Source organism: Candidatus Accumulibacter cognatus (assembly GCF_000584975.1).
Classification (GTDB): Bacteria; Pseudomonadota; Gammaproteobacteria; order Burkholderiales; family Rhodocyclaceae; genus Accumulibacter; species Accumulibacter cognatus.
Window position 1 is genome coordinate 1 of sequence record NZ_JDST02000096.1, and the last position, 57,671, is coordinate 57,671.

46 protein-coding genes and 1 pseudogene (1 of these 47 running past the window's edge) are annotated in these 57,671 nt (G+C 63.7%); 21 read left to right on the top strand and 26 right to left on the bottom strand.

Going from position 1 to position 57,671, the window contains the following annotated elements; genetic code table 11:
• The first annotated feature begins 101 nt into the window (after positions 1-101).
• From AW06_RS16355 to AW06_RS16360, 3 genes and pseudogenes are all read left to right on the top strand, one after another.
• Positions 102-737: a TetR/AcrR family transcriptional regulator gene (locus AW06_RS16355; RefSeq protein ID WP_273704809.1), complete on the top strand. Its 636-nt coding sequence runs from the start codon at positions 102-104 to the stop codon at positions 735-737.
• Positions 724-928, top strand: a pseudogene (locus AW06_RS21020) (acyl-CoA thioesterase); the annotation flags it as partial. The gene AW06_RS16355 and the pseudogene AW06_RS21020, both read left to right, overlap by 14 nt.
• 38 nt (positions 929-966) lie before the next feature.
• Positions 967-1,692, top strand: coding sequence for an SDR family oxidoreductase (locus tag AW06_RS16360; protein ID WP_034952201.1), 726 nt, complete (start codon positions 967-969; stop codon positions 1,690-1,692).
• A 167-nt stretch (positions 1,693-1,859) separates the two neighbouring features.
• On the opposite strand, the gene AW06_RS21025 is transcribed toward AW06_RS16360, so the two are convergent.
• The 9 genes from AW06_RS21025 to AW06_RS16405 form a co-directional block, all read right to left on the bottom strand.
• Positions 1,860-4,358, bottom strand: a complete 2,499-nt coding sequence (locus tag AW06_RS21025; protein ID WP_273704810.1) for an ATP-binding protein — start codon at positions 4,356-4,358, stop codon at positions 1,860-1,862.
• A 401-nt stretch (positions 4,359-4,759) separates the two neighbouring features.
• Positions 4,760-7,108: a transglycosylase domain-containing protein gene (locus tag AW06_RS16370; protein WP_273704820.1), complete on the bottom strand. Its 2,349-nt coding sequence runs from the start codon at positions 7,106-7,108 to the stop codon at positions 4,760-4,762.
• Between the two features lie 106 nt (positions 7,109-7,214).
• Positions 7,215-8,414 (bottom strand): VWA domain-containing protein, encoded by a 1,200-nt coding sequence (locus AW06_RS16375; RefSeq protein WP_273704811.1) that lies wholly within the window; start codon positions 8,412-8,414, stop codon positions 7,215-7,217.
• On the bottom strand, positions 8,411-10,738 hold the full coding sequence (locus tag AW06_RS16380) for a DUF5682 family protein (protein WP_034952204.1): 2,328 nt from the start codon (positions 10,736-10,738) through the stop codon (positions 8,411-8,413). The genes AW06_RS16375 and AW06_RS16380 overlap by 4 nt, the downstream gene beginning before the upstream one ends.
• Positions 10,739-10,749: 11 nt before the next feature.
• Entirely contained in the window at positions 10,750-11,838 is a 1,089-nt protein-coding gene (locus tag AW06_RS16385) for an AAA family ATPase (RefSeq protein ID WP_034952299.1), read from the bottom strand.
• 25 nt (positions 11,839-11,863) lie between these two features.
• On the bottom strand, positions 11,864-13,390 hold the full coding sequence (locus AW06_RS16390; RefSeq protein WP_273704812.1) for a DUF5691 domain-containing protein: 1,527 nt from the start codon (positions 13,388-13,390) through the stop codon (positions 11,864-11,866).
• A complete protein-coding gene (locus tag AW06_RS16395) occupies positions 13,387-14,727 on the bottom strand; it encodes an SWIM zinc finger family protein (RefSeq protein WP_273704813.1) in 1,341 nt (446 codons plus the stop codon). The genes AW06_RS16390 and AW06_RS16395 overlap by 4 nt, the downstream gene beginning before the upstream one ends.
• 151 nt (positions 14,728-14,878) lie before the next feature.
• The gene (locus AW06_RS21030) at positions 14,879-16,591 is read right to left on the bottom strand and encodes a PAS domain-containing sensor histidine kinase (RefSeq protein WP_138678221.1); all 1,713 of its coding nucleotides are present in this window, start codon (positions 16,589-16,591) and stop codon (positions 14,879-14,881) included.
• Between the two features lie 100 nt (positions 16,592-16,691).
• The gene (locus tag AW06_RS16405; RefSeq protein ID WP_034952207.1) at positions 16,692-16,901 is read right to left on the bottom strand and encodes a hypothetical protein; all 210 of its coding nucleotides are present in this window, start codon (positions 16,899-16,901) and stop codon (positions 16,692-16,694) included.
• A 436-nt stretch (positions 16,902-17,337) separates the two neighbouring features.
• Here AW06_RS16405 and AW06_RS16410 point away from each other — a divergent pair, with 436 nt between their 5' ends.
• The gene (locus tag AW06_RS16410; RefSeq protein WP_034952210.1) at positions 17,338-18,261 is read left to right on the top strand and encodes a DUF3616 domain-containing protein; all 924 of its coding nucleotides are present in this window, start codon (positions 17,338-17,340) and stop codon (positions 18,259-18,261) included.
• Between the two features lie 19 nt (positions 18,262-18,280).
• A complete protein-coding gene (locus AW06_RS21035) occupies positions 18,281-21,592 on the top strand; it encodes an SUMF1/EgtB/PvdO family nonheme iron enzyme (protein WP_273704814.1) in 3,312 nt (1,103 codons plus the stop codon).
• A gap of 538 nt (positions 21,593-22,130) precedes the next feature.
• Here AW06_RS21035 and AW06_RS16420 read toward each other — a convergent pair.
• The gene (locus AW06_RS16420; protein ID WP_034952213.1) at positions 22,131-25,010 is read right to left on the bottom strand and encodes an SUMF1/EgtB/PvdO family nonheme iron enzyme; all 2,880 of its coding nucleotides are present in this window, start codon (positions 25,008-25,010) and stop codon (positions 22,131-22,133) included.
• 20 nt (positions 25,011-25,030) lie between these two features.
• Entirely contained in the window at positions 25,031-25,939 is a 909-nt protein-coding gene (locus AW06_RS16425; protein WP_034952217.1) for a DMT family transporter, read from the bottom strand.
• 210 nt (positions 25,940-26,149) lie between these two features.
• On the opposite strand from AW06_RS16425, the gene AW06_RS16435 reads away from it, so the two are divergent.
• Positions 26,150-26,590, top strand: coding sequence for a group 1 truncated hemoglobin (locus AW06_RS16435; protein WP_034952222.1), 441 nt, complete (start codon positions 26,150-26,152; stop codon positions 26,588-26,590).
• A gap of 221 nt (positions 26,591-26,811) precedes the next feature.
• Here the strand turns inward: AW06_RS16435 and AW06_RS16440 are convergent, their stop codons facing one another.
• The 3 genes from AW06_RS16440 to AW06_RS16450 all read right to left on the bottom strand — a co-directional run bounded on the left by AW06_RS16440 (position 26,812) and on the right by AW06_RS16450 (position 30,669).
• Positions 26,812-27,714, bottom strand: coding sequence for a DUF3828 domain-containing protein (locus tag AW06_RS16440; protein WP_034952225.1), 903 nt, complete (start codon positions 27,712-27,714; stop codon positions 26,812-26,814).
• A gap of 154 nt (positions 27,715-27,868) precedes the next feature.
• Complete coding sequence (locus tag AW06_RS16445; RefSeq protein ID WP_034952228.1) at positions 27,869-29,776, bottom strand: pyruvate kinase; 1,908 nt, start codon at positions 29,774-29,776, stop codon at positions 27,869-27,871.
• A 335-nt stretch (positions 29,777-30,111) separates the two neighbouring features.
• The gene (locus AW06_RS16450; RefSeq protein WP_034952231.1) at positions 30,112-30,669 is read right to left on the bottom strand and encodes a 1-acyl-sn-glycerol-3-phosphate acyltransferase; all 558 of its coding nucleotides are present in this window, start codon (positions 30,667-30,669) and stop codon (positions 30,112-30,114) included.
• Positions 30,670-30,972: 303 nt separating this feature from the next.
• Here AW06_RS16450 and AW06_RS16455 point away from each other — a divergent pair, with 303 nt between their 5' ends.
• The 3 genes from AW06_RS16455 to AW06_RS16465 all read left to right on the top strand — a co-directional run bounded on the left by AW06_RS16455 (position 30,973) and on the right by AW06_RS16465 (position 34,045).
• Positions 30,973-32,034, top strand: coding sequence for a DUF3592 domain-containing protein (locus tag AW06_RS16455; RefSeq protein ID WP_034952234.1), 1,062 nt, complete (start codon positions 30,973-30,975; stop codon positions 32,032-32,034).
• Positions 32,027-32,638 (top strand): hypothetical protein, encoded by a 612-nt coding sequence (locus AW06_RS16460; protein WP_034952237.1) that lies wholly within the window; start codon positions 32,027-32,029, stop codon positions 32,636-32,638. The genes AW06_RS16455 and AW06_RS16460 overlap by 8 nt, the downstream gene beginning before the upstream one ends.
• 780 nt (positions 32,639-33,418) lie before the next feature.
• A complete protein-coding gene (locus AW06_RS16465) occupies positions 33,419-34,045 on the top strand; it encodes a LysE family translocator (protein WP_034952312.1) in 627 nt (208 codons plus the stop codon).
• A 140-nt stretch (positions 34,046-34,185) separates the two neighbouring features.
• Here AW06_RS16465 and AW06_RS21040 read toward each other — a convergent pair whose 3' ends face one another.
• A complete protein-coding gene (locus AW06_RS21040; RefSeq protein WP_138677916.1) occupies positions 34,186-34,485 on the bottom strand; it encodes a hypothetical protein in 300 nt (99 codons plus the stop codon).
• Positions 34,486-34,618: 133 nt separating this feature from the next.
• Here AW06_RS21040 and AW06_RS16475 point away from each other — a divergent pair, with 133 nt between their 5' ends.
• The 6 genes from AW06_RS16475 to dut all read left to right on the top strand — a co-directional run bounded on the left by AW06_RS16475 (position 34,619) and on the right by dut (position 40,532).
• Positions 34,619-34,948 carry a DUF6444 domain-containing protein gene (locus tag AW06_RS16475; protein WP_273704815.1) on the top strand — a complete coding sequence of 110 codons (330 nt, stop codon included), beginning with the start codon at positions 34,619-34,621 and terminating at the stop codon, positions 34,946-34,948.
• A 22-nt stretch (positions 34,949-34,970) separates the two neighbouring features.
• Positions 34,971-36,254 (top strand): IS66 family transposase, encoded by a 1,284-nt coding sequence (locus AW06_RS16480; RefSeq protein ID WP_034952247.1) that lies wholly within the window; start codon positions 34,971-34,973, stop codon positions 36,252-36,254.
• Positions 36,255-36,547: 293 nt separating this feature from the next.
• Positions 36,548-36,679 carry a hypothetical protein gene (locus AW06_RS21045; RefSeq protein WP_273704816.1) on the top strand — a complete coding sequence of 44 codons (132 nt, stop codon included), beginning with the start codon at positions 36,548-36,550 and terminating at the stop codon, positions 36,677-36,679.
• 555 nt (positions 36,680-37,234) lie between these two features.
• Positions 37,235-38,866, top strand: a complete 1,632-nt coding sequence (locus AW06_RS16490) for a methyl-accepting chemotaxis protein (protein WP_034952252.1) — start codon at positions 37,235-37,237, stop codon at positions 38,864-38,866.
• 11 nt (positions 38,867-38,877) lie between these two features.
• Positions 38,878-40,074: a bifunctional phosphopantothenoylcysteine decarboxylase/phosphopantothenate--cysteine ligase CoaBC gene (coaBC, locus tag AW06_RS16495; protein ID WP_034952255.1), complete on the top strand. Its 1,197-nt coding sequence runs from the start codon at positions 38,878-38,880 to the stop codon at positions 40,072-40,074.
• Positions 40,071-40,532: a dUTP diphosphatase gene (gene dut / locus AW06_RS16500; RefSeq protein WP_034952259.1), complete on the top strand. Its 462-nt coding sequence runs from the start codon at positions 40,071-40,073 to the stop codon at positions 40,530-40,532. Before coaBC ends, dut begins: the two co-directional genes overlap by 4 nt.
• A gap of 19 nt (positions 40,533-40,551) precedes the next feature.
• On the opposite strand, the gene AW06_RS16505 is transcribed toward dut, so the two are convergent.
• Together AW06_RS16505 and AW06_RS16510 are read right to left on the bottom strand one after the other, a co-directional pair.
• The gene (locus tag AW06_RS16505; RefSeq protein ID WP_034952261.1) at positions 40,552-41,043 is read right to left on the bottom strand and encodes a disulfide bond formation protein B; all 492 of its coding nucleotides are present in this window, start codon (positions 41,041-41,043) and stop codon (positions 40,552-40,554) included.
• Between the two features lie 9 nt (positions 41,044-41,052).
• Complete coding sequence (locus AW06_RS16510; protein WP_034952263.1) at positions 41,053-42,216, bottom strand: fatty acid desaturase; 1,164 nt, start codon at positions 42,214-42,216, stop codon at positions 41,053-41,055.
• A gap of 176 nt (positions 42,217-42,392) precedes the next feature.
• Here AW06_RS16510 and AW06_RS16515 point away from each other — a divergent pair, with 176 nt between their 5' ends.
• The 3 genes from AW06_RS16515 (at position 42,393) to AW06_RS21050 (ending at position 44,746) form a co-directional block, all read left to right on the top strand.
• Complete coding sequence (locus tag AW06_RS16515) at positions 42,393-43,115, top strand: winged helix-turn-helix domain-containing protein (protein WP_034952265.1); 723 nt, start codon at positions 42,393-42,395, stop codon at positions 43,113-43,115.
• The gene (locus AW06_RS16520) at positions 43,102-44,508 is read left to right on the top strand and encodes an ATP-binding protein (RefSeq protein ID WP_034952267.1); all 1,407 of its coding nucleotides are present in this window, start codon (positions 43,102-43,104) and stop codon (positions 44,506-44,508) included. Before AW06_RS16515 ends, AW06_RS16520 begins: the two co-directional genes overlap by 14 nt.
• Positions 44,509-44,587: 79 nt before the next feature.
• Positions 44,588-44,746, top strand: coding sequence for a hypothetical protein (locus AW06_RS21050; RefSeq protein ID WP_171047285.1), 159 nt, complete (start codon positions 44,588-44,590; stop codon positions 44,744-44,746).
• Between the two features lie 253 nt (positions 44,747-44,999).
• On the opposite strand, the gene AW06_RS16525 is transcribed toward AW06_RS21050, so the two are convergent.
• Genes AW06_RS16525 through AW06_RS16545 form a run of 5 tightly spaced genes read right to left on the bottom strand, consistent with a single transcriptional unit; the run spans position 45,000 to position 49,955 of the window.
• Positions 45,000-46,355, bottom strand: coding sequence for a mechanosensitive ion channel domain-containing protein (locus tag AW06_RS16525; RefSeq protein ID WP_138677914.1), 1,356 nt, complete (start codon positions 46,353-46,355; stop codon positions 45,000-45,002).
• Positions 46,352-47,623 (bottom strand): RsmB/NOP family class I SAM-dependent RNA methyltransferase, encoded by a 1,272-nt coding sequence (locus AW06_RS16530; RefSeq protein ID WP_034952269.1) that lies wholly within the window; start codon positions 47,621-47,623, stop codon positions 46,352-46,354. Before AW06_RS16530 ends, AW06_RS16525 begins: the two co-directional genes overlap by 4 nt.
• The gene (locus AW06_RS16535; RefSeq protein WP_034952271.1) at positions 47,620-48,651 is read right to left on the bottom strand and encodes a DUF3108 domain-containing protein; all 1,032 of its coding nucleotides are present in this window, start codon (positions 48,649-48,651) and stop codon (positions 47,620-47,622) included. The genes AW06_RS16530 and AW06_RS16535 overlap by 4 nt, the downstream gene beginning before the upstream one ends.
• A gap of 12 nt (positions 48,652-48,663) precedes the next feature.
• On the bottom strand, positions 48,664-49,317 hold the full coding sequence (gene purN / locus AW06_RS16540) for a phosphoribosylglycinamide formyltransferase (RefSeq protein WP_034952273.1): 654 nt from the start codon (positions 49,315-49,317) through the stop codon (positions 48,664-48,666).
• Entirely contained in the window at positions 49,314-49,955 is a 642-nt protein-coding gene (locus AW06_RS16545) for a DedA family protein (protein ID WP_034952275.1), read from the bottom strand. Before AW06_RS16545 ends, purN begins: the two co-directional genes overlap by 4 nt.
• A 64-nt stretch (positions 49,956-50,019) precedes the next feature.
• Between AW06_RS16545 and mutL the strand changes: the two genes are divergently transcribed.
• The 3 genes from mutL to AW06_RS16560 all read left to right on the top strand — a co-directional run bounded on the left by mutL (position 50,020) and on the right by AW06_RS16560 (position 55,013).
• Complete coding sequence (gene mutL, locus AW06_RS16550) at positions 50,020-51,831, top strand: DNA mismatch repair endonuclease MutL (protein WP_034952277.1); 1,812 nt, start codon at positions 50,020-50,022, stop codon at positions 51,829-51,831.
• Positions 51,828-52,784, top strand: coding sequence for a tRNA (adenosine(37)-N6)-dimethylallyltransferase MiaA (gene miaA, locus AW06_RS16555; RefSeq protein ID WP_034952279.1), 957 nt, complete (start codon positions 51,828-51,830; stop codon positions 52,782-52,784). Before mutL ends, miaA begins: the two co-directional genes overlap by 4 nt.
• 63 nt (positions 52,785-52,847) lie before the next feature.
• Positions 52,848-55,013 carry an exonuclease domain-containing protein gene (locus tag AW06_RS16560; protein ID WP_034952319.1) on the top strand — a complete coding sequence of 722 codons (2,166 nt, stop codon included), beginning with the start codon at positions 52,848-52,850 and terminating at the stop codon, positions 55,011-55,013.
• A gap of 19 nt (positions 55,014-55,032) precedes the next feature.
• On the opposite strand, the gene AW06_RS16565 is transcribed toward AW06_RS16560, so the two are convergent.
• From AW06_RS16565 to AW06_RS16580, 4 genes are all read right to left on the bottom strand, one after another.
• Entirely contained in the window at positions 55,033-55,569 is a 537-nt protein-coding gene (locus AW06_RS16565; protein ID WP_034952281.1) for a DUF924 family protein, read from the bottom strand.
• 114 nt (positions 55,570-55,683) lie between these two features.
• A complete protein-coding gene (locus AW06_RS16570) occupies positions 55,684-55,938 on the bottom strand; it encodes a hypothetical protein (RefSeq protein WP_046535417.1) in 255 nt (84 codons plus the stop codon).
• A gap of 28 nt (positions 55,939-55,966) precedes the next feature.
• Complete coding sequence (locus AW06_RS16575) at positions 55,967-57,382, bottom strand: caspase domain-containing protein (protein WP_273704817.1); 1,416 nt, start codon at positions 57,380-57,382, stop codon at positions 55,967-55,969.
• Between the two features lie 59 nt (positions 57,383-57,441).
• A protein-coding gene (locus AW06_RS16580; protein ID WP_034952283.1) for a ParA family protein crosses the window boundary here: on the bottom strand, positions 57,442-57,671 show its 3' end. 535 nt of this gene lie beyond the right edge of the window; 230 of the gene's 765 nt are visible here — the last part of the coding sequence; the start codon falls outside the window, past its right edge; the stop codon is at positions 57,442-57,444.

Sequence of the window (57,671 nt, forward strand, 5' to 3'; positions counted from 1 at the left end):
CGAGTGTCTAAACTTCAGTTTCAGTCTTTTTCCTGAAATCAGGTTGACATGATACGCATCATATAAGATGCTTTCGCATGATCAATATCATGCGAGAACCCATGACCAGTCGCTCTGATCTCAAAGAAGCTTCACTGCGGCGCATTTTGACGGCGGGGGCATCCCGCCTGCGGACTGAAGGACTTTCCGGTGCCGCCATCGCCCCGGTGATGCAGGATGCGGGGCTGACGCACGGCGCGTTTTACGCACATTTCAACAACAAGGACGAGCTGGCGGCGGCCGCCTTTCGGTTTGCCTTGCTGGACAACCGTCCGCGCTGGATGGGGCAGGCCCGTCAAGAGTCCTGGCCGAGTCGGCTGCTGCGGCTGGGGAAACGCTATCTGGCGACGGCGCATCGCGACGACCTGGCCGACAGTTGTGCGCTAGCCGCGCTGGCGTCGGATGCGGCGAGAAGCAATCCCGGTTTCAAAAAGGTCTACGAGGAAGAGTTGCGCAAATCGTTGTGCGCCATCTGCATTCCTCCTGACGAAGGCAGCCCGATCGATCCGGCACGCCTGGACGATGCGATAGCCTTCATGGCGTTGTGTGTCGGCGGCATTTCGCTGGCCCGCGCGGTGGACGACCCGGTTTTTTCCGGACAAATCCTCACCGTTTGCCGGCAGGCGATCCAGCGTATGGCCACGCCGGACCATGAATCGCCAGGCAACGTGGAGGTGCCCGATCATGGAAAAAACTGAAACGACGGCCCTCGAACAGACGACGATCGATGATTTCCCGCGACGGACCTACGAGAAAATGCGCTACGTCGATACCGACCGCCAACCACGTCAACAACGCCGTCTTTGCCAGCATGCTGGAAACCGGTCGTGTGGAATTGCTCTACAACCCGGATCGGCCATTGGCCGACCCGGAGGGTTCCTTTGTGATTGTTGACGATCATCGATCAGTGAACGGAGGAGCTTGATCATGGATGCCTTGCTGCTGACCCATGCATGCCAATATGTTGGTCCCGGAGCGGTTCCAGTATTACTCCGAGAGCAACACCGGCTGGTTTGTCACGATACCGGCTTTGTCGACCCGGACGTCGCCCGGAATTTTGAAATCGCGCATGCGGGCGCCGTGGCGCTACGCGGGCAAACGCCTGATGCCATTACCGAAGAGTTGAGAGAACGCGGGCTCACGATCGATGCAGTGGTTTCCAACGATGTCTTTCCCAATACGCCGTTGCCAATAGAAGATGTCTCGCTCGAAACCCTGCGCCAGAGTGTGGAGGCCCTGCTGATCTTTCCGTATCGTCTGACGCAACTGCTGTTGCCTCCGATGAAGCTGGCGCATCGCGGCACCTTCGTGTTCATCACTTCCGCGCGTTATCTGCAGCCCGAAGCAGGGTTTTCCGTAGCCACATCGGTGCGTGCCGGGACAACGGCCTTCGCCTTGGCGCTGGCGAAAGAGGCGGCGCCTTTCGGCATACAGGTGAATGTCGTGGCACCGAACTACCTATACAGCGAAGCCTATTACCCACGTGCGCGATTCATCGACGACCCTGCGGGACGCCGGGAAATCGCGAGCAAAGTTCCCATGGGGCGTCTCGGCGAGCCGCAGGAAATCGGGGAATTGATCGCATTCTTGGCATCTGGGCGTTCCCCATTTGCCACCGGACAGGTTGTCAATTTCACCGGCGGATGGCCATAGGTCACCCAAAGTCGCACCGCAAGCAATGAACGTAAACAGGGAAGGACCATGAATTCCCCCGGCGCAGCTGTTCATGTATTCCGCCAAAATAATGCGACGCGCCTCATCACCGAGCGTCCAGTTGGTGCGCAGGCCGGTGTCCAGGAAGAAATCCGGCATGCCGTCGCTCATGGCTGATCGTTGAGCCACCGCCCGAGCATCTGCCGTAGCGCCTCCGCCTTGAACGGCTTCACCAGGTAGTCGTCCATTCCTGCCTGCAGGCACTCGTCGCGATAGCCCGCCATGGCGTGTGCGGTCAGCGCAACCACCGGCGTCCGCTGCGTCCCGCGTAGCTTCTCCGCCTCGCGAATCAGGCGTGTCGCCTCTAAGCCGTCCATTTGCAGCATCTGGCAGTCCATCAGCACCAGGTCGAAGGGTTGGCGTGCCTGCTCGGTCACAGCCTGCTCACCGTCGGGCACCAGCACGACATCGATTCCGTAGTGCTCCAGCGTTGCCCGCGTCACCTCGGCGTTGACCGGGTCATCTTCGGCGATCAGAACACGGCGACCAGCGAAAGACCCGGCGACGGCACGGCGTCTCGCCTCCGCAGGCGCCGTTGCCTCGGGGAGGCGGACTTGGAACCAGAAGCATGAACCCTCACCCGGTGAACTCTGCAGCCCGATCTCGCCGCCCATCAGGCGTACCAGCTCACGAGCGATCGACAGCCCGAGCCCGGTACCACCGAAGCGTCTGGTCGTCCCCTGCTCGGCCTGCGCGAACGCTTCGAAGATCTGTGTCTGCTTGTCCGCCGCGATGCCGATGCCGGTGTCGCGGACGGAGAAACGCAGAGCGCCATCAGACTCACGACAGGCGTCGACGTCGATCGTCCCGTGTGTAGTGAACTTCACCGCGTTCGACACCAGGTTCAACAGCACCTGGCGCAGCCGGACGACGTCGCCAGTCACCCAACGCGGTAGATCCGCCGCCACCGTCACCCGTAGGGTCACGTTCTTGAGCCGCGCCGCCTCGCCGAAGAGATCCTGCAGCTCGCGCAGCATCACCTGCAGATTAAAGCTCGCAGATTCCAGATCCAGCCTCCCCGCCTCGATCTTCGAGAGGTCAAGAATATCGTCGAGCACGCCGAGCAGTGCCCGACCCGAACGCTGGATCGTCCGCGCATAGTGCCGCGCCCGCTCCGCCAGGGGTTCTTGCAGCAGCAGGTCGGCCATGCCGATGACGCCGTTCATCGGCGTCCGGATCTCGTGACTCATGTTGGCCAGAAACACCGACTTGGCCCGGCTTGCCGACTCGGCAGCCTCCTTGGCGGCGATGAGTTGCTGCTCGATCAGTTTACGCTCGCTGACGTCCTGGATGATGCCAACCAGCTTCACGATACGGCCAGCAGAATCCGTGCGCAGGACCTCGGCTCGCACCTCTACCGTCCGCTCGACCCCGTCCGAACGCTGAATGCGGTGCTCGAGCTGCTGCGGAGCCGAGGTTGCCAGGATCTGTTCCAGAGCCGCGGCCAGCCTCGGCCGGTCGTCCACGTGCGTCGCGGCCATGTAGTGGGCAGTAAAGAACGGGGCGAAGCTGCGCGGCCGGTGGCCGCAGATGTGATAGACCTCGTCGCTCCACTCAAGGCGCTCAGTCTGCAGGTCGAATTCCCAGTTGCCAACCTGCGCCATCGCCTGCGCCTCCGCCAGTCTCGTCTGGCTCAACTCTAAGGCAAGCAATGCCCGCTTGCGTTCGCTATCGTCGATGGCGAAGATGTAGGCACCCTGTACCGAGCCGTCCTCTGCCCGGTCGGGCAACAGGTACGAGCGGTCATAGCGGGTACTTCCGTCGGGCATCGGCAGTGCCAGGTCGTATTCGGCGGCCTCTCCCCGCCGTACCTGCTGCAGATGGGGCTCGATCCGGCGATAGGCCTCGTCACCAAGCAGCTCCGGAACGCCCATGCCGCCGACGGCCTCGTCCGTGCGCCCGAAACGCTCCGCGTAGCGCCGGTTCACGAAAGAATAGTGCGGCGTGCTCTCGGTGTAATCGATGTGGGCAATCGCCGCCGGCATGCCATTGACGATGCGATGCAGGCGCTGCTCACCACGCTGTATGCTGGCGCTGGCGGCCACCCGCGCGCGCAGGACGATCCGCGCCGCCATGGCGACGACGACCAGCGATGAGAGCTGGCCGATGAACGCGAGCAGGGCGGCTTCCTCGGCGGGGACCAGGTTCGGCGGCAGCAGTTCGCGCACCGTCGCCCAGTACAGCGCGACGAGCAACAGGATGTCGATGGCGAAGGCAGCCAGCAGCAAGCGCGCCCGGCCGAAGGTGCCAAGCGTCGCCAGCAGCGCGATCAGCCAGGGTACCGCCGCCGACAGGACGCCGCCGGTGGCAAAGGCCCAGACGGCGACATACGCGCTGCCGAGCAGGTTGGTGAGCAGGAGGACTTCGGTCGGACGCGACACGAAGCGGAGGGCAACCGCAGCGCCGACCGGCGTCATGATCGCAACCGCAAAGAGCGTCAGTTCGAGCGTGCTCGGCCGGCTGCGCACGGCGAAGAAGGCGACGAGCAGCAGCGACACCACGGCCGAGATGGTCAGCAGAGAGCGGGCAACAATCCGCGCCCGTGCCGCGACGCGGGCGTCGGCTCGCGGCGGCACCAACCAGTCGATGACGCGCCGGCTGCTCACGCCACAGCCACTGCCAGCCGCTGGCGTTCCCCCCGTTGCGGGGCGGCGAACGGTGCGCCAGGAGGGTGCAGAGGGAGTGGCATGCGACCGAGTATAGGGGCGGCAATCAGCGCCGGTCAACCCGCGATCGGGCGACCACGAATCAGGCCCTGGGAACCTGCGGCACGGCGCCGCAGCGGTCTGCGCCGACGCCCGCCACCCACTCGGTCGGTGACGGAAGCGTCACTGGCAGATGAAGGGGTTTACTGTCAGGGTACGGTACGTAATCGCTTCGTCATCCATTACTTACCATTCGAGAGAGCTCTTCGCCGCCCCGTGCTGGAAGCGGCAAGCCGAGCCGAGGCGGCGGCGCATGCCGACCCGCGCAGCACCTGCTTCCACACGCCTTGCACTATCCCGCTTCACCGGGAGTCCTCTGCCTGCGCCGCTGGTGATGGATCCGTTGGCAGCCGTTCGGCTTCGTTGCTCTCTTTCAGGATCTGGTCGATCTTCTCCTGCAGCGGATCGCCCTGCGTTTGAGGGGGCGATACGACCGGCGCGGGGGTGGCCGGTTCTTCGCGAGGCAGTTGTTTGCGGGCGGGTTTGACAGTCGGTGGTGGTTTGGGTTCGGCGACGGGATCTGGCGACAGCAGGCTGCGGAACCAGGCGCTGACACGCGTCCAAAGACCGGTATCTTCAGGAGCCACGAAGCGCGCGCGAGGATCGATGAGGCGAGCGCGCAAGGCATTCCGGAAAAAATCGCCGACCACCGGCAGCGCACTGTGCGCCCCCTGACCCCAGTAGTCGCTGCGCAGCGTGATGCGATTGTCGTTGAAACCGACCCATGCCCCGGCGACCAACTGCCGGTGCATCAGGATGAACCAGCCGTCCGCGTTGTCCTGCGTCGTACCGGTCTTGCCGGCGACGTCGGCGCGGATGCCATGGCGGCTGCGGATATCCCTGCCCGTGCCACGGTTGATGACGCCGCGCAGGTTGTCGAGCAGAGTGTAGGCGACGTCACGCCCGAGCGCAAGCTCGGGTTCCTGCGGGCTGAATTCTTCGATGACCCGGCCGTCACGGTCTTCGATGCGGCTGACCAGCAGCGGCTCGAGGTAGCCCCCCCCATTCGCGATCGTCCCGTAGGCGGCAACCATTTCCTTGAGGGTGACCGGGCTGGTCCCGAGGGCAAGCGAAGGCACGGCTTCGAGCTTGCTCTGGCGCACTCCCATCTGGCGGGCGAGTCTGGCCACCTTGGCAGGGCCGACTTGCTGGATGAGTTGCGCGGTGATGGTGTTCTTCGAGTAGGCGAGCCCATCGCTCAGGGTCATGGCTTCGCCGCTTGGCGGCGTGCCATCCGCGGGCCGCCAGACCTCGCCGCCGCCGACGTCTATTTCCACCGCCTGATCGATCAATCGGTCGTTCGGGCTGGCGCCCTGGCGGTACGCTTCGCCGTAAACAAAGGGCTTGAAGGTCGAGCCGGGCTGGCGACGCGCCTGTTGTACATGGTCGAAAGCCTCCTCCTCGAAGTCGCGGCTGCCGACCCAGGCCTTGACCTGGCCGTTGCGCGGATCGATGGCCAGGAAACCGATCTGTATCCGCGTCTTTTGCCGCTGCAGTGCCCGCATGAAGTCCTTGTCGGCCTGTTGTTCCTGCATGGCTTGGGCGGGCGTCCGCCCTTTGGCCATGGCGGTGGCGTACTCCGGCGATTCGCGGATGAAGGTCTGGACCAGGCTGGAGTCGGTGCTCCACGCCGAGCGCTTCCCCCATGCCGCGTTGGCGATGTTCTGCAGGCTGTTGCCCTGGCGGGTCACGGCCTGACTGGCCGCTGCCTGCAGCCGGGAATCGATGCTGGTGCGCACCACCAGCCCGTCGCCGTAAATGCTGTAGTCGTTGCGGTCGGCCCAGGCAATCAGCCACTTGCGCAGTTGCCTGGCGAAATGCGGTGCCGGGCCCGGGGGCTCGGTCTGTCGTTCGAAATCGATCCGCAAGGGTTGCTTGCTGAGCGAGTCGAGTTGTGTCGCGGTCAGTTTCCCGCGCTTGAGCATCTGTTTGAGCACCGTGTTGCGGCGCTGCAGGGATCGCTCGGGATTGAGTACCGGATTGTAGTAACTGTTGCCTTTGAGCATGCCGACCAGCGTCGCGCTTTGCAGTACGTCGAGCTGGTCGGCCGAGGTATCGAAATAGGTGCGCGCCGCCATCTCGATGCCGTAGGCGTTGTAGAGGAAGGGCACGCTGTTGAGGTAGGTCTCGAGGATTTCGTCCTTGCTGTGGACGGCCTCGATCTTCAATGCCGTGATCGCCTCCTTGATCTTGCGCGTCAGCGTCGGGGCCCGGCCGATCTCCTCCGGGTAAAGGTTGCGGGCAAGTTGCTGGGTGAGGGTCGAACCCCCCTGGCGATCGCCCCTAAAGCTGTTGATCGCGGCGGCGGCGGTGCGTCGCCAGTCGAGACCGAAATGCGCGTAAAAGCGGTGATCTTCCGTGGCGATCAGGGCGTCGATGACATGGGGCGAAATCCCGGAGAGTGCGACCCATTGCCGGTTGGATTGCTTGAACTCGGTGAGTTTCCTGCCGTCCGCCGAGAGGATCTGGGCCGGTTGTTCCGAGGACGCCTTGCGGATGCTGCTGATGCTTGGCGTGAAGGGAATCAGGATCAGCACATAGAGCAGGAACAGGGCAGGCACTGCCGCCAGCGTCCGGAACAACTCGCGCCGGGTGGGATGGCGGAGGGCGTCGAGCGTGTCGGCGAGGCGGGAGGAAAGGCCCGGGGCAATCCGGGTCAGCGACTGTTCCAGTTCGCCGAGCCGGGAGCGAAGACCGGACCTCTGCTGGATTTCGACGGGCCGGTCACGGCGTAACAGTGGCACCTCGCGCGATCTTTTATCGAGCCGCCCGGCTCGTCACCAAACCCTGGCCTGCTGCCCAGGTAGCGACATCGTCACGTCGTATCGCAGCGGCCATCAGGCCGGGAAAGGCATCCGGGGTACAGGCAAACGAGGGCACACCCAGGGCGGCGAGTTTGCCGGCGAGGTCTCGATCATAGGCAGGCGCACCCTCGTCGCTCAGGGCCAGCAAGGTGATGAACTGCACGCCGCTGTCCACGAGTTCTGCTGCGCGGCGCAGCAGCATCGCCTCGACACCGCCTTCATACAGGTCGGAAATGAGGACCAGAATCGTGTTGCGTGGCTCACGGATGATGGATTGGCAATAGGCAACCGCACCGTTGATGTCGGTGCCACCACCCAGTTGCACACCAAATAACAGTTCCACGGGATCGTCGAGCTGTTCGCTCAGGTCAACCACCGCGGTGTCGAATACCACCAGCCTGGTCGCGACTGCCGGTAAGGTGGCCATCACTGCACCGAAGATGCTGGAATATACCACCGAGGCTGCCATCGAGCCGCTTTGGTCGATGCACAGCACGACCTCGCGTTGTGGCCGACGAGTCTTTCGGCCATAGCCGAGCAGCGTTTCCGGCACGATGGTATGGAACTCGGCCTGCCAGTGTTTCAGGTTGCTCCGTATGGTTCGATTCCAGTCGATCTCGCTGTGGCGCGGCCGGCGATTGCGCTGGCTGCGGTCGAGCGCGCCGCTGATCGCTGCGCGCAAGGGCTCATCCAGGCGCTTCATCAGTTCATCCACCACCTTGCGCACCACCATTCGCGCCGTTTCTTTCGTGCCGGCGGGAATCACCCGTGACAAGGCGATGAGGTTGGCAACCAGATGCACATCGGCTTGAACATTGCACAACATCTCTGGCTGCAACAACATCTCGCGCAGGTTCAAGCGCTCGAGCGCATCGTGCTGCATGACTTGCACCACCGAGGCCGGGAAATACTTGCGGATGTCCCCCAGCCAGCGCGCCACGCTCGGCGCCGAGCCGCCACGTCCGCCACGCCGTTCTTTGGAGCGCATGCCGTCAGGACCCTCGGGGTCATAAAGCGCCGACAGCGCCTTGTCCATTTCGGCCGCCGCGCCAAGCGGGGTACCGCAAGTCGATTCAGCCTCGCGGCCGAGCACCAGCCGCCAGCGTTGCACGCCGCTTTGTGCGCCCGGCGGAATGGAAATTTTTGGGTTCATTGCTGCACTCCCAGCAACTGGCGCAGTAGCGGCAGCGGCAGGGCAGCACGCTCTTCGTTCCAGCCGGCAGGTGGTTTCGGCAAGGCTGCGACCCCCCGGCCCTGTCCGGCACGTTGTGCAAGAGCACTGCGCTCGCTGGCGCTGAAGGTCGAGAAAGTGCGTCGTACCAGAGGCAGCACGCGCACGAAATGTTCTTCGCGCAAGCCCACAAGCCACTCGTCGATCAACCGCCATACGCGCATATCATGGAGAAGCACCAGCGCATTGCGGTTCAGGAACCCCTCCAGCCAGGCTGCTGCTTTGCTCGGCTCAGCCCCCATGGATAGTTCGAAAGACATCGCCTGCGCAACCTGTTCAACGGACCAGACCGCATCGTCGAGCAGCAATCGAACTGCCACGCCTTGCAGCAGTTGCCCGGTGTGGGTGCTGCTTGCGATCTGCTGCAGTGCCTGCCGCCATGCCTGGGTCTCCTCCTGGCCCTGACGCAACGCTACCGCAGTGTGAGCGGCCAGCAATTTCTCGCGCAGGCTCTGAGCGGCCGCATCGTCCACGTTACGGCAAGCCAGGGGCATGGCGATTGCGGTGCGTACGATCAGGCCGTCCAGAACCTGCGCGACCATCGCCGCATCGGTCTGACGCACGTTGCCGTAGCGGAACACATTTGCCAAAGGCGGCAAGGTGGCCAATAACTGCAGCACATCGCCGGTGAGCGCCGCTCTGCTTTGCAGCGCCTGCGTGACCGCTGGCACTGCAGCGTCCAGGTCGGCCAGCAGGACTTGATCGACCAGGGCGGCCAGTTCGGCCAGATCACTGATGCGCCCGACCTTGTCGATCACCAAAGCGGTGGCAGCCTGGACCAGTGTCTGCCCCCACTGGCTGGCCTCAATCAGTTGCAACAGGAACTCGGGCTGCCACTGCAGTATCCACACTTCGTGGAAAGTGCCCTGCGAGCGGCCTACTTTGGCCAACTCACCCCAGGGTACATCGAGCAGCCGCAAGCGGTGCAGCAGATGGCTGCGGGCCAGGTCGTTGCTGTTGCGCAAATCCAGATCGAGCGTGCGCTGGACGGCCTCCGGCTTGAGCCGCAAGGTTTTCTGCGCCTGCTCCAGATCACGCTGCAGGGGTACGGTGGGTACGTCGGCAGGCACGCTGCCCAGTCGGTCACCCACCACCAGTTCGTCGGCGATGAAATGCAGCAGCGAATCGTCCCCCATGGCAAAGACCGAGCGCGTGGCCTCCTGCAATTCTTCCAGTCCGGCAGCGGGACGCTCGCGCATGGCTGCAAGCGCATCCGCCAGGCGTGTGGCTTCGATCAGGTGCGCCGACGAGCAGTCCAGATCCCGTTCGCGCATCAGCCGCGCCACGCGTGCTAACCACCCGACCGTGCGCAGCTGCGGGAGATGCTGGCTGCGCCACAAATGCTCATACCAGCCAGGCGAAACAATGCCGGCACCATAGCCGCTGCTGCGCGTGAGGTGCCGGTAGGTCCACGGCACCCAGGTGGACTGCACCTTGACCCTGGGCAGACCCTTGAGCAAGGCCTGATCGGCTTTCACTGTGACGGACGACGTCTGCAAAGCACGCAAGTGCCAGGCGCCACAGACCACCGCAATGCGCTCCGCGCCTGTTTTTTGTGCCTCGCGCAGGCACTGGCGCATGTGCGCTTCGCGCAGTACCTCGCGCTGCGACTCCTGTGGGTCATCGCGCTGCTCACCCCACTCTGCCCGCAAGGCGGTCATGGCTTCGGCGACCGCGGCAAAAAGTTGTTCGCCGTCGCCGCGCTCCTCCACCATGTGATTCCACCAGCTTTCGCCATCGGCATAACCGGCGGCATGCGCCAGCCAGTTCAGCGGGTCGCCCGCACGGTCGTCATCGCTGGCTGCCGGGTTCGCCGGTGCGCCGGCTTCTTCGCTGGTTGCATCCTGCCGGTGGTCTTGCGCAGCGTGAGCTTCTGCGTGCGCGGGTTCTGGAGACGCCTCGTCCGCTTGCCGGCGTGCCTTTTGCAATGCCAGGCCATTGGCCATCGGCAGGTCCATGAAGCGTACCGGCACGGCATGCAATACCGCCCAGCGTATCGCCTGCCACTCCGGCGAAAACTCGGCGAAAGGGTGATACACCGCCAGTTGTGGATCGTCGGGACAATAACTCAGCAAAGCCACCGGTGGCTGCATGCCCTCGGCCAGCACGGCCGGCAGCAAGCCCTCGCTTTCCGGCGGACCCTCGATCAGGATGCAATCGGGTCGCAGTGCATCAAACGCGCGCACCAGGCTGCGAGCACAACCGGGGCCGTGGTGACGTATGCCAAAAAGATGCGGTGCAGCCATTGCGGTGGCGCTCAGGTTTGCTGGTCGCGGCAGGCTCGGTACAGATCCTTCCAGTCGGCGCGTTCTTTCACCACCGTTTCCAGATACTCGTTCCATACGATATTGTCCTGGATCGGATCCTTCACCACTGCACCGATCAGGCCGGAGGCGAGGTCATGCGGGCGCATGACGCCATCGCCGAAATGGCCGGCCAGCGCCATACCGCTGTTGATGACCGAGATGGCCTCGGCGGTCGATAGCGTCGAGGTGGGCGACTTGACCTGCGTTCTTTCATCGGCGGTCCGGCCACTGCGCAGTTCCCGAAATATCTGCACCAGGCGCCGGACTTCCTTGAGCGCCGGCGGCTCTGTCGGCAGTTGCAGGGCACGGCCCATTTCGGCTACCCGTTTGACGACGATCGAGACTTCTTCGTCTTCACTGGCGGGCACCGGCAGCACCACCGTATTGAAACGCCGCTTGAGCGCCGAAGACAGCTCGTTGACCCCCTTGTCGCGGTTGTTGGCGGTGGCGATGACGTTGAAGCCATGCCTTGCCTGAACCTCGCTGTTGAGTTCGGGGATGGGCAGGGATTTCTCCGACAGGATGGTGATCAGCGTATCCTGCACATCCGCGGGGATGCGGGTGAGTTCTTCGACACGGGCGATCTTGCCGGTTTGCATGGCATTCATCAGAGGACTGGAAACCAGGGCTTGTTCAGAAGGTCCGTGCGCCAGCAACTGCGCGTAATTCCAGCCGTAACGCAATTGTTCTTCACTGGTGCCCGCCGTGCCCTGGATGAGCAGCGTCGAATCGCCGCTGATGGCCGCGGCCAGGTGTTCCGATACCCACGACTTGGCGGTGCCGGGCACACCGTAAAGCAACAAGGCCCGGTCGGTTGCCAACGTTGCCACGGCAATTTCCATCAGGCGCTGATTGCCAATGTATTTGGCGCTGATCGTGAAACCGCTGTCGAGCTTGCCACCCATCAGGTAGGTGATGACGGCCCACGGCGACAGCTCCCAGTTTTGCGGGCGGGCTCGCGTGTCGTGTTTCTTCAGTTCCGACAGTTCTTCGGAAAATTGTCTCTCGGCATGTTCGCGGATGGCAGTGGATGCGGTCATGGTGTCCTCGGATTCGAGCAATACGTTAACAATTCAGGGCTTGCCGGGTGGCGATGATCTGTCGGAGGGTATGCCACAATTCTGGCAACGCAGGCTTGCCGGCAGCTTCGCCGGAGATCCCCGGCAGCTGCTCCAGCGCCGCACCCTGCAATACACAGCAAAGCTCCGGCAGGGCGGAACGCAGCGCGTAATCGTTGCTGAAGTCGGCATGCTGTCCGACCGCTTCGGCAACCGCACTGGCGACGGCCAGCGACAGACTGGCTGACAGGCATTCACCGGGTGGGCAGGCCTGCAGCAGTTGATGAACCAACGCTTGCAACCGGGATTTGCCCTCCTTCAACTGTTTTTCCCAATAGCGCTCGCGTCGCGCCAGGGGCAACAAGGCGAGAATGGCCAGGTAATGGTCGGCAGACAGTGTCTTCGGGGAGTGGTCCAGCAAGGCTTCGCACCAGGCTACCTCCGGTTCGACCGCCAGCGCTTCGCGCCATGCCCGCAGCAGGGCATCCGCCCAGTCACTGGAAATCGCCCAATCGACCAGATCGCCAGGGTTCATGCCGGTATATCGGACCCACCAGGCCAGTGGTACCTGCCGGGCCACTTGAAACAGCCACCAGGCCCGTTCGCCCAGCGCGTCGTGGGTCGGCCGTGTCGCTTCAATGCCATCGGCTTTCCATTCATCCGCCACGGCGGATGGCGCGTCAAGCCGCCAGCGTTTGCGCAACAACACTCTTTCCTGCCGTAACAGCGCCTGCATGCGCTGCTGTGCCCGTTGCACATGGGCACAGTCGGGCAGTCGCTGCAACAGACCCAGCGTCACCTGTTTCACCTCGCGGCTACGGTCTCTTCGCAAACTGTCGAGAAGCGCTTCATCGTCCATCGACAAGCCGGTTGCCAGCTCGCCTATCAGTTCGGCACGTTCGCGCGCAGGCAATTCGCCGAGGATTCCGGTCAGCCGTTCACGCGCCGCGGAAGGATTGCGCCGGCGCTCCTCGCGCAACAGCTCTCGCCGTTGCGCCAGACTGCCTTCAGTCCAGCGCACTTCTTCAGCCGCCGCGGCCTCAACGCCAAAAGCATAGTTCCAGGCGGCATTCTGCCCCGCCAGCCAGACACCGCGCTCACCCAGAACGGGCTGCAATGATTCGCGCAAAGCCACCGAGCGGCGGCCTTGCTCCAGTGCCAATGGCAGCAGATCGATCGGCAAGCGACGGCCCTTTCTGGCAAGCGACTGGAAAACAAGCAGTAGCAGGCGTTGCGGCCCGTCGCGCAGTGCCCAGGCCAACAAGAGCACGGCGGAAGCGTTGTCCACCGTGGGCAGCACTTCCCTGGCCGCGGCAGCCGGCACGGGCTCCGGCCAGGCCGTACCCTGTACGCCGGCCTGAGCACAGGTAGCCAAGACGGCGGCCATTTGCAGCACACATTGGGCGGGATGGTCGCCAAGCACGGCAAGCTCTGCGAGCAGATCACCGATCGCTCCACCAGGCTCGGGCAGCACGGGAGCCTGCCGTTCGGTACCGACCATGGCCACCGGCAGCAATGCGGCCCAGGTACTCACTCCGGACTCCTTTGCCACAGCCCATCGATACCCCATGCACTGAGCGGCCGCAGCGCCAGTCCATCCCATTCGCCCATCATCACGAGCGGATGACCGCCACTGTAGGCCAGCAATCTCCAGGTGTCGGCATCGCCCAGATGCAGCGCCACGGTTTGACCTTCGACCATCAGAAAAGTCTGGTCACCGGCTCGCAGAGGGACAGCCGCGGGCAAAACCATCGGGTGCAAACGAACCCAGGGGCTGCTTGCGACACGTTCGGCCACCGTCCGCCACTCGGCGCTCGAGGTCGAATCCGGCCATCGGGTCTGTACGCTTGCCGTCACCTCGGCAACCAGTGCTCGTAGCATGCTGGTACCAGGAAAATAGGCCAGGGTTGCTTCGACAGTGGAGCCGTTCAGCCAGGACTGCTCGAATCCCTTGCCGGCAAAGGCATGCTCCAGCAGCAAGGCGCGTCGGCCACTGTTTCTGCCATGCAACCACACCCGCCGTTCCGTCAGGTGGTCTTCGTTTTCTTCCCTGATTTGTCCCAATACGGTCCACTGGTCGGCCAGACGTTTTCCTGTGCTCAGGACCTCGGATTTGTCATACGGCCACCCCGCGATGGTGCGAAGTTCGGCCTGCATCTCCGGGGATAAGTCTGCACGGCGCCGAATGGCGGCGCACAACAAATACAACAGGCCGAGGCGATGCAACAGCCGCTCAGGCCAGTCTGTGCCCCGGCGGATGCCATGCGCTGCCTCCCGCACTCTCGACGCCAGTCCGGCAGCCTGCGCATCCACCATGCGCGCGGCCATGGTATGCCATCCACCGAGCTGCTCATCGCCGATGGCGCCCAGCCCGCGGCCGATCTGGTCGTACAGCCATGCCTGCAGCTCGGTCGCCGCACCTTCGATGCGGCTCCAGCGCTGAGCCTGGCGTTTCAGATCGCGCTTCCCGGCGATTTCGGGATCGACAGGAGTGGTTGCCTCTGCGCGCTGCTTTTCCTCCTTCTTCCGTTCCTTCCCGGCGCGGGTGCTCAGCCATTCGCTGACCCAGGCCGGGGCGTCGGTCTGGGTGAATAGTTCCTCCTGTCTGGCACGCAGCAACAGCAGCGCCAGAGCATGCTTGCAGGGAAACTTGCGGCTGGAACAGCTACAACGAAATACCGGGGTGGCGCCGGTGATGTCGACTTGTGTCTGGTACGGTTTTGATCCGCTGCCTTGACATGCCCCCCATACGGCGACATCGTTCGCACCCAGGACCGGCCACCGGGCCGGCATCACCAGCGCGCGCGCCGCAGTCGCCGACGACGCATCCGGCGCCAGCGCCAGCACGGCCTCTGCACCGATGACGGTCAAAGCGCAGGCTCCCGGATCACTGCTTCGCGAATACCCATCTGATCCTCAGGTCATCAAGCGCTCTGAAGCCGTTCATGTCCAGGCTGTTGATGAACCTCGTCATGGCTGTGTTCTCCAGAAACCGTTTGGGAAGGATGACATTATATTCTTGCTATTCTTGCATGCCGCTACGCGCGTTCATGAGCTCCGAGGGCAGCTGGCCGCCAACGGCCGGGTCAGTGGCTGGCGGTGTGCCGGGACTGGTGGCGGCGGGCGCCACTTTCGGCAGCACGATGTCGAAGCGGGCCCCCTGCCCCGGCTGGCCATGCACGTCGAGGGTGCCGCCGAGGACGCTGCTGACCAGGTTATGGCTGATGTACAGCCCGAGGCCGCTGCCGCCGCTGTCCATCCGGGTGGTGAAGAAGGGATCGAAGATGCGATCCCGCACGCTGTCGGCGATTCCCTTGCCGTCGTCGCTGTAGCACAGCCGGATGCGCTCGCCGTCGATCTCGCCGGCCGCGAGCCTGATCAGGCCGCGATCGACGCCGTCGAAACCGTGCAGCAGAGAGTTGCTGACCAGATTGACGATCACCTGCTCGAGCGGGCCGGGATAGCTGTCGAGCCGCAGACCGGCGGGAATGTCCAGCTCGACGCGATGCTGGCGACCCTTGAACAGCGGGCGCAGGCTGGCGAGCAGATCTTCGACCGTCTGGCGCAGGTCGAAGACGCGGCGGCGGATGCTCGCCTGATCGATGGCCACCTGCTTGAACTGACTGATCAGCTCGGCCGCGCGCACGGTGTTTTGGTCGAGCAGCCGGGCGGCCTCCTGGCAACGGTCGAGGAAGGTGGCCAGTTGCGAGCGACGCAGCGGGCCGGATTCGCAAGCGTGGGCGAACTCCCTCACCCGCTCCGCCAGTACACCCGCGACCACGCGGGCATTGCCGAGCGGGGTGTTGAGTTCGTGCGCGACGCCGGCGACCAGCTGGCCCAGGGCCGCCAGCTTTTCACTCCGCATCAGCTGGCGCATGGCCTGCCGCAACTCGGCGGTGCGCTCGCCAACGAGAGTCTCGAGGTTCTGCCGATGCTTCTGCAATTCGGCTTCCACACGCTTGCGCTCACTGATGTCGCGCACGAAGGCGATGCTGTATGCCTCACCGCCGTACTCGAAATAACTGGCCGAGAGCTCGACCGGCAAGATTGAACCGTCCTTGCGGCGGCGCTCACTCTCGCTGGTCAGCGAGCCAGCCGCCCGCAGCGTCTGCCAGTGCGCCTGCCATCGCATCTCCGGGTCGGGCCGCGGATCGACATCGACCACGCGCATCTGCAGCAGCTCATCGCGGTGGTAACCGAGGATGCGGCACATTTCCCGATTGGCGTAAAGGTAGCGGCCATCGGCCCTCGCCCAGGCGATCGCCACCGAAGCACGATCGATGGCGAAACGGCTGAGCTGCAGCTCCTCTTCCGCGAGCTTGCGGGCGTGGATGTCGACATGCGTGCCGACCACCCTCAGCGCCCGTTGCTTGGCGTCGCGCTGGCTGACCTTGCCGCGGCCGTTGATCCATTTCCAGTCACCGCTGCTGGTGCGCATGCGGAACTCGATGCTGAAGTTGCTGCTATGGCCGTCGAGGTGGGCCGCGATCGCTGCTTCGGCCGCCGGCAGGTCGTCCGGGTGGACGCGGTCGCGCCAGGCCGCGTAACTGGCAGGGAACTCACCCGGAGTGTAGCCGAGCATGGTGTACCAGCGGTCACTGAAGTACAGCTCGCCGGTCGCCAGTTGCCAGTCCCAGATACCGTCGCTGGTGGCTTCCATGACCAGACGCAGACGCTCCTCGCTGGCGCGCAGGGCGAGGTCGGAACGAGCGGATTGGCCAACGGGCTTTTTCATCTGGCGCCTGCTGGCGACTTGCCCGGAGCCTGCCACCGCACGGGCGCATGCCGTTGCCGAATGCCTCGCCGACCCGCTCGTGGCACCTGGCGCATGCGTCTCAGCCTTGCTGCTCGATCCATGCAATCCTTTCGGCGGCTGTCTGCCAGGAGGCGTCGTGCAACAGCGTATGGCCGGCGCGCGGAATCACGACCACCTCGGCACGCCGGCGGGCGGCCGTGGCGTAGCCGCTAGGGATGAACAGCAGCCTCGGCAGGCGCTGGCGGCCGACAGCCGGCTGGTGCAGGGGATGGATTCGTCGCAATTTCATGGTTGCTGGCAGCAGTGCAGGGCAGTTTGCGCCAACGCCGCGGTTGCACGGCGAGGACGCGTCCGGCTACAGTATCGCAGGCTGTGCCCGCAGTCGGCAAGGCGAACCAGGATGCGAAGGAATGTGTGGGTCGTTGAGCCTTGTTCGCTGGAGATGCGTCGACATCGCTGATCACCCGCCCCACACCCGAACCCGAGATCAGGCGGTCTGAGGATGGGGGCCGGAGGGCCTTGAAATCCGCCTCCCTGGATCGTGCCGACTGCCGACCCGCCTTTTTGATTCCTGCCCTTCTGTGCTACTGTTGGTTCGCGCCGCACGACAGGGAGGTCAGGCCCGTGGTCTGACGGGCCTTGCCTTTTCGGCGCTGCCGGAGCGTGCGCCCCGAGGGCGAATTGCTCCCCGGTGGTGCTGGCAATCGTAACTGGAGACCCCCGCAATGCCGCCCAATGACCTCCCGATCTTTCAAGCTCTGAGCGGGGTTTACGAGCCGTCCGGCATTCAGCAGCTCGCCGATGGCCGTTTTCTCGTGGTCGAGGACGAACAGCGGCATGCGCTGAGTCTCCTCGGCATCCGTGATGGCCAGGTCAGTCACACCGCCCTGAACGCCCCATTCTGGTCGTGGGGAAACGACGATTTCTGGAAACTGGACGACCTCGAAGGCGTCACCGCCGACAGAGCGGGCAACATCTACGCCATCACCTCGCATTCCCGTGACAGCGACGGCAACGAGCGGAAATCCAGGGAAAGACTGGTGCGCTTCCGCATCGAAGGCGACCAGGTCGTCGATCCGAGGGTGGTCGGCAACCTGAAGCGCCACCTGATCGCCGCCCACCCGGAACTGGCTGCTTATGCCGCGATACGCGAGGTCAAGCGCGAGGGTGGGTTGAACATCGAGGCGCTGGAAATGAGCGCCGACCAGAGGCGCCTGCTGATGGGATTTCGCAGTCCACTCCTCGACGGGCGGGCGATCATCGCCAGCATCGAGAATCCCGGCGCCCTCTTCGACGCCGACGAGCGGCCGCGGATCGGCGTCCCGCTGACGACGCTCGATCTTGGCGGCAACGGCATTCGCGGCCTGTCCTGGGTGCCCGATCTGGCGGGATATCTGGTCATCGCCGGTCCCGTCGCCCGCGAACGGCTTGAATTCCAGCTCTGGTTCTGGCGTGGGGGCGGCGCGGATCGCCCGCGCCGGGTCAGCGTTGCCGGTCTGCCCGGCTTCGAGCACGCCGAGGGAGTCAGCCCGGCGGTCATTGATGGCCGGAAGTGCATCATCCTCGTCAGCGACGACGGCAGCCGGGACGAAGGCCGCTGCGCGCGCTTCCTGATCTTGCGGCCGGACCAACTGAGGATTGCGGACTGAACGCGACGGCGCCAGACCTATGCTCACCCACCAGAAGATCTTCCTCGCCTCGTCGCAAGAGCTCGAAGACGACCGCCGCGCCTTCGAAATTTACGTCGGCCGCGAAAACGAGAAATGGGTGTCGCAGGGAGTCTTCCTCAAGGTCGTGCTGTGGGAAGACTTCCTCGACGCGATGTCGCGCACGCGGCTGCAGGACGAATACAAGCGCGCGATCCGCGAGTGCGACCTCTTCGTGATGCTCGTCGCGAACAAGGTCGGCCGCTACACCGCCGAGGAATTTGCCACCGCTTTCGGCCACTTCCAGGCGACGAATCGGCCGTTTCTGTTCACCTATTTCAAGGAGCGGACCGACGGGTCGGCGGCGCTTGCGCCGGAAGACGAGCGCAGTGTGCGCGAGTTTCGCGAGAAGCTCGACGAACTCGGCCACTTCCCGACCCGCTACGCGAACACGGAAGGATTGCTGCTGCATTTCGGCGGCCAGCTCGACAAACTCGCCGCTGCCGGCTTCGTCGAACTGCGCCCGGACCCGCCGGCGCGGGCGGCGGTGCCTGCGCAGAAAATCAAGGTCGGCAGGCGCGGCGTCGCGATCGGGCGCGACAACTTCGGCAGCGTCAGCACCGGCGACACGCACATCCACGATCATCGGGACCAGCGCGATCAAAGGACGATCGTCCACCTCGCGGCACGGAAGGGAGCCAGCGCCGCCGACCTGCGCCGCGCCTACCTCGACTGGCTCAGCCGGCGTGCCAACGAGTTGCCGCTGCTCGCCGCGGACAGCGGCAGGCCGGTGCAGCTCGCGTCGGTGTATACGGCGCTGCTGACGCGGCACGCGCGCGACGAGACGCCGGGCGGGCGCGGCCAGGCCAGCGCACGGCTCGCCGCGCGCGGCGAAGGTGAACAGCACGCCGCGCCACGCCAGTCGGCGCTCGAAGCGCTCGACGACGAACGCCTGCTCGTGCTGATGGGCGGTCCCGGCAGCGGCAAGACGACGTTCCTCAACTTCGTCGCGCTGTGCATGGCCGGCGAGCTGCTCGGCCAACAGCCGACCGACCTGCGGCTCCTCCGCCAGCCCTTGCCGGTCGACGACGGCGAGGAGGCACGCGCCAGCTCTGCCAACAGGAAAGAGAAAGCGCCCGAGCCCCAGCGCTGGCGCCATCGTGCGCTGCTACCGGTGCGCGTGCTGCTGCGCGACTTCGCCGCCAGCCTGCCGCCGCCGGGCGTCCGCGTCGCCGACGGCGCGCTGTGGACCTTCATCGTCGGCCAGTTGCCGACGCCGCTCGCGCGCTACGCCGACGAGCTGCAGCGCGAGCTGTTGGCCGACGGCGGCCTGATCCTGCTCGACGGGCTCGACGAAGTGCCGGACGCGCTGCAACGCCGCGAGCAGGTCAAGCGGGCGGTGCAGGACTTCGCCGCGCTCCACTCGCGCTGCCGTTTTCTCGTCACCAGCCGCACCTACGCCTACCAGCGCCAGGACTGGAAGCTCGACGGCTTTGCCGAACGCGAACTGCTGCCCTTCACGCGCGGGCAGATCGAGCGCTTCATCGACACCTGGTACGCGCACCTGGCGCAGGACCTCTGCCGGCTCACCGAGAGCGACGCCAGCGGACGCGCGGCGCTCCTCAAGCGCGCAACGCAGTGGCCCGAACTGCGCGAACTCGCCGAGCGGCCGCTGCTGCTGACGCTGATGGCGCGCCTGCAGAGCAAGAGCGGTGGATCGCTGCCGGAGAACCGCGAAGAACTCTACGCGCAGTCGGTCGACATGCTGCTCGACGAATGGGAAGGGCTCAAGCTTCGCCGCGACGCCGACGGCCAGCCGGTGGTCGCCGAACCCAGCCTCGGCGAGTGGCTGAACGCGCCGCGCAACAAGATCCGCGAACAGCTCGACAAGCTCGCCTACCACGCCCATCTGCAGCAGCCGCGGCTCACCGGCACCGCCGACATCCGGCAAAGCGCGCTGATCGACGCGCTCTACGCCGCCTCGTCGGACCCCGACGTGCGCCTCAAGCGCCTCGAGGAATACCTGCGCGACCGCGCCGGGCTGCTCAGCCCGCAGGGCGAAGGGCTGTACCAGTTCCCGCACCGCTCGTTTCAGGAATACCTGGCCGCCTGCCACCTGGCGCGCTTCGACTACCCGGACACGCTGAGCAAACTCGCGCGCAGCGACCCGAACCGCTGGCGCGAGGTGACGCTGCTCGCCGCCGCCCGCTCGAAAGCCTCGCCGTCGGCGATCTGGGAACTCGTCGACGCGCTCTGCGCCGAGGACGACGCCGATCCCCAGAAAGCGGTCGAAGCCCACTGGGGAGCGCTGCTCGCCGCGCAGGTGCTGCACGAAACCGGCCTCGCCGCGTTCAACCCGGACTTGCGGGAGCGCCACGAGCGCCGGCGGCAGCGCGTGCGCGACCGGCAGTTGGTCGTGCTCGCCGGCGCGCGGCTGCCGGCGCGCGAACGCGCGCTCGTCGGCGACCTGCTGGCGCGACTGGGCGACCCGCGCCGCCACCTGCGCGAAGTCGACGCGATGCGTTTCGTCTTCGTGCCGCGCGGCCGCTTCTGGATGGGCCAGGAGGGCGACAAGGAGGCGCCACTGCACGAGAACGACACGCTCGACGACAACTACTGGATCGGCGAATCGCCGGTCACCGTCGCGCAGTTCCGGCAGTTCGTCGAAGCGAGCGGCTACGCCAGGCACCGGCAACAAGCCTTGAAGGAAGCGGAGAATCGTCCGGTGGCGTGGCTACGCTGGGACGACGCGCTCGCCTTCTGCCGCTGGCTCGACGCCCGCTGGCGCGCGCGCCTGCCCGCTGGCTGGGCGGTGACGCTGCCGTCGGAAGCCGAGTGGGAGAAAGCGGCGCGCGGTGGCGTCGAGATCCCGGGCAGCGTGATCCGCGCGACGCTCGATGACGGCTTCGCACCGCGGCAACACGCACTGCAAGCGAACCCGCAAGCCCGGCGGATCTACCCCTGGGGCGACGCCTGGGATGCCGAACGGGCCAATGCGGAGCAGGGCATCGGCCAGACGACCACGTCGGGCTGCTTCTTGCTCGGCCGTAGTCCATTGGGTTGCGAGGACATGGCCGGCAACGTCTGGGAGTGGACGCGCAGCCTGTGGGGCAAGGATTGGGACAAGCCCGAGTTCGGCTATCCCTATGATCCGAGCGACGTGCAACGCGAGAACCTCGATGCGCCGGATGAGGTGCGGCGGGTCGTGCGGGGCGGCTCGTGGGGCAATCCCAGGGACAGCGCCCGCTGCGCTGTCCGCCACAGATTTTTCCCGGTCGGCTGGCTCGACTACAGCGGTTTTCGGGTGCTGTTGCGCCGGTCCCCTGTTTCGTAGCTCTGGTCTCTGTCCCCTCTGGTCTCTGACTCTCCGGAGATCCGACTCTGGAGGGGGTTCGGGGGAGACTTCCCCCGCTCCTCCGCGCGCAGCGCGGCTGTTTATTCTCCGCCTTCCGGGTGGCGACATCCGGGCAGGCGGTCTGGAAAGGTCGTGCGGGGCGGCTCGTGGAACAATCACCGAGACAACGCCCGCTGCGCCGTCCGCAACAGGAATCCCCCGAACCACTGGAACGACAGCGGTTTTCGGGTTCTGTTGCGCCGGTCCCATGTTCTTCCCCACTTCTTCTGGTTGCGCCGCCAGGCGCAACGGTGCGACGGTACTCCCGTGCCGCTCGCATTCCGGAAATGCCGGCCGATTCGCGCAAGCGGGTTTGCCGGCCGAGGCGAAGGAAGAAGAACAGCGCCAGACGCGTCTGGTCCGCGCGCGCGCCGCAAGGCAGGGCGCCATCGGGGCAGCGCTCGCGCCGGGCAGATAGCGAAGCACGGACACGGCCTGGCGAAACGCCCGCCGTGTCCGCCCCGGCCCAGGCCCGGCGCTATGCCTGCATGCTCTGGCGCAACCAGCCGCCGAGCAGCCTGCCGATGCCGGCGACCCTCCGGCTGACGTGCTCGTACTGGCCGCTGCTCAGCCAGTTCTCTACCCGACGCACCGCCTGCTCAAGCAACGCAACTCGATCGCGTTCACGCGCCGGCTGGCAGACCATCTCGATGCCTACCAGGCCGGGCGGATTCCGTTCGCCGAACTCGACGCGGCGGTTCATGGCTGGATCAAGCACGTGCGTTACGCCGATACCTGGGGACTGCGCGAACACCTCTTCGCCACGCACCCGATCGTTCCGCCGCGCGGCGGGGGAAGTTTCCCCCGCACCCCCTCCAGAGTCGGATGACCGGAGCTCCAGAGCCCTGAGGGGGCAGAGCCCAGAGCTACGAAACAGGGGACCGGCGCAACAGAACCCGAAAACCGCTGACGAGCCAGTGGAGCGGGGGATCCCTGCCGCGGACGGCGCAGCGGGCGTCGACTCGGTGAAGGTCCACGAGCCGCCCCGCACGACCCGCCGCACCTCATCCGGCGCATCGAGGTTCTCGCGTTGCACGTCGCTCGGATCATAGGGATAGCCGAACTCGGGCTTGTCCCAATCCTTGCCCCACAGGCTGCGCGTCCACTCCCAGACGTTGCCGGCCATGTCGAGGCAGCCGTACGGACTGGCGCCGCTCGCGAAGATTCCGACCGGAGTCGTATCGCCGAAGCCGGATTCGGCTGCGTTGCAGCGCGCGGCGTCAAACGCGTCTCCCCACGGGTACGCGCGTGCGTCGCTGGCACCGCGCGCCGCCTTCTCCCATTCGGCTTCGCTCGGCAGCGTCACGGCTTTGCCAGTGACCGCGGCCAGCCAGCGGCCATACGCGAGCGCGTCTTGCCAGCTCACGTCGACGACCGGGTGGCTCTCCTTGCCTCGCGGCGGGCGAGGTCCTTGCCAATACTTGGGCGGCGGATGCCTGCTGGCCTGCGTGAACAGCGCGTATTGCGCGTTGCTGATCGGCACGCGCGCGATGGCGTACGCCGGCAGCGACACGCGGTGCGCCTTGCTGCCCTCGCCCATGGTGAATTCTCCGGCGGGAATCTCGACCCACTCGGGTTCGCCGTGCGGTAGGCTCCAGAAGCGGGTTCCGCCGATCCTGGCGAGCGCTTCGGCGGCGGCGATGCGGCGCCGAAGCGCTGCCTGCGGGCTGATGCCGCGCGTCAGCAGCGTCTTTGTCTTCGCCAGCCAGCCGATAGGCTCAGGACGCTCGAGTTCGTCCCGCAGCCGCGCGCGCAACTCGGCTTCGAGATTGCCGATCAGCCTGCCCGAGCCGGCGTCGCGCACGCACTCGGCGGCCAGGACGAGGTTGTGGTACGGCTCGGGCTCGGCGCGCGCATCGGCAATCGCGCGAATCAGCCGCGTCGTCCGCTCCCTACTCTGCGTGCTCAGATGGCCGGCGGTGAGCAGGATGACTTCCCGCCACCAGGGGTCGGCGCTGTGCGCCAGCGTCTTCTCGACGTAATCGTCGCGGCCGGCGATGCCGAGCGCCGCGAGGTATTCCTGAAAGGTGAGATGCGAAAAAGCGTAGCTGCCTTCGCCGCGCGCGATCAGCAGGCCGGTACGCTCCTCAATCAGCCGCAGCAGGCGATCGACGGCGGCATCGAGGTCGCGCGTGTCGTCCAGCCGGCCGGCGAGTTCGTCGGCCAACAGTTCGCGCAGCGGCTGGCGATCGACTTCCTTCACCCTTTCCTCGTGCATCCGTAATGCCAGACGTTGCAGCACCAGGCGGCGGTCGCTGGTGTCGAAAGGCCGCTCGTGCACGACGCGCGTTTCCGCGACTTCTTTCGCTTCGTCCCACTTGCCGAGCAACACGTCGACCGCTTCCTCGTAGAGCTCGGCGCGCCGGTCGGGCAGCTTGACGCGGTCGCGATGGACGAGCGCGATGACGGTGAGCAGCAGCGGGTTTATCGCCAGTTCGCGCACGCGCTCGTTGGCTTCGATCGCAGCGAGCAGTTGTTCGGATTGCTGCGCGGCGGCGGTTTCGGCGCTGTCGCCGGGGCCCATCTGGCCGATGGCGATCAAGCGGTGCCACTGCGCCAGGAAGCGGCGCAGGTCAGCGAGCGAGAAGTCGCGCACGGTCGTCGTCGCATAGCCGGCGGCAAGCTGCGACGATTCGGTGTAGCCGACGATGCGGCTGGTGACGACGTAGCGGCAGCCGGGATATGCGCGCGTGAAGTCGTCCACGCGGCGCGCGACGCGCCGGCGCAGCGCCGCGTCGGCGACCTCGTCGAGGCCGTCGAGCAACAGCACCGCGCGGCCGCCGTGCAGCCAGTCGTCGAAGAAGTTTTCCGGAACGGCGATGCGCTGGTTGGCCAGCAGGCGAACGAGAAAGCGCAGAAAAACGACGTGCCCTTCGGTGCCGTCGTCGCGCTGCTCGCCGAGGAAGCGGGCCAACAGGCGCAGTGGCAGCAGGATCGGCAGCGTGCCGCTCTCGGCCAGCCCGAGTTCGCCGCGCAGGTGCTCGCTGCCTTCGGCGACATCGCGCGCGTAGCGCAGCGCCAGGTAGCGCAGCAGCGTCGTCTTGCCGCAACCGGGGTCACCGAGGACGACCAGCCGGCGATGCTCGGCGAGCGCCTGGTTGACGCTGATTTCGCTCATTTCGCGCGCCGCTTCGCCAGCCGGCCCGCTACCGGCCAGGCCGCGCTGCCGCTCGCCGGGTGCCAGCGCGCACTCGCCGGCCAGCCAGGCGGCGTCGCCGCGCTCGGTGAACTGGCGCGTCGCGCGCAGCGTGACGTAGATGCGGTCGAGCTCGATGTTCACCAGCTTGCCGCGCGAGCGGATTCCTTGCAGTTGCAGATAACGGTTTTCACTGATCAGGTGCTGCAGGTTCTCCGGCATCTGCTGAACGGAGTCGTGCGCTACCCGTGTGTGTCGGTCGCGGGCCGCCGGGCCTCGCCCTGCGGCACCAGCTGCACGGCGAGGATGCAGAAGAGGATCAGCACACAGCCGGCGGCTTGCCTCCCGTCCAGCTTCTCCGCGAGAAAGAGCGCGCCGGAGATGGCGGCGAAGAGCGTTTCCGACGACAGGATGATTGCCGCGTCGCTGGCCTGCGTATGGCGCTGGGCAAGCACCTGCAGCGTGAAGGCGACGCCGACCGAGAGCACGCCGGCATAGAGGATGGCGGGCATCGCCGAGACCAGGCCGGCGGCGCGGATCGGCTCGACGAGCAACGCCGCCGCCAGGCAGACGACGCCGCAGACGAAGAACTGCGTGCAGGCGACGGTGATTGCCGCGCCCTTTTCTGCGGCGACGCGGCCGACCAGGAGCACGTGGCCGGCCCAGAACAGCGTGCCGGCGAGCACCCACCAGTCGCCCGTCGCCAGGGACGACAGTTCGCCACCGCCCAGGAGGTAGGTGCCGGCCACGCAGCCGCCGGCCGCCGGCCAGACCGACCAGTGCGGAAGCGTGCGGAAGAGCAGGCAGCCAAAGAGCGGCACCAGCGGCACGTAGAGCACGGTGAAGAAGCCGGCATTGGTGACCGTCGTGCCAGCGATGCCGACCTGTTGCAGGGTGGCGCCGCCGGCGAGCAGCAGGCCGAGGCCCGCGGCACCCAGCCACTCGCCTTGCGTAAAGCCGTGGTGGCGGGCGTTCAGGCGCCGGTACTCGCGCATGGCCAGCGGCAGCACGATCAGGGCGCCCAGCAGGAAGCGTATGCCGGTGAAGGCGAGCGGGCCGATGTCCTGCATGCCGAGGTTCTGGGCAACGAAGGCGGTTCCCCAGATCAGGGCCGTGAGGGTGAGCAGCAGGTTGGCGGTGAGGCGGGTCATGGGCTTGGCTGGATCACCCTGTATTTTCCGGCTTGAGAGTGTGCGCGAGATCCTGCGTGACCACAATCATGCCCTACGGCTCGAAGGCATCGTCGTCAACCTTGTGCCGCGGGCGAGGTCGATCCTGCATCCACAAGGCGACTCCTCCCGTATCAGGGAAACATGGCAGCAGCGTGCCGCCATGATTCAGATACCTCAGAGGAGAGAACCATGAACACCTTGTCAAGACTGATCCTGGGAACCGCTTTCTCGCTGGCGCTTGCCGCCTGCGCCGCCGGGCCCAGGGCAGGGTCTGCTTCGCTGTACGATCGACTGGGCGGACAGCCGGCGATTACCGCCGTGGTGGACGATTTCGTCGCCAATGTCGCCGCCGACAAGCGCATCAACGGACAGTTCGCCAACACCAACATCCCCCGCCTGAAGATGCTGCTCGTCGAGCAAATCTGCGCCGGCACCGGCGGCCCCTGCCAATACACGGGCCGTGACATGAAGTCGGCACATGCTCACCTGAAGATCGGCGAGGCAGACTTTGCCGCGCTGGTCGAAGACCTGTCACGCACGCTCGACAAGTTCAAGGTTCCCGCAAAGGAACAGGGCGAACTGATTGCCATCCTGGCACCCATGAAGGGCGACATCGTCACGGTCAAGTGAGGGCCTGGGGGGAGATGCAGGCCGCCCCCCTGGGCGAGAACGACTCCCAGGCTCGACCCGCACCGAAGTACGAATTCGACGTTCGTCCCGACTGACAGGTGCGGGTTGGAAGTTCCCATGCGCACAGGTTCAGACGGAATATGAGCCTCCTTCCCGCAGCGTCGATCTCGAATCTAGACAGCGGCGGCCATCCCGGACCCTCGACCACAGCCCCTCCCGCATCAGCTCGGCGCCGGCTGCAGCAACCCGCGCAGCGTGGCGCCACCGGGGTAACGCAGGTCGTCGACCCGCCAGCGGGACCCCTCCCGCAACAGCAGCACCTCCACCTGCCAGTCACGCGAGCCGTCACCCAGCCGGATGGGCACGCTAGCGCGGGCGCCGTCGATGCGCGCACGTCCCGGCAGAAAACGGTCGGGATATTCCTGCGAGTCGGTGAAGGGGTCGCCGTTGATCGGCGGCACTTCGTCCTGCGGCCGTGGCCGTTTGAAGTAATCGGCGATGGCGCCGCGCAGGCCGGGCGTCAGGTAGGCGCGCTTGCGCGCGACCGAGGCGGCATCGAAAACCATATCGTGGGTCATGTGAACATGCAGCAGGTTCAGTGTCGCCGCCTCGGGCGATTCCGCTTCGGCGGCGCGGCTGAGCGTCCACACGACGTTGTCCAGGCCCAGCAGCGCCTTGCGCGATGTGATCAGGTGGTAGTCGAAGAGACCATTGTCGCAAGTCACCTGCAGGCTCAGCAGCGGCAGATGCGCGATCCCGAGCCGGCGCGCGGCCTGTTCGGCGGGCGGCGGCAGACTGCCCTGGAACAGGCCCGGTGCCGGCGTCAGGACGAATTCGTAGCGGGCCGTCGCACAGGCCAGCGGTTCGGGCGCTTCGACCCTGGTCGGGGTGAAGCGCAGGGACTTGCCGGCGAGCCGTCGATCCGTCGGCACCTGCGTCTTCGCCGGCGCCCAGGACGCGACCACGCCCCTCTCGAAGCGCCAGTCCGCCTGCGGCAGCCAGGCCTCGAACGCCCCCGCACCGTGCGCTGCCAGGAAAAGGAACGACGCCACGACCGTCCGCCGGACAGCGCGCCAGCGGCGCCGGAACGCACGCGTCAGCGCACCGCTTCGGCCGTTCGTCATCGTCTCGCTCCTTTCTCCATCCCCATGGAACAGCGGATAATAACCCGAATGGCGCCGGCTTCCTGCACCGCTTTTCACAGCTACCGAGACTGGGCCAATCGCGGTGCAAATCACCGCCCCAGGCGCTCCGGCCGGCTCCCGGTCGTGGCAACAACTAGACCTGTTCCGAAATCGACAGTCTGCGCAGCATGTTGCGTCGCTTGCGCTGGTGCGCGTGCATGCGCTCCAGGACACCGTTGAGGAAACGCACCGCCTCGACGATGTAGGGCCCCTTGTTGAGCATCACGGCTTCGGCACGGCCGCTCATGACGGCATCGGAGACCTCCGCACGTGTCGGTGCGCCGGTCTTGGCCAACCCCTCCAGCACCTGGGTGGCCCAGATCACCGGCACGTGCGCGGCTTCACACAGCCAGAGGATCTCTTCCTGCACCTCGGCCAGACGCTCGAAGCCCACTTCGACGGCCAGGTCGCCGCGCGCCACCATCACGCCGACCGGCGGCGAGTACAGGGCGGTCAACAGCAGGTGCGGCAGGTTCTCGAAAGCTTCCCGGTTCTCGATCTTGAGGACCACGCCGATGTCGCCGCCGCCCAGTCCGTCGAGATGCCGCTGCAGGAGCCGCACGTCCTCCGGCGTGCGCACGAAAGACAATCCAAGCATGTCCACATGCCTGACCAGAAACGCCAGGTCATGGACATCCTTGTCCGTCAGGGCCGCGATGCGAAGTTTGGTGTCGGGCAGATTGATCCCTTTCTCCGGCCGCAGCCTGGCGGTTGTCGGGCCTGTGTCGCCGATCCGCACGACGATCTCCCGACCGTCGTTGGCGATGACGCGACTGGCGATCTTGCCATCGTCGAAACAGATGAGTTCCCCGGCCTTGGCGGCTTCGAAAACGGCATCCAGGGAGCACGAAATGCGCGCCGGCTCGATGATCCGGCCCTCGGCGTCGCGCACGGCGGCCCGCCCCGGGAGGCCATCGCGTGTCAGGATCAGTCTGTCGCCTACCGCCAGCTCGATCGGCGAGACGACCTCGGGCAGGGGACCGAAACCGCCTTCGGCCATCACCTCGCCGTCGCGGAGCAGGCGCGCCTGGCCGCCCTCTTCCACGTAGGCCGTCTGGCTCGACAACGCCAGGCACGAGGCATTGCGCACCTCCTGCACCACGAGTTCGCGATACTTGCCCCGGCAGTCGTCAAAAGCGATGACGTCACCGGCAAGCGCCGACTCGATCAGGTGACCTTCGACCGGCAAGGTGAAACCTACACCCGGAGGCGCTGGCTCCGGCGCCGTGGCCGGGGTCAGCCAGACCTGCGCCGGCTCGCTCACCGTCCCGCGCAGGTCGCGGCGCGGCCGGTACTTGAGGACCCGTCCGGGTGATTCGATCATGCCGGTGCGCAGCTTCGGACCCGCCAGGTCGGCATAGATCTTGGCCGAGCGACCGAGTTCCCTCTCGGCACGGTGCAGGTTGTTGATCATGCCCAGCCAGGCTGCTTCGTCGTCGTGTGCGCAGTTGATGCGCGCCACGTCCATCCCGGCAGCCAACAGATTGCGCACCAGCGAGTAGTCGACGGCCGCTTCGCTGGGCATCGTCACCATGATCCGCACCGAACGCTTGCCGGCCGGCGAGCCGAGAAGAAGCTGACTGTGGTGGTCGAGGATGATCGTGCCGTCGTCGATGCTCAACGGCGAGGCCGGAGCCTGCCGGGGCCGCGGCCTGCCGGCAAGGCCATGCAGGGCCGCCAGTACGGCATCCAGCGAACGGAGAGTCTGCGCCTCGCAGCCGCCCAGCGAGGTGAGGCCGAGAGCGCTCAGTTCCTCCTGCAGCGGCCGCAGATCGATCTGCCGCAGGGCGAGATAATGTAGCAGGTTGCGGGCGCTGGCCTGATAGCTGGGCTCGATACCCTGAAGGTGTTCAACATGACTCTGTTCGAGCGCCATGGCGCGGGCACGCAATTCACTGATCCTCCGGATCAGGCGTTCCGCCTGCGGGTGGCCCGGGCCGGCAGCGGCCTTTGCGCCGTCACTCTGGCGTGGGTTGTCCTGGCGTTGCCGGGTTTCGTTCATTGGCTGCTTTCCGTCCGCGAAATGGCAAGGGCGTCGCGAGTCCCGCTTGCGCGCTCGCCACCGCAGGCTACTCCGGCAATGTTTCGCCAGCGTGACGACAGCGAGCAGCCATCGGGATGGGCGCGCCTCGCGAGGCGCGACTTCATGGGCATAGACCTGCGCGATCGCAGCCAAAGGGGGAAATCGCGCGGCATGGCCGCGCCCTGGGGAATCACGCCAGCTATCGGCATGGTCGTCTTCCAGCGCCGTGGTCACCCCTGGGTCATGATCGACGACAGCCGAAAGGACCCCGGCCACTCCGCGAACGCCCCTGGCGAGGGCGCTGCCCGTCGCCGTCAGTCCAGCCAGCGGATCGGCGACGCCAGTTCCGGGCGCTTGCCTCGCTGCTCGGTGTAGTGTTGCGCGATGGCCGCAAGATCGATCGCCGAATCGCCGGATAGCGTCACGTAGGCAAGAATCCCGGCCTCGCGGCGCGTGTAGTCTACAAAGCCCAGCGCCACCGGCACATCCGCGGCCAGTGCGATCCGGTAGAAGCCGCTCTTCCAGCCGCCGGTCAGTCTGCGCGTGCCTTCCGGGGCGACAACCAGGAGCAGCCGGGGTGTGGCTGCGAACTGCTCGACCATTTCGGCGACGAAGCCCTGGCGGATTCGCCGATTGACGGGGATACCCCCCAGATGACGCAGCAGTCCGCCAAACGGCCAGCGAAAAAGCGAATCCTTGGCCACCCAGCGGGCCTCGAGACCGAGCCCGAACTTGCCAAGCAGAGCGTAGAAGGCGTCCCAGTTGGAGGTGTGCGGATAGGCGATCAGCACGGCGCGGGCCGGCCGCTCCGGCGGTTCGCGCAGTGTCCAGCCCAGCACTGCGAGCAGACGACATGACAGGATCTTCAGCATGTGCGAAGTGTAACCCGTGTGATGGGGCGGAGCGGATCAATCGCCGACCCGGTGGCCCGCTTCCCTGGCCGGGCGCCCGATCAGAGCTGGTCAGTCGAAAGGGCTGGAAACAGACAGGCTGAACCTGCGGATATCGTGCCATGCCTCGACTCTAGGCCCGGAAGTCTGGATTGACGCATTCTCAAAGGCACGCTACTGTCTCGACTCCGAAGCGGTATCTATCTCTGGATGCACATGGCTGATTCATCATCAACACTCCCCATTCATCCATTGCTGCAACCCCCCTCTGCTCATTGGCGGGCAGTGGTACGTCTTTACCGCGCCGTCACCTTGGGCGGACTGTTGCTGGCCATGCTGCCGCTTGCCCTTGACGGCCCACAGCCAGTCGCCGGTCCGGCTGGCTTCATCAGCCTGCTGGTCATCGCCGCCCTATTGCTGCAGGCGCCACTGCTGGTCATCAACGTCTTCCGTCGTCGCTTGCTTCGGCAAGTATCCGCCGTCATTGCCACCGTACCGGGTCACCCGGTTCAACTGCGGACGGAAACCACCGCCCGCGAGCTCGTCGTCCGCCTGACCGAGCATCGCGATGACGAATCCAGGGAATCGATCCGTATCCGCTGTGATCAGGTCGTTGGCGACACCGTGCCGCCGATCAATACTACGGTGGCCGCCATGCAGCATCGCGTCGATCCGGAAACGTCGGCGACACCCGGTCCGGCCAGGTTCGCCATTGTCTGGGATCGAGGCGTGCTGTGGGGGCAAGCGCCCGATGCGGCGCGCGACCGGCGCAACATGTGGCTCGGTGTGGCAGTTGTGGTGCTGGTTCTCGAGAGCATCCTCGCGGTCACCGCTGCGGCGTACTGGAACGACTATCGTACCCTGTCAGCCGAGTGGCAACGGGCCGAGGCCACGCGCGCCTGGCCCGTGACCGAGGGATGGCTAAGCAGCAGTCGCCTGGACGAAACCCGGGTGAGTGTCGGGCGCGGCTGGCGCCCAGCCTGGCAGGCAGAGATCCATTACCGCTACCGTGTCGCCGATATCGTTCATGGCGGCAACGTCATCCGCCAGGGCATGCGCCCGAACCGCGACAAGGCAGCGGTCGAACAATGGCTTGAAGCATATTCAATGCAGCGACAGGAGGGTGGCACGGTGGCTGTTTATTACGATCCGCAAGCCCCCGGCAATGCCGTCCTGGAAACGGGAGCAGACCCAGCGCTCGCCACCCTCCTTGGCGACGCGCTTGCTGGTGTCTGGATCTGTGTCATTCTCGGCTTGCTGGTGCTGACGGGCCTGCCGCTGGGAGTGCTCTGGCTGACCCTGCGGGCGAGTTCACGAGGCCAGCCAAGGAGCGCCACGCATGAATGACACGCCCACAGATCCCGCCAGGCTGACCGCCGTCGTCGATTACCACACCGTCGGCAGCCTGTTGCGGGAGGTGCTTTTCCCGCCGATGACCGTCGGAATTTTCCTGACCCGGGCTGGTAGCGGACTGCTGGGACTGGCAGCGTGGATGGTCACGGCCCTGGCCATCGCAATGGTCCTGATGAGATTCGATGTCGCACGCACGACGGCAGGCATGGTCGGCGTAGTGACGCCGGTCATCGTCGTGATCGTGCTCAACAGCCTGGGCGTCTTCAATCGCCGTGGGGCCGGCGCCAAGCCTCTCCGACAGTTTCATGAATGGCTTCTTGCCGTCGCCAGCCGGGGGATGGGCCTCGAGGCCACCCACATCGTTGCAGCGCATGTCGATGCTGACCAGGCACTGCAGTTGCAGGTCAGCGACGCCTGGTTGCAGCAACCGGCAGACAAGCGGCTGCGCGATCTGTCGCAGTGGTGCTATCTGTGGAACTGGAGCCTCGTCAGCCGAGAGGGCACAAGCGCCGTGCGCATCGTACTGCATGATGCGAACGGCCAGACGGTCGGCGGTACCGGACCACAGGGGGGTGACGAGGTGTGGCTTGCCTATTAAACGCGATGTGCAACTTATACTCCGTGACCAGCCCTTCGAAATCCAGCAAGGGTCGCCCCAAGGACTGGTTGATCAGGACGCACCAGGTATGGGCAGCGACTTTCCTGTAGAGACGGGTTACCCACTGCCAGAGTTTCCGTGCGCCGATCCGTTCGGCGGAGAAACGTTCTGCCAGCTGTCCGATGACGGTCTCGACACGGCGACGCACCGATATCCTGTGAGCCACCAGGGATAGGGGGCGAGAGTCCGCCATGTTCTTGCGTAATCAGCACGAGGCCATGGAAGCCAAAGTAATCCTCCTCTTTAGAAGTGCAGAAGCCCAAATCCGCTTCGCCCCGAAAGAGGGTGTAGCGATCCACTCGCTTGGGATGGCACACGGGTATCCGGAATCCATCCACGAGATACCCTTTCGCTTCGAATGCCCTCAGCCTCTTGGCCCCGGGCCGATGCAGAAGGGCTTTGACGTGACCGAGCTTGGCCAATTGCCGGACGAAGGTCGAACGGTCGCCCAGATGGGGAAACCATGCGGCCCAATGCCGGCCGAAGTACGCCCAAATGTCCTTGTCGCTGCGGTAGCCGAGGACGGTGCCGATGAACGCCGTCGTCAGGGCCTCAGCATCCGGCCATCTCAGCATCCGGCCATTTCGGCGGGAACCCTCGCTTGCGCGGGTTCCCGCCCGGAACGACCGGGTTCAGAGCCTCGCAAACCAGGCAATTGTTAAACATGATCATAAGGACTCAGCTATTCTTGTACTTTTCAAATTCATGGCTGTGTTTTCCATGCTTACATTTGCACAGTTTTTCGGATTTCTCGTGGCCGCTGTACTGATTACAGCATCGCCCGGCCCCGACAATCTCATGATCCTTAGCATGGGAATTTCTAAGGGGCGCAAACAAGGTATCATCTTCGGATTAGGGTGTGCATTAGGTTGCCTTAGCCATACGGTACTCGCAGTTATTGGCGTGAGCGCGATTATTGCGGCATCACCCATTGCATTCACTGCACTGAAAATTGCTGGGGGGCTCTATCTTATTTGGCTAGGCATAAATGCTTTGCGTAGCCGAGGCGGTGCCAAGGTAGAAAAGGTTCTAAATGACGAGCAAGCTCTGACGAAGCTGTTCTTTAAAGGGGTGTTTGCCAACGCGATCAACCCGAAGGTGGTTTTGTTTTTTCTATCCTTCCTGCCTCAGTTCATCATCCCATCCAACGGAAACATCAGTTGGCAGATGGCCGCGCTGGGAGTCACTTTCACCGCGCAAGCGGCAGTACTTTTTGGGCTGCTAGGTTACTTTTCGGGATCACTTGGGCAATGGCTCAACACTAGGCCCAAGGCAGGTGTAACTCTTGATCGCATAGCAGGGGCCGTTTTTGTCGCGTTGGGTTTGCGATTAATCGTTTCACGATGAATGCCTGCTTTGGGTCGATGGCCGACATACCCCATTGCTCCAGTAACGCGATGTGCAACTAATGAGAAGCCATGCTGACCTATGCCGGGTTCGCAACCCTCGGAGTCGGTCATGCCCCTCGAAACCTTCATGGTCACTGTCTACTGCCTTGTTCGCGAGGCGCTGAACATGTCGTTCATGGTGGGAACCCGCGCAAGCGAGGATTTCCCCCAAAATTGTCGATTGCTGAGGCCCTGACGATGGCGTTCGTCGGCACCGTCCTCGGCTACTGCAGCGACAAGGCCGTCGTCTCTGTACGCCGCCCTGTCGAGACCGTGATCGGACAGCTGGCAGAACGTTTCTCCGCCGAACGGATCGGCGTACGGAAACTCTGGCAGGTAACCGTTCACGCCCCCCAGCAGATGGGTGGCCAGCCCCCACGGCGGTGCCTGCGGACGCACGAAGCGGCTCTTGAGCTCTTTGTGCCGGAGCGCAGTCCCTCCAGAAGCGAGTAGGCAATTGGTCTAAGCGTTTTTTCTTAGCATGTTATCGGTGTAAGCTGAGAAACGACATACGGTTTCGTTGGGTTTGAGCGTGATCTGCATTAGACTGATCGCCGTTGACCGTCGCCCAACCCGTCTTGCCATGCATCTGACCGACCACGATCTTCGCCAACTCGACCGCGATGCGCTGTCGCGGCTTGGGGAAGAGGCGGTGCGGCGGTTGGCGGAGCGCCTGCTGGCTGATCTCAAGGACGCGCGGGACCGATTGAACCAGGACTCCCGCAATAGTTCGTGTCCGCCCGGCAGCGATTCGGTCTATCGCCAACCCCGTGCGGGCTCGGAGCGTGATCCGCCGACGGACACTACGCCTGACGAGCCGCCGACGGTAGCGGTCGGCGAGACCGAAGAGACGGACGGCTGAGGCGGGCGACGACGGAGCCCCGGTGGCAAAGGCGCCTTCCGGCGCTGCGGCCCCTGCTGCGCGTCGCCCGGGGCGGCAGCCGGGTGCGCCCGGGTTTGGCCGAAACCAGAAGCTGACCGTCAACGCCGTGCTCGATCATTGGCCAGCACGATGCGCGGCCTGTGACGAGCCCTTCGCAGCCGAGCCGGTGGCCCAAGCCTACGGTGGCTACGACGAAATCGAAGTGCCGCCGGCTGATCCGAACGCCCCAGGCCTGCGGTTGTGGGTGACTCAGCACCGGTTCTGGGAAGCCCAGTGCGGATGCGGCCACTGCAGCCGCTATCAGCCGCCACGTGCGGTGGTCCTGCCCGAATGGGAAGGCGCACGGGTGGATGCCCAGCAGATGCTCGGGCCGCGCCTGGCCGGGTTGATCGTCATGCTCTGCCTGCGCTATCGGCTCTCGCGCGCCAAGGTCCAGGAACTCCTCTGGGAGTTGCTCGGGTTGCAACTGTCCGCCGGACTCCTCGACCAGACCATACGGCAAAGCGCCGGCCAGGTCGCGCCGGTCGAAGAACTGCTGCGGGAGGAGATCGAACGTGCCGGCCTGCTGCACCTGGACGAGACGCCGTGGCGAGAAAGTGGCCTGTTGCTGTGGGTGTTCAACGCCGTGACGACGGTGGTGTATTTCATCGGCGCACGCAGTGCCGAGATCTTCGTCAATGCCCTGCAGGGCGGTTTGGCTGGCTGCCTGATAAGCGATGGTTACGCGGTCTATCGTTCGTACCTCAACCGCATCCGCTGCCTGGCGCATCTCCTGCGCAAGGCCCGCGGATTGGCCGAGGCCACTTGCCGGCACACCAGTCAGGTCGGGCAGCAACTCCTCGACCTGCTGGGTGCCCTGATGCAGGCGACTCAGGCCGCCCGCGACGGCCCTTCCGAGGATTTGGCCGAACAACAGGCGCCAAACCTGGCCCAACTCAAGGCCTTGTGCGAACGCCATCAAAACAGTCCCTTCGCCAAACTCGGCGAATTCTGCCGGGAAATGCTCAACGACTGGGAAGCAATCATCCGGCCGCTCCTCGACCCCAGCCTGCCGCTCACCAACCATGCGGCCGAGCGTCTGTTGCGCCACTGGGTCATTGCCCGTCGCCTGAGCTTCGGTACCCGCAGCGAACAAGGAACCCGAGCCTTTGCTTTGCTCGCCAGCATCATCGATACGTGTCGCGCAAGGAAGGTCTCCGCTTGGGATTACCTCTCCACCGCCCTCCAGGCTGGCCGCCAGGGACTACCCATGCCGCCTTTGCCTGCCGTCTCGGTAGGGGGGTGATTGGTTACTCTGGCAGTGGGTAACTCGTCTCTACAGGAAAGTTTCCGCCCATACCTGGTGCGTCCTGATCTACCAGTCCTTGGGGCGACCCTTGCTGGATTTGGAAGGGCTGGTCACAGAGTAATAGTTGCACATCGCGTTATTAAGCGGCTGCCCAGACGCCGATGGACAGGCCTGACAAGGGGTAGGCACCTGCACAATGCCTGCGGGTTCGTCTTCATGGCCGACAGGAACGGCGAGAGGCAACAACCGTTTATCCTTCACACGGCACAGGATTCGGTTTTTGAAAACAGTTGGAAATTCACGATCACCAGGGTTTGCTTATTGCCATTGAAGCGACTGCCGAAGTCGCGCAGGCAGGCGTCGATGTACTTCTTGAAAGTGGCGAACGTGTCGTAATGGATGCGGTACAACACCTGTCTTGACGAAGCGCCACAAGCTTTCGGTGAGGTTCAGGTTGGCTACCGTCTGGTTGTCCGTGTGGGGCGGGCAGTTCTCGAAATCCTGATTTAGCCTTTCCGCGTGTGCATCCCACTACCCCTTCCCCTGGCGGTAGTGCTCGGCCAGTAGCCCAGGCAGGCCACCGTCTTGCAACTTCCTCACCTTTTCAGTGACGGTGTCTTCATCCACCCACACCCCGTCTGCTATCTCCTGGTGAGCGTAGCCTTTACCCTTTAGGTAGACCACATTCAGCTTGTTTTTTACAGGCGCGACGGCTGGGGTTCCCACTCGCCTCCTAGTGCAGTTCGTCGAGTTGTGCTTCGGTGAGTTCCAGGTTGATCATCTTCAGGCTTCAAAGCGGGGTGTTCAATGCCCCTCACCCAACATTGGCTTGATGTAAAACCGAAAATTCGGCCGCGCGCAGTACAGCGCTACAATGGAACCATCACGTAAACCCGGTGTCTGCTTTGGCTGAGCGGTGATCGTCTGTCACTAAATGCACACAATAACCCACAAAACATGCCCCGGAGGTCCTCCAGATGACCCGTTTCAGTCTACGTATACAACTCCTGATCGTGACCATTGCCCTGGCCAGCGGCTTCCTGGTTTTCGGCGCCTGCACCTGGCAGATCATCAAACAGACCAAGATCGGCAGCCCGCATTACGATCGCATCGTCCTCTACAAGGATCTGGTCGCGGACATCCTTCCCCCTCCCAACTACATTATTGAGTCCTATCTCACCGTCCTGCAAATCGCCAACCCCGACCGGATTGACGATATTGCCATACTGATCGGCAAGCTACAGCAACTGCAGCAGGACTACGACAAGCGGCACAGGTTCTGGACCGAACAGTTATTGCCAGCGAGCATCAAGACTCGTTTCCTGAACGACGCGCATGCGCCAGCCGTGCGATTCTTCGAGATTGCCAACAAGGAGTTCGTGCCAGCCGCCCAGGCCGGTGACGCGACAGCGATACGTACCTCGATGTACAAACTCTCTTCTAACTATGCCGAACATCGCAAGGCCATAGATGATGTGGTTTTGTTGAGCAGCCGGGAACAAACAGAGGTTGAAACCAGTGCAGCCGCTACCGTCCAATCCGGTCTGAGCTTGCTGCTCCTGGTCTTTCTCCTGAGTGCTGCACTCGCTGCCGCCGCCAACTACATCTTTGGCAAATCCCTGCTGGCAGGCATTCGGGAAGCCCGCCAGCGTTTGGGAAACATCGCCAACGGACTTCTCGATCAGCAACTCAAATCAAGTAAGCGGACCGATGAAATCGGAGACCTGCTGCGCTCCCTTGATACCACCACCAGCAACCTGCGGCTGACAGTCGGGGAAATTCGTGCTGCTGCCCAGACGGTCAGCACTTCCGCTGCGCAGCTCTCTGCGACCATCGCCACCATTGCCGACAGCGCGCACAGTCAGAGTGCCTCGGTCAATGACATGGTAGCCACCGTGGAACAGATGTCGAGCGGCATCTCGATGATGGCTGCAGAATCCGATGCCGCGAAAATCCAGGTCCAGCAGGCCGGTGAACGCTGCGATCAGGGTAGTGCCGAAATCACCAGCACGACACGAGTGGTAGAGCACCTCACGAACGATGTTCAAGGCACCGCGGAATCGATGCGGTCACTCGGCGAACATTCCCGTGAGATTTCCGGTATTGTCAGCGTGATTCGCGAGATTGCCGACCAGACCAACCTGCTTGCCCTCAACGCGGCCATCGAAGCGGCCCGCGCCGGTGAACAGGGGCGTGGTTTTGCAGTCGTCGCCGACGAAGTGAGAAAGCTCGCTGAACGTACTGCTCAATCAACCGACCGCATCACCACGATGATCACCCAGATCCAGTCAGGCATCGAGAATGCGATCAGCGCGATGGGGTCGGGATCGCTAAAAGCACGCGAAAGCATTCACGCCGTCCAGGCAGCCAAGGCGACGATGGACGCCATTGCCGTCGAGACCGGCATTCTGATCAACCATATCCAGCAAATTGCCCAGGGACTTGGTGCGCAAAACCAAAGCAGTAGCAAGATCACCGCGGCAATCTCGGGCATCGCCATTGGTGCCCGGGAGAACAGTTCGGCTGCCGCGCAGGTATCCACTACCGCGACAGACCTTGCCACGACAGCGCATCGCCTGCGTGCTGCCGCCGAGTTCTTTCGCCTTTGAAGGACATCGCCATGGAACTGGCAGGAAAACGCATCGTCCTCGGTGTCAGCGGCGGCATTGCAGCCTACAAGGCTGCTGAACTGGTTCGCCTGCTAAGCAGCGAAGGCGCCTCGGTGCAGGTGGTGATGAGTGAAGCGGCGACGCACTTTGTCACGCCGGTCACCTTCCAGGCGCTCTCCGGCAAACCGGTGTTTACCGATCAGTGGGATCGGCGAGTCGCCAACAACATGGCACATATCGATCTTTCACGGGAAGCCGATGCACTGCTGGTCGCCCCCGCTTCGGCCGACTTTCTCGCCAAGGTGGCCAACGGACTGGCCGACGACCTGTTGACCACCCTGGTCCTGGCACGCGACTGCAGGCTCCTGGTTGCCCCGGCGATGAACCGTCAGATGTGGGAAAACCCGGCAACCTGCCGCAACATCGCCAGCCTGCGTGCCGACGGCGTGGACATCCTCGGTCCGGCCTGTGGGGATCAGGCCTGCGGTGAAACCGGGCCGGGACGGATGCTCGAAGCGGCAGAGATCCTTGCCGAGATGATCGCCCACTTTCAGCCAAAATCGCTCGCCGGCAAACGCGTGTTGCTGACCGCTGGGCCAACTTTCGAGGCGATCGACCCGGTACGGGGGATCACCAACCTGTCTACCGGCAAGATGGGCTATGCGATTGCCCGCGCCGCCTGCGAAGCAGGTGCACAGGTAACCCTGGTCTCCGGGCCGGTCAGCCTGCCCTGCCCGCTGGGGGTCAGCCGCATCGAGGTCAGCAGCGCCCTGCAGATGCACGCCGAGGTACACCGTCAGGTCGCCAGCAATGACGTTTTCATCGCCGTCGCCGCCGTCGCCGATTACCGCCCGGCCAATCCCAGCGCGCAAAAGATCAAGAAAGGCGCGCAGCTGAAGCCGCCAACGATCGAACTGGTGCAGAATCCGGACATCCTTGCCGAGATCGCTGCTCTGCGCGCACCACCGCTCTGCGTCGGTTTTGCTGCCGAAAGCGAGAATCTGCACAAATACGCAGAACACAAACGGCGCAGCAAGAACATCCCGCTGCTCGTCGGCAACCTGATCGCCGACGGCTTTGGCGGCGACGACAACACGCTGATCCTGTTCGACGATGACGGTGCGCACCCGCTGGCACCCGCGCCCAAGCTCCAGCTTGCGCGCCAGCTCGTCAACCGTATTGCCGTCCTGCTCGGGCGGCGCCGATGAGCCGCCCGGACCTTCGGGTAGACGTCAAGCTGCTCGATCCCCGCTTGCGTGACCAGCCACCGCATTATGCCACCACCGGCTCGGCCGGCCTCGACCTGCGGGCTTGCATCGCCGAACCGGTTGAAATCCGGCCTGGGGAAACGCTGCTGATTCCGACCGGCATCGCGATCCATCTCGGCGACCCTGGACTGGCAGCGATGATCCTGCCGCGCTCGGGACTCGGCCACAAACATGGCATCGTTCTTGGCAACCTGGTCGGGCTGATCGACTCCGACTATCAGGGCGAGATCATGGTGTCGACCTGGAACCGCGGTCAGGAACCCTTCACCTTGCAGCCACTCGATCGTCTGGCCCAATTGGTGGTGGTACCGGTCTTGCGAGTCGAGTTCGAGGTTGTCGAAGAATTCATCCGCAGCGCACGTGGTGCATGCGGTTTCGGGAGCACCGGTCATTCCTGAACGGCGGTGGCCAGACGTTCTACCTGCGCTCGCTACGCCCCACCACCAGTAACCCGGCAGCGACGAGAAAGGCCAGGAAACATAGACCTGACCAGTTGGCCATCGACAGTCCGAGGAACACCCAGTCCCTGCTTGAACAGAAACCGGTGGCCATGAACAGCGATGGCCAGTGTACGCCAAACCAGTCGACGATCTGCTCGATCAGCGTCGGCTCACCAAAACCACATTCCATGCTCGCGTTGGGCAGATACTGCAGCCAGCTCTGGTGGGCCGCAGTCGCCAGTCCGCCGGCTGCAGTCAAGCCGAGCAGCACGCCCCAGAAGCGGGACCCGCCGGGCAACAGCACGCCAGCCAGCGCCAGCAAGGCGATCAGCAGATAGAGCAGGCGTTGAAAGATGCACAGGGGACACGCCTGCAGCCTCATCACCTCGCCGAGCAACCATCCGGCCAGCGTCAGACCGAGCGCCATCAGCCCCAGCAGGCCAAAGGCGACACGTGGCGAGACACGCATCGGATTCGATCAGGCCAGTACATAGCTGCGCAAGCGCAGCGAGAGTTCCTGCAACTGCCGAACCCCGGAGTTCTCGGCACGCTCGCACCAGTCCTGCAGCGCACGCAGCAGATGCTCGCGGGAAGCGTTCGAGCGCTCCCAGACGGCCGCCAGTTCCTGGCGCATGGCATAAGCAGTTTGCAGCGCACGGCTCTCGCCGAGCAGCAACTCGAGCCGACTGCGGTGTTCCTGCGGAACGGCATCGGCATCCGCCGCCAGCCAGCGCTTCATGCCCTTGAAGCGACTACCGTCCTGTAGCGTGGCAAGTTCCTCGCGGTATACCTGTTTCAGCGAACGGGCGTACTGAGAGAGCACATCGTAACGGTTGACGATCACTGCCTGCAGGGTATCGAAATCGACGACCGGCCGCAGATCCCCAAGACGCGGCCTGGGTGCCACCTTCTTCACATGCGCCAGGCCAAGCGCAGCGAGGATGCGGATATAGAGCCAGCCGATGTCGACCTCATACCAGTGAATCGACAATCTGGCGGAAGTCGGAAAAGTGTGATGGTTGTTGTGCAGCTCTTCTCCGCCAATCAGTATCCCCCAGGGAGAAATATTGGTACTAGCGTCCGGAGAACTGAAATTGCGGTAGCCCCAGAAATGCCCAAGACCGTTGATCACACCAGCCGCCCAGAACGGAATCCAGGCCATCTGCACAAGCCAGATCAGCGTGCCTGCCAGCATGCCGAAAACCGTGATGTCGATGAGCAGCATGAGCAGTACGCCAAGCTTGTGCCACGGCGTGTAGAGATGGTTCTCGATCCAGTCATCCGGTGTGCCGCGGCCGTAACGCGCGATGGTGTCCTGGTTGCGGGCCTCCCTGACGTAGAGGAAAACGCCCGCCCAGAGAACCCTATGGATGCCGAACACCTGCGGACTATGTGGATCTTCGGCAGTCTCACACTTGGCGTGATGCTTGCGGTGGATCGATGCCCACTCGCTGGTCACCATGCCGGTGCTCAACCACAGCCACAAGCGAAAGAAATGTGCGGCCAGCGGATGCAGATCCAGAGCACGATGTGCCTGATGGCGGTGCAGAAAGATGGTCACCGAGGTGATTGTGACATGCGTCAGACCCAGTGCCATCAACACATAAGCCCACCAGGGCCAATCGACTAAGCCAGCGTACATAAACCATCCTTTAAGGAGCAGACTCGTGATTCTAAGGCAATCAGCCGCCGCGCCAAAGCGTCTTGTCACAAGCCCGCAAGTCTGACCAGCTCTGGAAGTTGCGCTGAAGGCAAGCTAATCCCGGTCTTCTGGCCTGCGGGTGTGTACGCACCGCCACAAGCCGTTATCATTGGCAAATGAAAACACGTATCCTGCTGGTCGAGGACGATGAGCGCCTCGCCGATCTGACTGCCGAGTACCTGCGAAAGAACGATTTCGAGGTCCTGATTGAACCACGTGGCAATACCGCCCAGACACGCATTCTCGACGAGCGACCCGACCTGGTCATTCTCGACGTAATGCTACCCGGCAAGGATGGATTCGAAGTCTGTCGCGCCGTCCGCCCGCACTACGGCGGGGTAATCCTGATGCTGACGGCACGCGACGAAGACTTCGACCAGATCCTTGGTCTTGAACTGGGCGCCGACGACTACATTGCCAAACCGGTTCAGCCGCGCCTGCTGCTAGCGCGCATCAAGGCCCTGCTGCGCCGTTCGCCGGTCAATCCGAGCAACACGGGCAACAACACTGCGGAATCCAGCGAACCCTCCGAACTGGCTTTTGGCCGCTTTCGAATCAGCCAGGCGACACGCAGCACCCATCTCGGCGATGATGCCATCGACCTGACCACGGCCGAATTCGATCTGTTGTGGCTGCTTGCCCGTCACGCCGGCAACATCCTGTCACGCGACGATCTGCTCCAGGAGTTGCGCGGCATCGGTTTTGACGGACTCGACCGCTCGATCGACGCCCGCATTTCAAGGCTGCGCCGCAAACTCGGAGACGATCCGGAAAACCCGACGCGAATCAAGACCGTGCGCGGCAAGGGCTATCTGTTCAGTAAGCATGACTGGCAATAGCAACAAGCTGCTCGCCGTCCTCGCGACTTACAAGCCGGCGCCCTGGCGAGGGCGCTACAGCCTGTCCCGACTGTTTTTCAATTTCTACCTGCTGGTCATGGGCTCCTTCGTGGCTATTGCAATCTTTGCCGACTTCGTCATTTCGACTGCGGTCAAGGGCATCACCGACGACTACACCAGCCGGTTCATGCGTGGCACGGTGCTTCTGATCGAAGACGAACTGTTCCGCAGACCACGTTCGGAATGGCCAAAGGCGATCGAGGCGCTCGATCGGAAATTCGCCTACAAACTCAGTATCGTAGACCGCTGGACGCTCAATCTACCTCCGATACAGGCGGCGAGGCTTGATAGTGGCGAACTGGCGATTGATGTACAGGGAGACATCATCTACCACCGCCTCAAACAGACTCCGCAAATTCTAGTTGTCGGCCCGATCTCGCCCGAGCGCAACCCGGAATACCCGCGTGGAATTCCGCTCGACCTACGCATCAGTCTGCTGACCTGGAGTCTGATCGGGGTCTGTCTGGCGATTGTCGTATGGCTATGGGTGCATCCGGTCTGGCGGGACCTGGAAGCGATGCGCCAGACCGCACGCGCCCTCGGCGAGGGACTCTTCGAAGCACGTGCTCCAAGCATGCGCAGCAGTGCTTTCAGACCACTGGCAGAGACCCTGAACGGCATGGCCGAGCGTATCCAGCGACTGATCGCAACACAGAAGGAGTTGTCGAGTGCCATCTCGCACGAGTTGCGTACCCCGATCGCACGCCTACGCTTCGCGCTCGAGATACTGGCGGACACCCCTGAACCCTGCGAGCGCGAGCGTTTGTGGCGAACGATGGAAGCTGACCTCGATGAACTCGACGGCCTGATCGATTCCAGTTTGACCTATGCCCGCTTCGAGCGCGAGCAGCCTGAACTCGACCTGACCGCAGTCGAGATCGCTCCCTGGCTTGAAGAACAGGTGGAAGCCAGCCGCATGCTGGCGCGCAGGCTTGAACTGCGGGTCGACCACAGCACCTTGCCGCCGCTGCTGCGCGTCGAACTCGATCTCAAGAGCATGCCGTATGCGATCACCAACCTGCTGCGCAATGCCATCAAGTACGCTAAAACACGGATCATCGTCAGTGCAGAAGTCCTTGGTGACCAGATCCAGGTGCACGTCGACGATGACGGCATCGGCATACCGGTTGATGAGCGTGAACGCGTTTTCTCAGCCTTTACCCGCCTCGACCGTTCGCGCGACCGTGCGACCGGAGGTTACGGCCTCGGACTGGCGATCGCACGGCTGGTGCTCGAACAGCATGGCGGCAATGCCAGCGCCGCGGCATCGCCGCTTGGCGGGGCACGTTTCACGCTCAGCTGGCCACTGTCACAGAACGTCACGGAAAGCTGACGCAATTGCTGCAGACGGAGCGTCTGGTCCGCCCCTATCATCCCTTCCCATGTACAGAACGATGCCAAAGGAAGACCAGATGAGCGACTTCAACCTGAACTGCGAGACCTTTCTCGCCACCTCGCGCCAACACTTTTTCGCCAGCGACGCGGCCTCTGCCGACCGGCAAAGCATTCCTGAAAGCGATTCCACGGGCCATTGCGGTGAGAAAGAGCACGGCGGACATACTGGTAGATGAGGGGGGTGGCGCACCCCCCGCCGCCCTTTCCGTTGTCTGAAGGTATCGGTATCTTCATTGGGATCGTCGCCTGGGATGTGCTCAGAGCCGGAGAAATGGAACTTCTGAAGGCTTCTCTGATCGCCGCAACCGGCGCGCTGATCTGGTACGGCGCTCGCTGCTGGCTGAGCAGGCGCAAGCACCGCGGATCTCTTTGAAAGCCTCAGCGAATGGTTTGGTCTCCTCCCCTGTAGCCCATCGCAACGATGGGCCTTCAATCCCGTGCCGACTTCGGCGCGGGATTTTTTTCATTGCGGGAATCATTATCCACGGTCGCCGGCAATACCCCGCCCAGCAGGCGCACCTCGCGCTGGGGAAAGGGAATCTCGATGCCGTGTTCGCGGAATGAGTTCCAGATCATCAGGTTGATCGCCGAACGGACGCCACCGGTCCCCTCCTGCGGGTCGGCAATCCAGAAACAAAGCTCGAGATTGATACCACTTTCGGCAAACAGTGTCAGCAGTGCTTGCGGCGCAGGTTCGGCCAAGACGCGCGGCTGTGCCTGCGCTGCCTCGGTCATCAGGCGCATCGCCTGCTCGAGATCGGTGCCATAAGCCACCTGCACCGGTACCATCACCCGCAATCGTGAATCGGTGAAGGACTCATTGCGCACGATGTTCGACACCAGATACTCGTTGGGAATGATCACCTCGGTACCGGCCAGTGTGCGCAGGACCGTATAGCGGGAGGTGATCTGTGTGACGACCCCGGAAGTCGTCGCATCGAGAGCAACCAGGTTGCCGATGCGAATCGATCTGTCGAGCAGGATGATGAAGCCACTGACGTAATTGCTGGCGATTTTCTGCAGTCCGAGTCCGAGACCGACCGCGAGGGCACCGCTGAACACCGATAGCGCAGTGATGTCGATACCGACGATCGATAGGCTCAGCAACAAGGCCACCACCGACAGCACCGCCTTGACCAGGCGGCCCAGCACCACGCGCAGATTCGAGTCCAGCGTCTCACTGGCAAGCAGGCGAGTCTCGATCTCGCCCGAGAGCCAGAGTGCGACCAGAACCGTGACGACGACGGTCACCAGGCCGGTCAACAGGGTCCACAGGTCCAGTTTCTGCTTGCCGACGTGAAAATTCACCTGTTCGAGGATCTCGATCAGGGGTTCCGCTAGCCCGGTCAGATAGAGCGCCAGGCATAACCAGATCGCGGTGGCGATGAAGCGCTCGGAACTGGCCAGCCAGCCACTCGGCGAGAAGGCGTGGCGCAGAACATAGATCACCGCACGCACCAGCGCCATCGAGAGCAGCAATGGCACGGCCAGATCGAGCAGGCTGACCGGCCCGAGCTGCCAGTGCCGGAAACTCTGGCGGACAATCAACACCGACAGCAGCGCCAGCAGGGGAAAAGCGACGCGCTTCAGGCTGCCGGTACCGAAGGCGCGCAAGGCTCCGTGCGCCGTGCTCGCGCGCGCGAACTCGTGCCGTCGACCGAAGCGCGCGCCCCCCCAGGCGAGCAGCAGACTCGCAGCCAACGCCAGCACCTGCCAGAGAAAAGCCGGCTCCCGAAAATCCCGCCAGAGTTCGAACAGCAGGGCAAACATCGCCTTTTCGTTCATCGCCGGTCCATTACCGCCGCATAAAAGGCGTCAGTCCCGTGCTGATGGGGAAGCAATCGCAGGCGCTCGCCGACGTCGATCGCGATCCCCTGTCTGGCCAGGATGTCCTGGGCCGAACAGGGAACAAAGTCCGGGTGCTGCGCCAGGAAAGCCTGGACCACGGCATCGTTCTCGGCTTCGAGCAGACTGCAGGTCGCATAGACAAGGCGTCCGCCCACTTTGACCAGGCTTCCGGCGGCGGCGAGAATCGCCGCCTGTTTGGCACACAGCTCGGCAACACTTGCCGGCATCTGCCGCCACTTCAAGTCCGGATTGCGACGCAGGGTACCCAGGCCGGAACAGGGCGCATCGACCAGCACTCGATCGAGTTTGCCGGCAAGGCGCCGGATCTTGACGTCACGTTCGGATTCGATCTGCAGCGGATACACATTTGACAGGCCAGAACGTGCCAGGCGTGGTTTTAGCCTGGCCAGCCGCCGCTCGGCGACATCGAAGGCGTAGAGACGGCCCTGCGAACGCATCAACGCCCCGAGCAATAAGGTCTTGCCACCTGCACCCGCACAGAAGTCGGCGATCATTTCACCGCGCCGGGGCTGCACCAGAAAACCCAGCAACTGGCTGCCCTCGTCCTGCACTTCGATGCTGCCATCGATGAATAACGGATGCTTCGACAGAGCTGGCTTGCCGAGCAGACGGATTCCCAGCGGCGAATAGCGACAGGCCTCGGCCGCCAGTCCGTCGGCCAGCAAACGCGCCAACACCTCCGACCGACCCGTCTTCAGGGGATTGACGCGCAGATCCAGCGGTGCCGGCTGGTTGAGGCCGTTTGCCAGGCGCTCGACTTCATCGGCTGCGTACTGCGCCATGAACTCGGCGTACAGCCAGTCGGGCAGATCGAGGCGAACCGCCGGCGGCAGTTCATCAATTTTCACCGCCTTGGCCTGTGCTAGCCATTTGCTCTCGGATTCGCTCAGAACACCCTCCAGCTGGCGCCGGTTCATTCCCTGCAGGCACGCCAGCACGGCCAGGAGCAGTCGCCTTGAGGTCAGCTCGTCGGCACAACGCGCCGACAGCGAGCGCTTTCGGCGCAGCACCAGGAACACCGTTTCCGCAATGAAACCGCGATCGGCATGGCCGAGTTCGCGGTGCTGGCGAAAATAGCGGGAAACAACCAGGTCAGCCGGAAATACCGAGCACAACAATTCCGACAGCAACGCTTCGGCATGACGAAAAAGGGCATGAGAAAAACGCGCGCTACTTGCGGTCATTGGGGTTCCTGGCTGATTTCAATGATGGTCGCAACCTGCACGTAAAGATCGCCCTTACGGTCCAGATGCTGAACTTTTACCGGCAACATCGCATGCTGATAAGCCAGCCAAAGCTCGGTCGTGGCCACACCTGGTACGCGTAAGTGCAGGCAGTGAAAAGTTCCTGCCGGAATCTCGAGGTCCTCGTCACCGACGACTTCGACGCGAAAATCCGCGTACTTCTTGCCGGTCACGATTGGCAAGCTGCGACCCGTACCGAGGTCAGGCAGCAAACCCAGCTGGTAGGGAAAACTCAACAAGTCCTGAGTACCGGGGCGTAAGGCCTGCGCTGGCCGACCGTCGATACGCAACTGCAGGGCCTCCCAGTCGAATTCGGCTTGCTGGCCGGTTGCGCGCCCCCTCTGGTGAGTCACGACCCGCTCGGGGAGCAATCCGGCAGGGGTCCACCGTCCGCGACTTTCGATCTCGAAACGCAATGGTCTGAAAAACCCGACCAACCCGCTGGTTTCGGTCACCGCTGTGATCCGGTAGCTGCCGTCGATGACCTCCCAATCATGGATCGAGAAACCGATCTCAAAACCCTGATCGCCGCGATCGACGCGATAACGAATCCTGCCATGTGCCGGCAACTGCGACGCCACCGGCGCCGCCGCGACCGACGGCAAGGAGGAAGGCGGCAGATCCGGTGCGGCCTTGGGCATTTCCGTCCCCTCCTGTGCGGGTTCCGGGCCAGGTTCCTGTACTGGCTCCGCTGCAGGCACCTGCACCGGCGAATCACGAACGGTCATTACCGACGACTGGGCTGGCACAGCCGGTGGGCGCCGCGCAGAACGCCGATTCGCGGCCTCGGGCTTCACAGGCCTTGCCGCTGGCGGCTGTGGCGTTGGCGTTGGCGTTGGCGGCATCTTGAGTTCAACGACCAACATCGGCGATTCGCTGCCGGTTGACAAGTCGACATCCGGAGCAAAGAGCACCAGTGAGTGGACACCGATCGAGGCAATGAAGGCGATGATCAGAACAACAGGCATCGGCTCGCCAACCTATCCGGCAACGGACTGCGGAGCAATCAGCGCCATGCCATCAGCCTGCGGCATATCCAGCCATACGCGTCCGTTGCGCAGATGCAGGCGACCTTCGGCAAACCAGCGTACCGCCAACGGGTAGACCTGATGCTCCTGCACCAAAACGCGTGCGGCCAGCGTCGCCTCGTCGTCGTCATCGAGTACCGGCACGGCCGCCTGCACGATGACCGGTCCATGATCCAGGTCGGGAGTCACGAAGTGTACGGTGCAACCGTGAATCCGAACACCCTCGGCCAGCGCGCGGCGGTGCGTGTGCAGGCCGGGAAAGGCCGGCAACAGCGAAGGGTGAATGTTGATCAGGCGATTCTCGTAGCGACGCACGAAAGCCTGCCCGAGAATCCGCATGAATCCCGCCAGAACCACGAGATCCGGTGTAAAACCGTCAATCGCGGCGGCGACGGCGACATCGAATTGTTCGCGCTCGGCAAACCCTCGATGGTCAATGACGCACGTCGGCACGCCGTGTGTTTCGGCCGTCTGCAGGCCCATGGCATCGGGCCGATTGGAGATGACGCCGACGATACGCGCCGGGATCGCTCCGGAGGTCGCAGCATTCAGCAGCGAAGTCAGGTTGCTGCCCCGCCCGGAGATCAGGACCACCATCTTAATCATGCGCTAGCCTTGCGATGTTGCAGCCAGCCGACCAACACCGGCAGCAGCGAAATCAAGATGATCACGACGATCACCAGGGTCAGATTCTGCTGAATCCATGGAAGATTGCCAAACCAATAGCCCGCCAGAGTCAGCGAGCCGGCCCAGCTGACTCCACCGATCAGGTTGAAAAAGGCGAATTTTCCGTAGTTCATCGCGCCGATGCCTGCCACGAACGGCGCGAAGGTGCGGAACAGCGGCAGGAAACGCGAAATGACCAGGGTCTTGCCACCGTGCTTCTCGTAAAAGGCGCGTGTCTTGTCGAGTGCCGTTCGGTTGAAAAAACGCGATTGTTCCCACTGGAAGACCTTCGGCCCGAGATAGCGACCGATCTGGTAGTTGAGCATGTTGCCGAGCACCGCTGCGACAATTAGCACCGCGAGCAGGACGCCGATCTGCATGCCCCCCAGCGCTGCCAGCGCACCGGCGACGAAGAGCAGCGAATCACCGGGCAGGAAAGGGGTCACCACGAAGCCGGTCTCGCTGAAGATGATCACGAAAAGAATCGCATAGATCCACGGCCCATATTGCTGCACCAGCATCGCCAGGTGCTTGTCGAGGTGCAGGATGATATCGATAAAGCTGGTCAAGTATTCCATTGTCAAAAAGGAGGCTGGAAGCAAGGAGCGATTCTACCGGAAGCCGGGCCGGTATAATGAGCCGATGCCTGAAACCACCCACATCCATCTCCTGCCCGATCTCTTGATCAGCCAGATCGCTGCCGGCGAAGTCATCGATCGGCCGGCCTCGGTACTCAAGGAACTGCTGGAAAATGCCCTTGATGCCGGCAGTTCGACGATCCAGATCCAGCTCGAAGAAGGCGGCGTCAAGCTGATCCGCGTCATTGACGACGGTGACGGCATTGCACGTGACGAACTAGAGCTGGCACTGGTCCGCCACGCGACTTCGAAGATCAGTTCGCTCGATGACCTCGAACGGGTCGGCACGCTCGGGTTCCGTGGCGAAGCGCTGGCCTCGGTGGCTGCCGTCGCGCGGGTTACCATTGCCAGCCGGCAGCAGGCCGGGCAGCATGCCTGGCGGCTCAGTGCGGAAGCAGGGGCAACGCCCGAACCGGCCGCCCTGCCCTTCGGAACCGTGCTCGAAATGCGCGACCTCTATTACAACACGCCTGCACGCCGGAAATTCCTCAAGTCCGACAGCACTGAGTTCGCCCATTGCGCCGAGGCCGTCAGGCGCATTGCGCTGGCCCATCCAGAAGTGGGGTTCACGCTCACGCACAATGGTCGCGTCAGTCTGCACATGCCCAGGAGCGATGTGCGCACGCGTGCCGGTGCGATCCTTGGCGAGGAGTTTCTGGCCGAGTCGCGCTGCCTTGACGCCGCCGCCGGACCACTACGCGTCTTTGGCTACTGCGCGCTGCCGGCCTACTCGCGCGCGCGCGGCGACGCCCAGTACGTCTACGTGAACGGCCGCTTCGTTCGCGACAAACTATTGAACCATGCACTGCGCGAGGCCTACCAGGACCTGCTGCACGGCAGCCGCTACCCGGCTTTCTGCCTGTTCCTGGAGGTCGACCCGGCGACTGTCGATGTCAATGTTCATCCACAGAAGACCGAGGTCCGCTTCCGTGACGCCCGCGCGGTGCACCAGTTTGTCTTTCATGCCGTGCAGCGGCTGTTGTCGGGTCCGCTGGCAACGCCGCCAGCGCCAGGCGCCCAGACACCGGCAGCACACGAGGCATCATCGCACGAGCCCGATCATCCGGCGCGCGCAACCCAGGCCGGGCGCCCGATTTTCGTCAACCGGGTGGCGTACCAGGGTTCGCTGGGTATCCGCGAACCCGCCAGCAGCCATACTTACCTTGCGTTCGCCCAGGCCGCGCAAACCCCGGCTTCTCTGCCGCCAGCCACTGCCACGATAGAGACCGAAGCCGCGCCGCTCGGTTATGCCCTCGCGCAACTGCACGGCGTCTACATCCTGGCGGAAAACCACCAGGGTCTGGTAGTCGTAGACATGCATGCGGCGCACGAACGCATCCTGTACGAGAAGCTCAAACACGCGCTCGACGAGCAAGGACTGGCGACGCAGGCGCTGCTGATTCCCGCGGTGTTCAATGCCGAGGCGATCGATATCGCCACCGCTGAAGAACACGCCGAGGCACTGCGGCAACTCGGTTTCGATCTCGCACCGGTGGGTCCCCGACAGCTTGCGGTGCGTGCCGTTCCGGTTCTCCTGCAGGCCGCCGACCCGGCCGCACTGGCACGCTCGCTCTTGAGCGAACTGCGCGAACATGGCGTCACGCAACTGCTGACAGCAGCGCGCAACGAGTTTCTGGCCAGCATGGCCTGTCAGGGCGCAGTGCACGCCCGGCGGCTGCTGTCGCTGGCGGAAATGAACGCCCTGCTGCGTCAGATGGAGGAAACCGAACGTTCCGGACTCTGCAACCACGGCCGCCCGACCTGGACGCAGTTGAGCATGACCGATCTCGACCGCCACTTTCTGCGCGGCCGATGAGCAAGATCGCAGCGCACCCGGACGATCTTCCTCTGGCAATCCTGCTGATGGGACCGACTGCCAGCGGCAAGACCGCGGTGGCGCTCGAACTGTCACGGCGTTTCCCCGTCGAGCTGATCAGCGTCGATTCGGCGCAGGTTTTTCGCGACATGAACATCGGCACCGCCAAACCCGACGCAGCAACCCTGGCTGAATTCCCGCATCACCTGATCGACCTGATCAGCCCGCAGGAAGCCTACTCGGCAGCCCGTTTCCGTGCCGACGCGCTGCGCGCAATGGCCGCTATCACGGCGCGTGGCCGCGTACCCTTGCTTGTCGGCGGTACCATGCTCTACTTCAAAGCGCTTGTCGACGGCCTGGTCGACTTGCCGGCAGCCGACCCGGCAACGCGTGCGGCGATCGACCGGGACGCCGCTGCACGGGGCTGGCCGGCGCTGCACGCCGAACTCGCCGAGGTCGATCCGGCAACGGCCGCACGCCTGCAGCGCAGCGACGCACAACGCATCCAGCGCGCGCTCGAGGTCTTTCGCCTTTCCGGCCGCCCGCTGTCGGCGTTGATCATGAACGGCGAGAAAACGGCGCCAGGCTACCGCTTCGTGTCGATCGGCCTGCTGCCTTCGAATCGCAGCGCCCTGCACCAGCGTATCGCCGACCGCTTTGCCGCGATGCTCGCCGCCGGTCTGGAAAACGAAGTCGGGTGGTTACGCGGAAAATACCAGTTACAGCCTGCTCTGCCGTCGATGCGCTGTGTCGGCTACCGGCAGGTATGGGAGGTTCAGGACGGCCTCGCGCCACGTCACGAACTGCGCGAGCGTGGCATCTACGCCACCCGCCAGCTCGCCAAGCGACAGATCACCTGGATCGGCAACACGCTGCGGCCACGGACTGTCGATTGCCTGAGTCCCGACCTGGCCGGTCAGGTCAGCCGGCTCATCGGCCATCTCTTTGCCTGACGACAAATCATGAGGGAGTTCATCAATGTCAGAGCAACTGCGATCATGGAGCAGATCCAGAAAATGAACGCCCGTACCCGTTTCATTCTTGCGGTCATCATTCTCGGTCTGCTGATGACCGGCCCTTTCGTGGTGACAGCGCTGCTGATCTGGGTGAGTGCGCAACCCGCCGAGCAAGCGTTGCTCGTCCAGTTGGTCGTGCCGCACCTGTCTCTCGGCACGATGATGACCCTCTTTGGCTTCATTGTCGGTTTGCTGGTCATCCACCAGCTGTTTCGCCAGTATGTCCAGGGTTTGCTCAAGATGGCCGAGAACCTGCACCTGATGCTGTCTGCGAACCGCAACTTCAGGGTGACACCGGAAGGACCACCGGAAGTCCAGTTACTGGCGCAGGCGACGAATGACCTGGCACAGCAGCGCGATGGGCTGATGGACGATGTCGAGGCCCAGATCGCTGCCGCCAAATCCTCGGTCGAGGATGAAAAGAACCGCCTGGCGGCACTGATGTCCGAGCTGGCGCAAGCGGTGGTGGTCTGCAACCTGGATGGTCGCATCCTGCTCTATAACAGCCGTGCCAGACTGCAGTTCAGGGCCCTGGCACAAGGCAGCACGGCCGGAACAGGCGGTGCGCTGATTGGTCTGGGTCGCTCGATCTTCTCGATCCTCGAACGGAATCAGATCGACCACGCGCTTGGGGTGGTTCGTCAGCGTCTGCACAAGAGCGCCGCCGCAGCAATCGCCAACTTTATTACTGCGGCGCGGGGCGGGCAGCTCCTGCGCGTCCAACTGGTGCCCGTATGGTCTGCCAGCACGGATTCCCGGCAGCGGCAGATGACCGGTTACGTGCTCACCGTGGAAAACATTACACGCAGCCTGGAACAGGAATCCCGTCGCGATCAGGTGCTGCAGTCGCTGACCGATGGCAGCCGTGGCAGCCTGGCCAACATCCGTGTCGCCGTCAGCAACCTGACGGACTATCCGGACATGGAAGCGGAAATACGCGAACGTTTCGTCGGCATCATCAGCGACGAAGTCCTGCGCATGAGCCAGCGTCTCGATCAGACCATGAGCGAGTTTGCCGACTCGCTGAAAACCCGCTGGCCGCTCGAAGACGTGCTCGGAGTCGATATCATCGCTGCTGCCCAGCGTCGCATCGAGGAACAACTGAAACTATCCAGCAAGACCGAGGAAGTCGACGAAGTCCTGTGGCTGCGCGCCGAGAGCTTCTCGCTGGTGTTCTCGATCTGTTTCCTGGCATCGCGTCTGGTCGATCATTATCAGATCAAGGAATTACGCTTTCGGCTTCTCCCTTTTGGGAAACTCGCCTATCTGGATCTCATCTGGGCCGGGCACGCCATGTCATCGGAGACTTTCTACACCTGGGAAAACGATGCCATGCAGATGAAGAAGGAGAGTTCGCCATTGTCGCTGCGGGATGTCATTGACCGCCACGGCGGCGAGATCTGGTACGAGCGTGAAAAGGCCGCGCATCGGGCCTTCTTCCGCTTCGTCCTGCCGGTCGCCTCTCCGGAGACCATGGCGCCTGGAGAACTGGTCGACGACAGCGGTGCCCGCCCCGAGTATTACGACTTCGACCTGTTCCATTTCAGTGATCAGAATATCGATCTTGACCGGCCACTGGCGGATCTCAGCTACACCGTGTTCGATACCGAGACCACCGGCCTCGAGCCTGCGGCCGGCGACGAGATCATTCAGATCGGGGCAGTGCGCATCGTCAACGGCCGTCTGTTACGGCACGAGATTTTCGACCAGCTGGTGAATCCGGAGCGCTTTGTGCGACCCGAGGGGATCCGCATTCACGGCATCACCGACGACATGCTGCGTGGGCAACCGAACATTGACGTGGTTCTGCCCGCCTTCCATGATTTCTGCAGCGAAACCGTTCTGCTTGCGCACAATGCGGCCTTCGACATGCGCTTCCTGCAACTGAAGGAAGCGCGTACCGGCGTGGTTTTCAGCCAGCCAGTCCTCGATACCTTGCTGCTCTCGGGCGTGCTGCACCCCAACCAGGACTCACACCAGCTCGACAGCATCGCTACGCGCCTGGGGATCGCCATTGACGGCCGCCACAGCGGGCTTGGCGATGCCTGCGCCACCGGCGAAGTGTTCCTCAAGATGCTGCCCCTGCTGGCCCGGATGGGGATCGTCACGCTGCGGCAGGCGCTTGCGGCTTCCGAGAAAACCTACTTCGCACGCGTCAAGTACTGAAGCCCGATGCGCGCCGGGACTAGAAACCGGAGCCTGGCTGCTTCAGGAACTCCTCTTCCTCCGGCGTTGAGGCCCTGCCCAGTATTGTATTGCGATGTGGATAGCGGCCGAAACGATCAATGATGGCTTTGTGGCGGAGTTCAAACTCATAGTTGCTTGCCGGTGCCCACGCTTTGTAGAGGCGCTCCGCCTCAATATGAACTACGGTCGACTCGCTGTGCATGTAGGGCATGAGCAAGAATGCTCTCTCGGTCGGCGACAACTGTTCGAGCGCCCCAGAGGCAACCGCTTCCTGAGATAGAGCCAGCGCCAGGGGATCCTGGGAGAACGCTCCGGGTGTATTTCTATGGATATTTCGAGAGAACTGGTCTAGAACAATAATCTCGGCCAAGCGCCCTTGGCGCGTAGAACGCCAGGTGAACAGCTCACTCCGAGCCGCTTGATCGAGTACTGGCAGGAAACGACCCCTGATCCGGGCATCGAATTCCGGGTCAACGATCCACCACTGCTTGGGTTCAGCTTCCTTGAACCAGAACTCCAATACTTCCTCGAACATAATCGCTCCGTCACGGACACTTTTTGGGGCTAACGCTTGAACTGAGCGGCCCCGCCGGTGTGAAGGGTTAGGCGTCACCTTTGCCCAGCGCGCCCACGCGCCAGGGCGGCGCGTCTACTTCTTCTGGTTCTCGTTCCTGGATTGGCGTGTGCGGTCGAACTCGATGCCAGCCTTGACCTCAGCAATGGCCGCATCGACCGCCTGGATGGCCTTGACACGATGGCCACCCTTATCGAGGGTCGCTCGCTGCAGGCTCTCTTTGGCCTGCTGAAGACTGGCGAGTGCCGCCTCCATATTCGGCTGATCCGCCAGCGTCTGGCCAGAGACGAACGCGGATGAAGCGATGACGATGGCCAACAGGGTCTTCATGTATGTACTCCTTGTTCGGTGAATAGAGTCATTGGGATGCCCTCGAATGCAGGCGAAAAACACCTTGCTGGACCAGACCCGGGCTTTCGGCCTGGTATTGGCCAGAAAAACCGCTCGCCGAACACGCACCGACCATCTTCAGCAGGAAGCCTTCGTTCATCCATCCCTGCATCATACACTGCCCTTCCTGATACTGTCCCTGCAGGACGCCGGTAGCGAACAAGGGCGGGAAAACCCGGATGGCAGCCGTCACGCCGGTGCCGAAACGGCGCAATTGAAACTGCACCTGGGCGGTCGTGCCGACAGTGAGATTGGTGGCGGTTCCTTGCATCATGACGTCGAACCCGGCCTGTTTATCGGGCACTGTGATCGGCGGCAGCGCCGGCTGGCGCTCCACCGGCGGCTCCGACCTGGCTGACTGGGATTCCTGTCGCACCGGCTCACGTTCCTTCTGCGAGGCGCTTTTCAGCGCGGCCAGACGACGCCGGGCAACGGCAGCAAACTTGCCATCCGGGTACTGTTTGAGGTAATCCTCGAAATCGGCAGGGTCCTGGCTGGTGCGCACCGACTCCCAGAGCGACAACTGGACCGCCATCGGGTCGACGCCCGCTACCGGCGGCGGCTGGGCGGCAGACGCCGGCGGCGACTGGACGACCACCGTGGTCGGCCCAATGAAATAGAAATCCTGGGTCAGCGACGAATGATCCCAGGGAATCTGTTTGCCGTTGGTCTGCTCCTTGACCTGCTGGCGTACGCGGGTCAACATCTGCCGCACCTCCAGTCCAGGTGCGGCCAGGTTTTTCAGCAAGGCCTCGGTGAACGGACTATGGTCGGTCTGCCCGTCTTCCGCCACATTGCCTGGCTGGGTAGCGAAAACGATCAGCGAGCCCTCGCCGGCGGCAATCTGGGCCAGACCGCGGCCAACGGCGGCCGAACGGGTCCCCATGCTGCGTGCCAAAGAACGGGAAAAGGGGTTGTCGCGACAGGCATCGAGGAAGATCAGACTGACCGGGGTCGAAGTTTCCATCTGCGTCAGGACCAGGTCGGCGTCGACTGCAGCAAAAGGCAGCGAGCGCTCGTTTTCGATCTTGGCATCTGCCGGCACCAGGTAATTCCGGCCGCTGACCTGGAGGCCATGACCTGCGTAGAAGAAAAGGCCGACCTTGGCGCCCTGTAACTGGTCGCCGAAGCGCTTCACCGCCTGCTCCAGCCGGGCCTTGTCCGGATCGACGGCCAGTTCCACCTGGAAACCGAGTTTTTTCAGCGAATCGGCAACGGCGCGAGCATCCCTGGGCGGGTTGGGGAGCGCCGGGGCATTCTGATAGGCGCCGATCCCGACGACCAGCGCGACCTGGCCCTTGGCCGGGGCAGCGACCACCGCACCCCAGCCGAGCAGCATGAAAAGCGTTGCCAACAGCCGCAGGCATGGTCGTACCGCAGGCATATCGATCTCCCCGCATCAATGACAAAGGAAAATCATACACCCGGCAGAGCCGGATATGCTCACTGCGACAGCAGGTCGTAGAGGGCAGAAAACTCACCGGTCAGCTTGTGCCGTGGATCGAGGTGGATCATCGGCAGAGCCAGATGGTGCGACTCCCGGATCTTGATCGAAGCCGAAAGGAAGGCGTCGAGGATCGGCAAGCCCTCGCCACGCAGTTCGTCGACCAGGCGCAGCGGCAGATTGGCCCGTGCCTGATACTGATTGACGACGATTCCTTCGACGCGCAAGG

What these genes read in the sequence shown, in the direction of transcription:
- AW06_RS16355 (WP_273704809.1), top strand. Translation starts at nt 102, where the DNA reads ATGACCAGTCGCTCTGATCTCAAAGAAGCTTCACTGCGGCGCATTTTG.
- AW06_RS16360 (WP_034952201.1), top strand. Translation starts at nt 967, where the DNA reads ATGGATGCCTTGCTGCTGACCCATGCATGCCAATATGTTGGTCCCGGA.
- AW06_RS16375 (WP_273704811.1), bottom strand. Translation starts at nt 8,414, where the DNA reads ATGAACCCAAAAATTTCCATTCCGCCGGGCGCACAAAGCGGCGTGCAA.
- AW06_RS16380 (WP_034952204.1), bottom strand. Translation starts at nt 10,738, where the DNA reads ATGGCTGCACCGCATCTTTTTGGCATACGTCACCACGGCCCCGGTTGT.
- AW06_RS16385 (WP_034952299.1), bottom strand. Translation starts at nt 11,838, where the DNA reads ATGACCGCATCCACTGCCATCCGCGAACATGCCGAGAGACAATTTTCC.
- AW06_RS21030 (WP_138678221.1), bottom strand. Translation starts at nt 16,591, where the DNA reads ATGAAAAAGCCCGTTGGCCAATCCGCTCGTTCCGACCTCGCCCTGCGC.
- AW06_RS16405 (WP_034952207.1), bottom strand. Translation starts at nt 16,901, where the DNA reads ATGAAATTGCGACGAATCCATCCCCTGCACCAGCCGGCTGTCGGCCGC.
- AW06_RS16410 (WP_034952210.1), top strand. Translation starts at nt 17,338, where the DNA reads ATGCCGCCCAATGACCTCCCGATCTTTCAAGCTCTGAGCGGGGTTTAC.
- AW06_RS21035 (WP_273704814.1), top strand. Translation starts at nt 18,281, where the DNA reads ATGCTCACCCACCAGAAGATCTTCCTCGCCTCGTCGCAAGAGCTCGAA.
- AW06_RS16420 (WP_034952213.1), bottom strand. Translation starts at nt 25,010, where the DNA reads ATGCCGGAGAACCTGCAGCACCTGATCAGTGAAAACCGTTATCTGCAA.
- AW06_RS16425 (WP_034952217.1), bottom strand. Translation starts at nt 25,939, where the DNA reads ATGACCCGCCTCACCGCCAACCTGCTGCTCACCCTCACGGCCCTGATC.
- AW06_RS16435 (WP_034952222.1), top strand. Translation starts at nt 26,150, where the DNA reads ATGAACACCTTGTCAAGACTGATCCTGGGAACCGCTTTCTCGCTGGCG.
- AW06_RS16440 (WP_034952225.1), bottom strand. Translation starts at nt 27,714, where the DNA reads ATGACGAACGGCCGAAGCGGTGCGCTGACGCGTGCGTTCCGGCGCCGC.
- AW06_RS16445 (WP_034952228.1), bottom strand. Translation starts at nt 29,776, where the DNA reads ATGAACGAAACCCGGCAACGCCAGGACAACCCACGCCAGAGTGACGGC.
- AW06_RS16450 (WP_034952231.1), bottom strand. Translation starts at nt 30,669, where the DNA reads ATGCTGAAGATCCTGTCATGTCGTCTGCTCGCAGTGCTGGGCTGGACA.
- AW06_RS16460 (WP_034952237.1), top strand. Translation starts at nt 32,027, where the DNA reads ATGAATGACACGCCCACAGATCCCGCCAGGCTGACCGCCGTCGTCGAT.
- AW06_RS16465 (WP_034952312.1), top strand. Translation starts at nt 33,419, where the DNA reads ATGCTTACATTTGCACAGTTTTTCGGATTTCTCGTGGCCGCTGTACTG.
- AW06_RS16490 (WP_034952252.1), top strand. Translation starts at nt 37,235, where the DNA reads ATGACCCGTTTCAGTCTACGTATACAACTCCTGATCGTGACCATTGCC.
- coaBC (WP_034952255.1), top strand. Translation starts at nt 38,878, where the DNA reads ATGGAACTGGCAGGAAAACGCATCGTCCTCGGTGTCAGCGGCGGCATT.
- dut (WP_034952259.1), top strand. Translation starts at nt 40,071, where the DNA reads ATGAGCCGCCCGGACCTTCGGGTAGACGTCAAGCTGCTCGATCCCCGC.
- AW06_RS16505 (WP_034952261.1), bottom strand. Translation starts at nt 41,043, where the DNA reads ATGCGTGTCTCGCCACGTGTCGCCTTTGGCCTGCTGGGGCTGATGGCG.
- AW06_RS16510 (WP_034952263.1), bottom strand. Translation starts at nt 42,216, where the DNA reads ATGTACGCTGGCTTAGTCGATTGGCCCTGGTGGGCTTATGTGTTGATG.
- AW06_RS16515 (WP_034952265.1), top strand. Translation starts at nt 42,393, where the DNA reads ATGAAAACACGTATCCTGCTGGTCGAGGACGATGAGCGCCTCGCCGAT.
- AW06_RS16520 (WP_034952267.1), top strand. Translation starts at nt 43,102, where the DNA reads ATGACTGGCAATAGCAACAAGCTGCTCGCCGTCCTCGCGACTTACAAG.
- AW06_RS21050 (WP_171047285.1), top strand. Translation starts at nt 44,588, where the DNA reads ATGAGCGACTTCAACCTGAACTGCGAGACCTTTCTCGCCACCTCGCGC.
- AW06_RS16525 (WP_138677914.1), bottom strand. Translation starts at nt 46,355, where the DNA reads ATGAACGAAAAGGCGATGTTTGCCCTGCTGTTCGAACTCTGGCGGGAT.
- AW06_RS16530 (WP_034952269.1), bottom strand. Translation starts at nt 47,623, where the DNA reads ATGACCGCAAGTAGCGCGCGTTTTTCTCATGCCCTTTTTCGTCATGCC.
- AW06_RS16535 (WP_034952271.1), bottom strand. Translation starts at nt 48,651, where the DNA reads ATGCCTGTTGTTCTGATCATCGCCTTCATTGCCTCGATCGGTGTCCAC.
- purN (WP_034952273.1), bottom strand. Translation starts at nt 49,317, where the DNA reads ATGATTAAGATGGTGGTCCTGATCTCCGGGCGGGGCAGCAACCTGACT.
- AW06_RS16545 (WP_034952275.1), bottom strand. Translation starts at nt 49,955, where the DNA reads ATGGAATACTTGACCAGCTTTATCGATATCATCCTGCACCTCGACAAG.
- mutL (WP_034952277.1), top strand. Translation starts at nt 50,020, where the DNA reads ATGCCTGAAACCACCCACATCCATCTCCTGCCCGATCTCTTGATCAGC.
- miaA (WP_034952279.1), top strand. Translation starts at nt 51,828, where the DNA reads ATGAGCAAGATCGCAGCGCACCCGGACGATCTTCCTCTGGCAATCCTG.
- AW06_RS16560 (WP_034952319.1), top strand. Translation starts at nt 52,848, where the DNA reads ATGAACGCCCGTACCCGTTTCATTCTTGCGGTCATCATTCTCGGTCTG.
- AW06_RS16565 (WP_034952281.1), bottom strand. Translation starts at nt 55,569, where the DNA reads ATGTTCGAGGAAGTATTGGAGTTCTGGTTCAAGGAAGCTGAACCCAAG.
- AW06_RS16570 (WP_046535417.1), bottom strand. Translation starts at nt 55,938, where the DNA reads ATGAAGACCCTGTTGGCCATCGTCATCGCTTCATCCGCGTTCGTCTCT.
- AW06_RS16575 (WP_273704817.1), bottom strand. Translation starts at nt 57,382, where the DNA reads ATGCCTGCGGTACGACCATGCCTGCGGCTGTTGGCAACGCTTTTCATG.